This window comes from Altererythrobacter sp. Root672 (genome assembly GCF_001427865.1).
Classification (GTDB): domain Bacteria; phylum Pseudomonadota; class Alphaproteobacteria; order Sphingomonadales; family Sphingomonadaceae; genus Croceibacterium_A.
On the sequence record NZ_LMHH01000003.1, the window covers coordinates 336,952 to 394,622 of the forward strand.

Here is a 57,671-nt window from a genome sequence, read left to right on the forward strand (position 1 = left end):
CTCATTTCGCTCGCGATCCTGCCCGAAGAGGGTCGCGAGGCGGTGCTTGGCCTCGCTCGAGAAGTGCGCGAACGCGGGGGCAAGGTGGCGTTCGACGGTAACTATCGTCCGCGCCTGTGGGAGAGCCAGGAAGCGGCCAGCGTGTGGCGAAATCGCGCAGCGAGCGTGGCAGATTTCGGTCTCCCCTCGCTGGATGACGAGAAGCGCAACGGCATGCCCGGCGATGCGGCGGCGATACTCGAACACTGGCGCGAATGCGGGTGTAGGGAGCCGGTCCTGAAGCTGGGCTCCGCGGGCGTGATGTTGCCAGACGGTTCGATCAAGGAGCCTGAGCTGCAGTTGCATCCGCTCGATACCAGCGGAGCCGGTGACGCGTTCGATGCGGGCTATCTCTCGGCGCGGCTGCATGGGTTCGAGCCCGCGGTGGCGGCCGAGCATGGTCAGCGCCTGGCGGGTTGGACGGTGATGCGGCGTGGCGCGATTCCAGAGCGCGATCACTCGGCGCCTTACGCTTCGATGGTAGCTGAGCTGGCGGGCGAGGGGAGTTCAGGCGGGCGTTGACTAGATCCTCCCCGAGCTCGTCTCGGGGAGGTGGCACGCGCTGGAGGCGTGTGACGGAGGGGTAAGCGGAAGAACGCGAGTGCCCCTCCACCATTCCGCTTCGCGGAACGGTCCCCCTCCCCGAGCAAGCTCGGGGAGGATCTAGCTCTGCAGCGCCTGCTTCATCCATGCCCCATAAGGCGGTACTGCCGCCAGCGCCGCCTGCGCCTTTGCCGCGAAGGCCGCACGCGCTGCATCGCCTTCGCGCGGGTCGGCTGCCTGGGCTAGCACGCCCTCTCCCGAGGGATGCCCAAGTGCATGGAACAAGGCCGAGGTTTCCTGCACCATCAGCGGCGCTTCCTCGAAAAACGGCAACCGGCCGCGCCGGCGATATTGATCAAGTTCGAGGTTCAGTTCACTCGAACGGGCCAGCGAGCCAAGTTGGACCGCCCCAGGTGCGGCATAGTGCGCGCCGAGTATGTCACGCGCTCGCGCAGCCATCAGCCCCGCGCGGCGATTGAACTCGTCACGCTCGCGTGGATCGGGCACCTGTCCGGGCAGCAGTTCCAGCAACAGGGCCAGCTGGCGATGCGCTAGGTCGAGGTTGAGCCAGGCCAGCGGTTCGAAGTGCGCGGCTGCATCGCCCAGCGCGACGACATTGCCGAGCCACGGCGCCGTGGCACAGCCGGGGTCGAGCGGGACGGCATTTCCCGGCTCGGCGGGAAGCGCGGCAAAGGCCGCGTCCTGCGTGGTTTCTTTGGTCATCGCCAGCATCGCCTGATGTCCGTCACGGCCGGAAAGTTCCGACAGCCAGCCGACCGATGAAATCGATATGCGGTCCTCAAGATCGAGCCGTGCCGCACCCGGCTTGCCGAAAAGCAGAGCTCTGATCGGAAGCGACGCACTCCAGTCTTCGCGCACCGCGTCCGGCAATTGCGACAGCAGCGAAGCGGCAGGTCCCGTGCAGTCGACGAACAAGTCGGCCTCGAACGTTCCCACGTTCTCGATCGCGACCGCTGCGATCCCGCCATTCCCATCGGGCCGTACCGCACCGATCGCACCCTTTACGTACTGCACGCCCAGGCGCTGGGCCTCGCGTACCAGCAGGTCGCGATAGGCCGGCACGTTCCAGCGCAGCGCATAGTCGAGATCGGCTAGCGGCGAGTTCGCCTCGCCCGAAGGCGGCTGGAACCGGCCCTCGGCCGCCAGCACTTCGGCCAGCGAGCCCGGTGGCGCTTCGGTCGAAGCGTTGCGCGGCCCCCCGCCCCAGGCGCGGGCGAAGCCGGTCTTGAGCTTGGGGTCGATCGCCGCACCGTAAGGCGCGAGCCCTTCGTGCCCCGCTCCGCCCCAGCCGAGATAGCGGACGACGAGACGGTGGCTGGCCCCGGCTTCGCGCACCAGCCTGTCTTCCTCGATCCCCAGCCGGTCATGCAGCCGGTTGGTGAACGGCAGAGCGGTGGGCGCACGGTCGGCCAGGGCCGCCGGATCGGGCGGCGTGCCGATGACCAGCACCTCGGTACTCGGAAGAGCTTTGCGCAGAGCCACGGCGGTCAGGGCGCCAAGCTGGCCATCCCCCGCGACGACCACGCGCCGAGGCAATTCGCGCGGGCCGTTCACAGCGGCTCCGCCAGGCGTTCGCGTGCGGCCGTCAGGTATTCGCGGTGGCCAGGCATCGCCGCGACCTCGCTGCGGATCGCTCCCTGGAGCGAACCCATCGCCCGAGCGACGCGCGCCGGATCGGGAATGCCGACGCGCGGATCGTAGCGGTCAGGCACCACGCCTTGGCCGAGATAGACCGCAATCCAGCTGGCATCGTAGAACAAGCCGTCGGAGTATTTCTCCACCCGGGCGGTTTCGCGCCACAGTTCCATCTTGCTCGCCAGCGTGTCGGGCACCTTCATCGTGCGGACGTGGTTCCAGAACTCGGAATCGTCGCGCGTGGTGGCGTGGTAGTGGAGGATCAGGAAGTCGCGCACGCGATCGTATTCCATGTCCACCAGCCGGTTGAACTCGGCGCGGTCGCGGGCATCGGCTTTGCCGCCGAGCGGGAACAGCTCGATCAGGTAAGTGATCGCCATCTGCGCGAGATAGATCGAGGTGGATTCGAGCGGTTCGAGGAACCCGCTGGCGAGCCCGACCGCGATGACGTTGCGGTTCCACGAATGGCGCCGGCGGCCGGCCTTGAAGCGCAGCAGGCGCGGCTCGGCGCGCGGCGTGCCTTCGACATTCGCGAGCAGGAATTCGCAGGCCTCGTCCTCGGAGATGAACGCGCTCGAGAAGACATAGCCGTTGCCGATGCGGTGCTGCAGCGGGATGCGCCATTGCCATCCGGCGGGGCGTGCGATGGCCCGGGTGTAGGGCTCGATCTCCTCGGTCACGTGGTCGCACGGCATGGCCGCTGCGCGGTCGCACGGGAGCCAGGGGGTCCAGTCCTCCCACTCTTCGCCCAGCGTCTGCCCAAGCATGAGCGAGCGGAAGCCCGAGCAGTCGATGAACAAGTCGCCCGAGATCTCGCGCCCATCTTCGAGCACGAGCGTGGTCACGTCCCCGCTCTCCGCGTCCTGCCGCACTTCGATCACTTTGCCCTCGGTGCGCTTGACCCCGATGCCGAGGCCGAATTCGCGCATGAATGGTCCGAACAGCGTGGCGTCGAACTGGTAGGCATAGCCGTATGACGAGGCGAGGCTGGTGTCCTGTGCCGGAGGCGCGAACTTGTTGGCGAGCGCGGCCTCGACCGCCAGCGAGTAGGAGCCGAGCGGGTCGGCCATCCCCTGCCGCTGCAGTTCGAGCCAGTAGTGGTGGAAGCCCACCCCGGCCACTTCCTCGCCGAAGCTGCCGAACGGGTGGATGTAGCTTTCGCCGATCTTGCCGAAATCGCGGAAGTCGATGCCGAGCTTGTAGGTGGCGTGGGTCGCTTTCATGAACGCCGCTTCGTCGATCCCGAGCCGTTCGACGAACCCGCGAATATGCGGCAGCGTAGCTTCGCCTACGCCGACGATGCCGATGTCCTCGCTCTCGACCAGCTCGACTTCGACCAGGTCGCCAAGCAGGCGAGCGAGCGCTGCTGCGCTCATCCATCCGGCGGTGCCGCCGCCAAGGACGACCACGCGGACTGGGGTCTTTTCAGCAGGGCTCATAGGGGACCCTTGAACGTAAGGGCCGGCGGCAGCTTGCGCCACCGCCGGCCGGAGTGCGATCCAGCCAAGTTCCCCCCCAGGTGGATCAGCCCTCCATCTCCTCCAGTTCCTTGCCCTTGGTCTCGTTGATGAAGGACCGGACCAGGAAGATGCTGACGGCGGCCGCCACGGTGTAGAGCGCGTAAGTCCCCGCGAGGCCCAGGCCATCGGCCATCGCCGGGAAGCTCTGCACAACGAGGTAGTTGGCACCCCACTGGGCGAGACCCGCCACCGCCAGCGCCGAACCGCGCATCTGGTTGGGGAACATCTCGCCGAGCATGACCCACATCACCGGGCCCCAGCTGAAGTTGAAGAAAATTACATAGAGGTTGGCGGCGGCGAGCGCGGTAAGCCCGGCCATCTCGCTGAGTTGCAGGTTGCCCGCAGCGTCCTGCCCGGCAGTGCTGAAGGCCCAGGTCATCGCGCCCAACGTCACCGCCATGCCGACCGAGCCGATCAGCAGCAGCGGCTTGCGCCCGACTTTATCGATCACCAGCAGTGCCGCGAACACCGCCGCGATCGAAACGACGCCGGAAATGATGTTGCGTTCGAGCGCGACTTCTTCCGACACGCCCGCCAGCTTCCACAGCGTTTCGCCGTAGTAGAAGATGATGTTGATGCCGACGAACTGCTGGAATGTCGCCAGCATGATGCCAGCCCAGACGATCGGGCGGAACACCGTGCCCGGCGCCGCCACGTCGCGGAAGCTCGGGCGGTGGTCGGCCGAGAAGCTCGCCTGGATGTCGCCAATCTTGCGGTCCGCTTCCGCGGGTCCGAACAGGCTGGTCAACACCTTGCGCGCTTCGTCGACGCGCTTGCGGCTGACGAGGTAGCGCGGGCTTTCCGGGATGAAGAACAGCGCCACCAGGAACACCACGGCCGGGACGGCCTGCGCCAGGTACATCCAGCGCCAGGCCGGGCGTCCGGCGACTTCGCCGAGCGAGCTGCCAGCCGCCTGGGCGAGGAAATAGTTGACCACGAACGCGGCGGTCAGGCCGGTGATGATCATCACCTGCTGCACCGTTGTCAGCCGCCCGCGGATGTTGGCCGGGGCGACTTCGGAGATGTAGAGCGGCGAGAGCACGCTCGCTGCGCCGACCGCCATGCCGCCAGCGAAGCGCGCGGCGACGAACAGCGTGTGGATGTCAGTCAGGCCCTGGATCAGCGCGCCGAACACGAACAGGCCCGCGGCGAAGATCATGACCGTCCGGCGGCCTACGACATCGGCCAGCCGCCCGGCAAAGAACGCGCCGACCGCGCAACCGATCAGCAGCGAGCCGACGGTGAAGCCGAGCCCGGCGGACGTGAGATGGAATTCTGCCGTGAGGCCGGTCTGGGTGCCGTTCACGGCGCCGCTGTCGTAACCGAACAGCAGGCCGCCAATCGTCGCCACTGCGACGATCGCCCCGATAAGCGCCCCATTGACGCTGTTGCGCGTTGTCGTGTTCATCGTTCCTCCCCTCAGCATCCGCTGTATTCGCGGCTTGCCTTGTTAGCGCTACCGTATGCTGGCTCCGGGACCGTGGCAAGCCGCTTTCCGCTCCGCTGCACTACGCAATTTCTGCCGCAGCAACTTGCCGGAATCGGTGAGGTCGCTTTCGCCCCAGCCCGCAACCGGGGTTCCAGGCTTGAGCGAGGCGCTGCTCTCGTCGCGGTCGCCGATCGACCAGGCCATCCAGCCGACGCAATTGCGCTCGGCCCAGTCCCACCACAGCTCGCTCTCGGCATAGTCGAGCGGTCCGTCGCCCGTCGCGTCGACGGTGCCGAACTCGGTCACCAGCAGCGCCAGCCCTTTGCCCAGCGCCACGTCGGCCTTGTCGCGCAAGCCCTGGCGGTGGGTGCCGGCGTAGTAGTGCAGCGTATAGGCGGTGTTGGTGAACGGCAGCGGATCGGCGGCGGCGCTGTCGACGTCCTGGCTCCAACTCGGAGAGCCGGCGATCACGAGGTTGTCGGGATCGATCGCCCGGATCGCGCCGATGACCTGCAGATGATAGGGCTTCACGTCGCGCGACCAGTCGACCCCGTCGCGCAAAGGCTCGTTCCAGGTCTCGTAGATCAGATTGGGTAAGTGGCCGTATTTGCGGGCGATGGCGGTGAGGAATTTTTCGGCCTCGTCGGGAAAGGCATGGTGCGCGTGCCAGTCGACGATCACGTAGAGCCCGTTCGCCACTGCTGCGTCGATCACTCGGCTAGCCTTGTCGAACTCGCGGTCGAAGTGCTGGCGGGCGCCGTCGTTGCCTTCTGCCGCGATGGCCGCGCGGACCACGTCGACTTGCCAGTCCTTGGCCAGCCAGTCGATCGTCTCGCCGGTGTAGTACTGCGGCGCCCATTGCGACCAGAACAGGCTCATGCCGCGCATCACGAAAGGTTCGCCGTGTTGGTCGACGATCTGGCCGTCCTTGACCGACAGCGCGCCGTGGTTCGCGACAGGGCTGCCCGCAGGCTGAGCGGCTGCCGGCAGTGCGAGTGACAGCAGGCAAAGCGAGGCCAGCCAGCCGAGCGCGCGGGTCCACTGCATCACTTCCCCCTTGTCCGATCGTTTTCTCAAGGCATGATGCCGCAATGGGACGGGGAATTGTAGCGCTAACACTACTGGCGTGCCTCTGGCCGCTCTCGGCCTCGGCCGGAAGCGTCCGCCAGGTCCCGCACGGCATGGAGGTGACGACCGACGCGGGCGAGAAGGTCCGCGTCCTCGCCTACGCCGATGGGACCTTTCGGGTGACGGTGGCGGACGATCCGTCAGCTGCTCCGCAAAGCCTGATGGTCGTGCATGAGGCCGATGGTGAGCCTGAGTTCCGAGACGACGCGAAGACTGCCAGCCTTACCATGCCTCAAGCGAGAGCCCAGGTCGGGCTCTCCGACGGGCGGCTGACGGTATACAACGCGGCCGGCGAACCGCTGCTCGACGAATACGCCCCGGCGCGAATGCTGACGCCCGTCACCGTCGAAGGCCAGCCTTGGCTCGCCACGCGAGTGCAGTTCAATCGCGGCACCGACGAGGGCCTCTACGGCCTCGGCCAGCACCAGAACCGGCAGATGAACTACAACGGCGAGGACGTCGAACTCGCCCAGCACAACATGGCGATCGCGGTGCCCTACCTGCTCTCGACCAGAGGCTACGGCATCCTGTGGGACAACGCCTCGATTACGCGGGTGGGCGATCCGGAGCCGTATGAGTTGCTCAAAGCCAACTGGAAGGCCGACTACTTCCTCGGAGAAAGGTTGGCCCTGTCACGGCCCGAACCGCTCATCGACTATCAGTACATCCGCGACCAGGCGCGCTGGCCCGAGGAAGCGAAAGCCGCGACCGTCGCGGCAACTACGGGCCAGAACACCCAAGGCAACGCCACACAGCCGCAACGGGTAGTCTGGACGGGCAGCTTTACACCCCAGGCGAGCGGAACCCACAAGTTCCGCCTGTACTCCTCCAGCTACGCCAAGGTCTTCGTCGACGACCGCGAAGTCCTCAGCCGCTGGCGGCAGAACTGGAACCCCTGGTACCACAACTTCGAACTCGACCTCGAAGCCGGGAAACCCGTCAACCTGCGCGTCGAGTGGGAGCCCAACCAGGGTTACATCGCCCTGTTCCACGCCGACCCGCTCCCGCCCGAGGATCGGCACTCGGTCAGCTTCGCCTCAGAGGCCGGCAAGGCGATCGACTACTACGTCGTCTCCGGTGCGAGCATGGACGGCCTCGTCGCCGGATACCGCCGCCTGACCGGCAAGGCGCCGATGATGCCGCGCTGGGCCTATGGCTTCTGGCAGTCACGCCAGCGCTACGAGACGCAGGACCTACTGCTCGGCGTGCTGCGCCAGTATCGCGAGGCGAAGATCCCGATAGATGCGATCGTGCAGGACTGGTTCTACTGGCCCGAGGACCAGTGGGGCAGCCACACTTTCGATCCCAAGCGCTTCCCCGATCCCGCAGCGCTGGTCGAACAAGTCCACGATCTAGACGCCCGGATCATGATCTCGGTCTGGCCCAAGTTCTATCCCGACACCGCCAACGGCAAGGAACTGGCGGCGCGCAACTTCCTTTACCAGCGCCCGCTCGAGGCCGGACAGAAGGACTGGGTCGGCCCTGGCTATCTCAACACCTTCTACGATCCCTACACTCCCGAGGCGCGCGCCATCTATTTCCGCCAGATGCGCGAGGCGCTGGTCGACAAGGGTTTCGACGCCTGGTGGATGGATGCGACCGAGCCCGATTGGCATTCGAACCTCTCGGTCGAGGAGCGTGCGTTCCAGATGACCTCCCCCGCCACGGGCACCCCGGGCGCGGCAATCTTCAATTCTTACCCGCTGCCCCATGCCGAGGGCGTGGCAGAGGGCCTGCGCGCCGCGCAGCCCGACCGGCGGCCGTTCATTCTCACCCGCAGCGGCTTCGGCGGCATCCAACGCGCCTCCGCTGCGCTGTGGTCGGGCGATGTCGCGGCGCGGTGGGACGACTTGCGCGACCAGGTCAGCGCGGGCGCCAATCTGTCGATCTCGGGCATTCCCAACTGGACCCACGACATCGGCGGCTTCGCGCTGGAGGAACGCTTCAGCAAGGAGCAGCCCGAGGCTCTGCCCGAATGGCGCGAACTCTATCTGCGCTGGTTCCAGTTCGGCGCCTTCAGCCCGCTGTTCCGCAGCCACGGCGAGTACCCATTCCGCGAGACCCCGATCATCGCCAAGGACGATCCAGCGATGCTGGAGGGGCTCACCTACTACCATCGCCTACGCTACCGCCTGCTGCCCTACATCTACACTTTGGCCGCCGGGACCTGGTTCGAAGACGGCACGATCATGCGCCCGTTGGTGATGAGTTTCCCGGGCGATCGCCGCGCGTGGAACGTGGACGACGAGTACTTGTTCGGCCCGGCCCTGCTGGTTGCGCCGGTCAGCGAGTTCACCGCTCGCGAACGCAAGGTCTACCTTCCCGCTGGCGCTGGGTGGTTCGAGGCGGAAAGTGGGCGCCGGCTGGAAGGTGGGCAGGAGGTCACCGCCTCCGCACCCCGCGAACGGATGCCGCTGTTCGTGAAGGCTGGCTCAATTGTTCCGACGGGCCGCGATGTCCAATCGACCGGCGAGGAGCCGCAAGGTCCGCTGACCATCCACGTCTTTCCCGGAGCTGACGGCAGCTTCTCGCTCTACGAGGACCAGGGCGAGGACATGGGCTACAGCCGTGGCGAGTTCGCCCGCATACCGCTTGTGTGGAACGATGCCGCGCGCACGCTGACGATCGGCGCGCGAGTGGGGCGCTTTCCAGGAATGGCGGCCACTCGCCGCGTAGGCGTGGTCGTTCATGGTGACGGGCGGGTGGGCGCGGTGTTCGCTCGCGAGCCTAGCCGCTGGGTAGAGTACGACGGGACGGCGACGGAGCTGGAGTTCTAGATCCTCCCCGAGCTTGCTCGGGGAGGGGGACCGTCCGCGCAGCGGATGGTGGAGGTGCGTTGTGTTGTTCCGCTTACCCCTCCGTCACGCGCTTTCAGCGCGCGCCACCTCCCCGAGACAAGCTCGGGGAGGATCAATCACCCCGTGAAAATCCGCCGCAGGATCTGCCGCATCTGGTCGAACAACCGTGGGCTCGCCGGTCCCATGATGCCCTTGGCGTGTGCCGGTAGATGCGCGGCCGGATCGCCGTCGCTGAAGATGTAATGGTCGTACATCATCCGCCACACGCGGCGCTCGTCGGCAGGCAGGTGGCGGTAAGAGAGCATTGCGTGGAGTAGCGCGTCGTAGCCGCTGCCGTTGCCCTCAGGGGCTTCATTCCACCAGTAATTGACCAGGATCGAAACCGGCTCAAGCGCCTCGACCCCGTGCCACCAGGCGTAAGGCAGGTAGAGCGCGTCGCCGGGCTCGAGCGTCGCTTGCTGCGCGTGCTCCCAGGCCTCGGTGAAGCGCGGGTAGCGATCAAGATCCGGCGCCAGCGGGTCGACTATGGAGACGGGAGTTCCGGCGGGGGTCAGCTCGAACGGTCCGGGATAGAGGTTGGGCAACTGCTCGGGCGGGAACACGGTGAAGCGCCGACGCCCGGCTAGGCACACTGCGATGTTTTCCATCAAATCGTAGTGCGGCGCCACGCGGATGCGGTTGCCTAGCCAGATGCGCGGTTTCACCCGCGGCGCGAGCGGCATCGGATGGGCCTCGACAAAGCCCGGCAAGATTTCCTCGATGATCTCCGACTGCACGGCCATGGCCTTGGACACTGGCTCGTCAGCAATGCTCAGCAACTCGCCAAGGAACGCTGCCAGTTCTCCCTGGTGCTTGGTGAAGTTGAGGCCGGTCATGCCCTCGTTGTAGAAGAACCGACCTCCCACCTCGGGTGGGGCCATGATCCCCGAAACCGGCCGCGCCGGACCGAAGGATAACAGGTAGTCGACCGCTTCGCGGCCACCCTTTCGCGCTTCCGCTACCGCCGGCCAATCCGCAGCGAGGCCGCGCATGACGACCGGCTGGCAAGCGGGACGGATCTCGGCGTTGAAGCGGTCCGCACTGACCGGGCCTATCTCCTCGATCGGCCTCGGGGTAGGAAGGGTCATGCAGTCAGCCGCAGCGCCGGGTCGATCGCTCCGCCGTTGGCCGCGAGGAATTCCTCTTGCGTTGGCATTTGCTCAACCGTGCGGGCGACAGTCCCGCGGATCGAGGCGAGGCGCTTCAGCGTCTCCTCGTCGGACAGCAAGTCAGCCGCTGGGTGGTAGCCGTCAGCAACGATGCCCTGGCCGACCAGCACCGCTTCCCAGCTGGTTTCGGTGAACAGCTCGTTATGTTCGCGGAATACCCGGCCGGACGAGCGGAACATCGCCAGTTTCTCCGCCAGGCCTTCGGGTGGCTCGATGTTGCGGCAATAGTTCCAGTATTCGGAATCGTCGCGCTCGGTGGCGCTGTAATGGAGCACCAGGAAGTCGCGGATGTCGACGTATTCCTGCTGAGTCATCTGGTTGTAGCGCTCGATCTCTCTCGGCTTGAATTCGCGTGTCGGGAACAGGGTCATCAGCCGAGCGATGCCCGACTGGACGAGGTGGATCGAGGTCGACTCGAGCGGCTCGAGGAACCCGCCGGCCAGGCCCAGAGCGATCACGTTTTTTTCCCACACACGGGCTCGATGACCGGCAAGGAAGCGCAGTGGGTTCGGTGCCGCGAGCGGCTCACCTTCGAGGTTGGCTAGGAGCACCGCGGTCGCCTCGTCCTCGCTGATGTGCGCGGACGAATAGACGTGGCCGTTGCCGACGCGGTGCTGCAGCGGAATGTTCCATTGCCAGCCGCAGCTACGCGCCGTCGCGCGGGTGATCGGCTTGCGGTTGGGGCCGAGCGTGCAGGGGATCGCGACGGCCCGGTCGTTGGGCAGCCACTTGCTCCAGTCCACGAAGGGCACGCCGAGCGTCTGCCCCAGCAGAAGCGAGCGGAAGCCCGAGCAGTCGAGGAACAGCTCGCCTTCGACGCGCGCCCCGCTCTCAAGCTTGAGCGCGGTCACGAAGCCGCTCTCGGGGTCCTGCTCGACCTCGATGATCCGGCCTTCGATGCGGTTGACGCCCTGCCGCTCCGACCGTCCGCGCAAATAGCGGGCATAACGGCCGGCATCGAACTGGAAGGCGTAGCCAAGCTTCGACAGCGGTGACTTGGGCTGGTCGGGAGCTGGCGGGAGGTACTTGTTCGACAGCGCTGCCATGGCCGCGATCGAGTATTCGTCGAGCTCGCTGGTATCCCCCGCGAGGCGGCCCTTGAGCCAGTGGTGGTGAAATTCCACCCCCATCATGTCGAGGCCGTAGAACCCGAACGGATGGATGTATTTGTGGCCGATCCGCGTCCAGTCGACGAACTCGATGCCGAGCTTGTAGGTCGCATGCGTCTCACGCATGAACTCCATCTCGTCGAGGCCGAGCATGGCGTTGAACAGGCAGATCTGCGGGATCGTCGCCTCGCCCACGCCGACCGTTCCGATCGCCTCGCTTTCGACCAGGTCGATGGAGAAGTCGGGCAAGTTGCCCATGATCTTGGAGATCGCCGCGGCCGCCATCCAGCCCGCCGTCCCGCCGCCGACGATCACGACCTTGCGGATGCGATCGGCGTTCATTGCGCGGCTGCCACTTGCGGGCGAACGTCTTGCGCGGCCCAGGCCCCGGCCATGCGCAGGAACTCCTCCTGGCTCGGGAGTGCCATCGCCGCAGCGTAATAGCGCTCGCGCATTTCCTTGAAGGCGACGGCCACTTTGGCCTCGTCGAGCGTGTCGACAATCGGTTCGTAAGTGTCGGGCCAGATGTTCTGCCCGAGCAGGACCGCCACCCAGCTGGTCAGCCCGAACAGCTCCGCCCCTTCGCGGAACACACGCCCGTGCAGGCGCCAAAGCTCTAGCTTACGGGTAAGCGTCTCCGGTACCGCCATGTCGCGCACGTGCCGCCAGAACGGCGTGTCGTCGCGTTGGGTGGCCTTGTAATGCAGGATGATGAAGTCGCGGATGTCCTCGTAGAGGTCCTGCATCCCGCGGTTGTATTCGTCGCGTTCGATCGAGCTGATCTGGCGGTCCGGGAACAGCGCCAGCAGCCGCTGGATGCCGTTCTGGATCAGGTGAATGCTGGTCGATTCCAACGGCTCGAGGAAACCCGACGACAGGCCGAGCGCGATCACGTTGTGGCTCCACGACTGCTTGCGGCGGCCGGTGGTGAAGCGGATCACGCGCCTGTCGGCAAACGGCTCGCCTTCGAGATTGGCCATGAGAATGCGCTCGGCCTCATCGTCATCCATGAAGGCGCTGCAATAGACGTGGCCGTTGCCGGTGCGGTGCTGCAGCGGAATGCGCCACTGCCAACCCGCGCTGTGTGCCGTCGCGCGAGTGAACGGATCGGGCGTGGCGATGTTGGTGGTCGGGACCGGGATTGCCCGATCCACCGGTAGCCACTGGCTCCAGTCCTCATAGCCGACCCCGAGGGTTTCGCCGATCAGCAAGGCCCGGAAGCCCGAGCAGTCGATGAACAGATCGCCTTCGATCCGCTCTCCGCTCTCGAGTTCGACTGACCTGACATCGCCCAATTCCGAATCGCGATGGACCTGAACGATCCGCCCTTCGTGTCGGCGCACGCCTTGCTTCTCGGCCCGTCCGCGCAAGTAGCGAGCGTAGAGCGAGGCGTCGAAGTGGAAGGCGTAGAGCATCTCCGACACCGGCGGCTTGGTATTTTGCGAGGGCCGCCCGAAGCGTCCGTTGGCCGCGGCAACCGCGCTCATGCAGTAGTCGGAGATGTATCCCGGATTGCCCCGGCCCTGCTCGCGCAGCCACAGCTGGTGGAACGCGATGCCGTGAAGTTCCTGCCCGAAGAACCCGAACGGGTGGGTATATCGATCGCCGATTCGCCCCCAGTTCACGAACTCGATGCCGAGCTTGATCGTCCCTTGGGTCTCGCGCAGGAATTCGTTCTCGTTGATGTCGAGCATGCGGTTGAAGTTGAGGATCGGGGGGATCGTAGCTTCGCCCACGCCGACCGTTCCGATCGCTTCTGATTCGACCAGGTGGAACTGTCGCCGGCCGTTATCGAGGAAACGCGACAACGCTGCGGCGGCCATCCAGCCGGCGGTTCCGCCGCCCACGATCACGACCCGCTCGACCTCTCGACCCTCTGACGTTGTGCTATCGCTAACAGTCATGGTGACGCAATCACCTCCCCCGAGACCATTCTATTTTGCGTTTTACCTGCCGTTTTTGTGCCCTCTTGCCAAGTACTACGGACAAAGTTATCGTGAAACCCAATAGGCGCACCGACAAAACATAATGGTAGCGCTAACATAGGGGAGGGAAAAGCGTGGCCGAGAAATCGACCGATTGCATCTCACAGGGGCGTAGTTTCGCAGGACTCCGGCATTCCTTGAAGGCTGGTGGGTCCTTGCTAGCCATCGGCTGTCTCATGGCTTCGGCCTCGGCGCAGGCGCAGGACGAATCGGCGCCGGAAGCGACCGAAGGAACCGAAATCGTTGTCACTGGTATTCGAGCCAGCCTTGCCAACGCCCAGGAAATCAAACGCAACGCCGACACGGTCGTTGATGCCATCACGGCACAGGACATCGGCGCTCTTCCCGACCGTTCCGTCACCGAAGCGCTGCAACGCGTTCCGGGTGTGTCGATCAACCGCTTCGCCGGCACCAACGACCCGGATCACTTCTCGGTCGAAGGCTCGGGCGTGGTCATTCGCGGCCTCAACTTCGTTCGTTCGGAGTTCAACGGGCGCGATGCTTTCTCCGCGGGTGTCGGTGGTCAGTCACTGAACTTCGCCGACGTTCCTTCCGAACTTCTCGGCTCGGTGGAAATCTTCAAGAACGCGACAGCGGACATGATCGAAGGCGGCCTTGCCGGCACGGTCAACCTCAACACTCGCAAGCCGTTCGACAACAAGGGGTTCCATGCCGCGTTCTCGGTGGAAGCCAACTACGGCGACTTCGCCCGTGAATGGACCCCGACAGGCTCGTTCCTGCTTAGCGACACCTGGGACACCGGGATCGGCACGATCGGCCTGCTGGGCAGCGCCTCCTACTCGCGGATCAAGAGCCGGGCCGACGGCATCCAGATTACCAACTTCCAGACCCGCGACGGCACGCGCGTCACGTTCCAGAGCCAGGGCGGCCAGTTGATCTGCCGCAACCAGCTTCCTGCGAGCACGGACACTTCCACGCTACCGGCGACCGATACCTTTTGCGGGCAGCCTTCGACGCCTGGGGCTGACGGTCGCGCCGATCTCCTGCCGCTGGCCTACGCCCCGATTGGCGGCCAGTACCGTTCGCAGGATTTCGATCGCAAGCGTGACGGTATCGCCCTGGCTGCGCAGTGGGAGTCGACCGACGGCGACTCCTTGCTTACGGCTCAGTTCATCCGTTCGCACACGACCAATTCCTGGGGCGAACACACGTTTGAAACCGCGCCGGACCTTTCCGAATACAATACCTATCCACTCGGCTGCCACCAGAACGGCAACGGCAACGTCACGTCGGGCAACCCGAACGGCGGGGGTAACAGCAACTCCACGGTTCGGGCAGAATGCCGGATCGACAGCAATGGCCAGTTCTTCTTCAGTGGGAACGATCAGGGGAATGGTTACAACCCCCTCAACGGCCAGTCTTTCGACAACTACCAGTATGACGCCGATGGCCTGTTCGAGAGCGGCTACATCACGCTGCCCGGCAGCGGCTGGCGTACCGCTGGCAGCGGCAATGGCGCGAACAACTGGGTGCCCTCAGGCGGCATGCAGCAGAGTCTCTCGCGCCGGCAGGTCTTCGAAGAGAATACGATTGCCGACTATGGGCTGAACTTCCAGACAAAGCTCGGCGATCGCATCGACCTAAACCTGGATGCCAACTACACGGATTCTGAACATGACGTCGATGACGTTAGCGTGTTCGGGTCCACCTGGGCTGACCAGGAACTGGACCTTACCGGCAACCTGCCGGTCGTGATCTCGCACAAGCCGAACACGATCAGCGCCACCTGGGCAGCGCCCAATCCGGCGATCGCCGCGGCGACCGACCAGGAATACTTCATGGACCAGCGCGTCCAATTCTGGCGCGCCGCGATGGATCACTTCGAAGAGAGCGATGGCCGCGAATACGCGTTGCGCGGCGACCTCGCCTATAACTTCGATGACGGGTCTTTCATCCGTCGCGTTAAAGTCGGTGCACGGTACGCGGATCGCGATCAGACCGTGCGTTACACGACCTACAACTGGGGCGTGTTGAGTGAGGTCTGGTCAGGCAATGGTCCGCCAGTTTCGGTGGCCGACATTGGCAGCGACCAAGTCGACTTCTACCGGTTCCAGAACTTCTTCCGCGATAATACACCCGGTCCGTTCGGGGCGTATTACTACAACGGCGACCTGATCAAGGACTACGATAACGCTTCTGAGTTCCTCGGGCAGGTCAACGATCGGTGGCATGCCACGAACAATGTCGGTGCAAACGATTGGGAGCGCGCCGGGGATCGTGTCGATGCCATTGCCGGCACGCACTACTTACCTAGCGAAATTCAGCCGCTCTCGCAGTCGGACCTGGGCGCTTATGCGATGGTCAACTTCGAGACGCCCGATGATGGTGAAGGTCTTCGCCTGGCGGGCAACTTCGGCGTGCGCTTCGTGTCGACCGACATTACCTCGTCGGGAAGCACGCGCATTCCCACTCAGGCGGACCTGGGCATCCAGAATCCCTACGACAACGTGTTGGATCCAAACGATCCGAGCGTGATCGTCACGCCTGGACGTTGTGCCCCCAGGGTTCCTGCCGGTTCTCCGCCGGGGACGCCGGCCACCCGTCCCGGTGGCGTGTGTAACCTGACGCCCGCTGAATATGCCGATTTGCAGACTTGGGCGGGAACAACCGCGACGTTCATTTCGAGCACGGCGAAGAACGACTACACCTACATCCTGCCCAGCTTGAACATGCGGCTGGGCGTCACGGAAGAGTTGTTGTTCCGCTTCGCGGCCTCGAAGGTCCTCACGCGACCCGACCAGGCTCTCGTGCGCAACTTCCAGACCACGACGATCAGTGGGAACGGGGAACTGACCGCTCAGATCGGTAACCCGTACCTCATACCGGCGACGGCGTGGCAGATCGATCTGACCGGTGAATACTACTTTGACGAAGTCGGATCGGTAACGCTCAACCTGTTCTGGAAGGACGTCAAAAACTTCTTCTACCAGAACGTTGTCGATATCCCGATCACCAACAACGGTGTGACTTTCCCGGTCCAAACCCGCGGTCCGGCCAACTATGACGGTCACGGCAAGATCAAGGGCTTTGAAGTCGCCTACCAGCAGACATTCGACTTCCTGCCCGAACCGTTCGACGGGCTAGGCTTCAACGGCAACTATTCGTACATCAATAGTTCCGGCCTGCCGAACACGTTCCTCAACACGGGCACACCGGTCAACCCGTCGACCATTCCGGCGGGGGATCTACCGCTCGAAGGCCTGTCGAAGCACAACGTCAACGCCACGATCTTCTATGAGAAGGGCCCGATCTCGGTTCGCGCAGCTTACAACTGGCGCTCGAGGTTCCTGCTCACCGCGGCGGACGTGATCTTCCCGTATACCTCGATCTTCAACGAGGCGACCGGGCAGCTCGATGCTTCGATCTTCTACAGCGTTACGGAGCAGATCAAGGTCGGTATCCAGGCGGTGAACATCCTCGACGAGGTCACCAAGACTTCGCAGGCCTACACCGGGGATCCGAGCAAGCTTGCTCCCCGCTCATACTTCATGAACGACCGCCGCTTCTCCTTTATCGTGCGCGGAAACTTCTAAGTCGGGAAAAATACTGCCCGAATGGCGCCGTCGCTACTCCCTGGCGGCGGCGCCTTATTTTTTGCCCATTAGAAGCAGCTGCGTCTGGAAAGCCAGAGTGCGCGCCATATGGGTCTTTCATCTTGACATAACAAACCAAATAGGTCATAAGACCCGCCGTCAGAATGTCACTGACACCAGCGACGGGTGCGGGAGCGGTTAGCGCTTCGCTCTCGCTCCCGCAGCTAAGGCCTGCGCCCTTCGACATCGTCAGAGGGTGTCCAGCGTAGGATACGAGGATGACAACCGTTGGCGGGACCTGCGAGCCCTAACCGCCAGCGCCTCCTGCCCGACAGGGCCGAGCAGCGAGTTTTGGTCGCAGCCCTCGCCGCCGTTCGCATTCCATGCTCGCGCAAGGCAATCCTGTGACGCCCAGGCCGCGCCGGCCTTTGCCCGTCNCGAGCAGCGAGTTTTGGTCGCAGCCCTCGCCGCCGTTCGCATTCCATGCTCGCGCAAGGCAATCCTGTGACGCCCAGGCCGCGCCGGCCTTTGCCCGTCCGCGATGTTCTCTCTCGGCGTTAGGCCCGCGCTCGCCCGCGGGCGATCTTGCATGTCCGAAGATCAAGATCCTCCCCCCTTGGGGGAGGGGGACCATGCGCAGCATGGTGGAGGGGCAGGTGCGGCTCAACACTCCCTCGAAAGCTCAGAGCAACCCGAGGGTGCCCCTCCACCAACCTTCGGTTGGTCCCCCTCCCCGGGCCGGGGAGGAATGGGGCTCTCCGACTGCTTAGGGCGCCGCAGCCCCCAGCGTCTGAGCGATCGCGTCACGCAGGGGTTTCGCGCGGTACTCTGAGTCGTAAGGACAGCAACGCACCTCAAGCCCGTCATCCCGCGGGGCAAAGCCCTGCAGCCAGCTGTACTTGTCGACCATCCCCCAGGCGAGGATGTCGCCCAACTGCTCGTAATCCAGCATCACTTCGAAATAGCGCCGGGCAAATTCGGCGACCTTGGCGTCGCGCTCCGGGATCGCCGCGGGCAGGGCCTTATCCTTGACGTCGAACTCGGTGATCAGCAGCTTGTAGCCCATCGCCACCGCCTCATCGAGGAACTGGCGCCACTCGCGCTCGCGATAGGGACCTACACCGGTGGCGGGATCGATCGAGAAGTTCTCGATGTGCGACTGGATCCCCAGCGTGTCGACCGGCACGTTGCGTTTCCGGAACCCCTCGAGCAACCGCAGCACATCGGCGCAGTGTTTGGCGTGGGGCGGCTCCCAGCTCATGTAGTCGTTGTAGACCAACTCCGCGTCGGGCAGCTGCTCGCGGGCGGTGTGGAAGGCGAGATCGAGCACTCCCTCGGCCCCGCGCATCGCGCGCGACAGGCTGGTTTCCATCAACCCGTTGGTGTCGTGATCGATGGCTTCGTTGACCACGTCGTAGCTGGTAATGACCCCGCGATAACGGTCGGTCACGGTGCGGATGTGGGTGGTCAGCAGGCGTTCGGCTTCCTGCACCGGATTGGCGCCGAAGTCGTAAGTATTGAGCCAGTCGGGAAACCACTTGGGTCGGTGCCACAGCAGGGTGTGGCCTCGAATGGCGATGCCGTTGGCCTGGGTCCAGCGGACGATGTCGTCCATCCGGGCGAAGTCGAACTTGTCCGGACCAGGCCGGGTCCACTGCCACTTCATCTCGTTCTCGGGCACGACGATGCCGCACTCGGCCTTGATGATGCGGGTGTAGTTCGGGTTCTGGATCGAGCCGCCGGCGGTGCCCTTGTTCCAGTTGATCGCGCTGCCGAAGCGACGGCCCTTGCGCTGGGCCAAGGCGCTGAGGCCAGAGCCTTCGCCGGCCGGCGCAGGCGTCGCGGCAACGGCGCTCGACGCAGCATGGGCCGCAACGGGCAGCGCGGCCATTCCGGCCAGCACGTTGCGGCGGGTGGTGTGGGCAAGGGCAGGGCTCATACAAAGGCCTCCCGCAACGGTGCCGGTTCCATCCGCGGCACCAGCAGTTGAATGACGCCGAACGCGATCAGGTAGGCAAGGCCGGCGTAGATCACGATCGGCAGGTAGCTGCCCGTCAACTCGAGTGTCCACCCGGTCGCCTGCGCGATCAGGATCCCGCCGAGTGCGCCTGCCGCGCCGCCCATGCCCGCGATCGTCGCCACGGCGCGCCGGGGGTAAAGGTCGGTGATCATCGCGAAGATGTTGGAGGAGAACGCCTGGTGGGCGGCCGTCCCGAGGCCAATGATGAGCACTGCCGTTAACGGGTTCGCCGCACCGACCACGCCGACCATCGGTACGGCGCACAAGGCCGCCACGAACAGCGTCGTCTTGCGCGCCCGGTTCACGCTCCAGCCGCGCTGGATCAGGTGCGAGGACATCCAGCCACCGGCAATCGAGCCGATGTCGGCCAGCAGGTACACGCCGATCAGCGCCGGGCCGATGGTGGCGAGGATGCCGGTGTCGCCCTTGGGGAACAGCTCCATCCCCTGGGTCTTGGCGAAGAAATCCGGCAACCAGAACAGGAACAGGTACCACACTGGGTCGGTGAAGAACTTGCCGCAGATGAAATACCACGCCTGCCGATGGCGGATGGCATCGCGCCATTTCAGCGGTTCGCCGGCCGGATCCTCACCGTCTTGCGTGATATAGGCGTACTCGGCCGCCGTGAGTTTCGAGTGTTCATGGGGCTGGCGGTAGAGCCGCAACCATAGCGCCAGCACGACCAATCCCAGCAGCCCGGTGATGAGAAACGCCGCCCGCCAGCCATAGAGGCCGGCGACCAGGATGCCGACGATCGGAGTCATCAGCACGCCGACATTGGCCCCGGCATTGAGGATCCCCACGCCCAGCGCCCTCTCGCGCCGCGGGAACCACTCGGCGACCGACTTGACCGCGCCGGGATAGGCCGCGCTCTCCGCCACGCCCAGGGCGATCCGCGCGAGGATGAAATGCAGGACGGTCCGCGCGGCCGAATGGAATACGGCGGCCAGGCTCCACAGCGCGATGGCGATGGCCATGCCCTTGCGCGTGCCCACTCGGTCGAGCCAGCGGCCGACCACCAGCAGGCCGATGCCGTAGCTCGCCTGGAACGCGGTGACGATGTTGCCGTAGTCGACCTCGCTCCAGCCCATCTCGTCCTCGATGATGGGCTTGAGCACGCCGAGCACCTGGCGGTCGACGTAGTTGATGGTGATGACCAGGAACAGCAGCAGACAGATTGACCAGCGGTAGCGCCCGCCGGCATTGACGATGGTGCCGGGGGCCGCTGCGATGGTCATACGATCTTGAACTCCGCCGGCTTCAGGTTGGCCGAGCTATTGCCGGCCGAGACCACTACCGGGCCCGGTTCGACCACCTCGCGCATCTCGCGGTTCCAGATCGACAGGTGTCGCGGTTCGAGCGTGAAGCGCAAGGTGCGCCGCTCGCCCGGCGCCAAGGTCACCCTTTGGAAGCCCTTAAGCGCGATGATCGGCGTGGTCACCGAACGGTAGGGCAGGCCGATGTAGAGCTGCACCACCTCGTCACCCGCGCGGTTGCCGGTGTTGGTCACGTCGACCGAGACCTCGACAGATTGGCCGGCCTGGACCGGAGCGGTCGGCACCTGCGGCGCGGAAATCTCGAAGCTGGTGTAGGATAGCCCGTGCCCGAACGGGAACAGCGCGCTGGCATCGTCGAACAGGTAGCCGCGCCGCGAGCTCGGCTTGCGGTCGTGGAAGTACGGCACCTGGCCGGAGTTGCGGACCACGGTGACCGGCAGCTTGGCGCCCGGATTGAGCTTGCCGAGCAGCGCCTCTGCCATGGCCACGCCGCCTTCCTGGCCGGGATACCAGCATTCGAGCACCGCGCTGGCCTTGGCGACCACGTTGGGCCAGCTCGGCGGGCGGCCGTTGATGGCGCAGACGATCAGCGGCTTGCCGAGCGCCGCGAGGGCATCGACCAGGTCATTCTGTTCGCCGACGATGTCGATCTCGGTGCGGTCGCCGAGATGGTTCTTGGCGAACCCTTCGCGGCTGGTCTGCTCGGTATCCCCGATGGCGAGGACGATGGTGTCGGCGGTCTTTGCCACGGCCACTGCCTCCTGGATCAGACGCAAGTTCTGCTCGCGGTCGGCCAGTTCGATCAGGTCGGCTGAGCGGTCTTCGCTCTTGGTGATGAACACGCCTTGCGCGGTGACGAAGTCGGCAGCGGGCGCGATCTGCTTGAGGCCTTCGAGCAAGCTGGTGGTCTGCTTGGGTATGCTCGAATAGCCGCCCAGGCGCGCGATCGCGTGGTTGGGCCCGATCACCGCCACGCGGCCCATCTTTGCCGGGTCGAGCGGCAGGGCGGCGTTTGCGTTGGTCAGCAGGCACAGCGACTTGCGTGCGGCCTCGAGCGCCAAGGTGCGGGCTTCGGCATTGCCGGTGAGCTTGCGGGTCGCTTCCCAGTCGCCGTAGGGGTTCTCGAAAAGTCCGGCGCGGAACTTGAAGGTCAGCATCCGGGCGCAGGCGCGGTCGATCAGCTCGACCGGGACAGTGCCCGCCTCGACCTGGGCGGCGAGAGTGCGGAAGGCCTGGCCTTCGGGCAGCTCGCTGTCGACACCGGCGAGGAGCGCCAGATGCGCGGCCTCGGCCTCGTCCTTGGCGACGTGGTGCAGGGTCGCGAGTTCGTGGACGCCGCCGTAGTCGCTGGCGATGATGCCGTCGAAGCCCCACTCGCCGCGCAGCACGTCACCGAGCAGCCAGGTGTTGGCGTGGCTCGGTACCCCGTCGATCTCGTTGTAGCTCGGCATGACCGCGCCGATCGAGGTGCGGCGGACGACTTCGCGGAACGGCGGGAAGAAGAACTCGCGCAATTCGCGCTCGCCCAGTTGTGCGGGGGCGACATTGTTGCCGGACTCGGGCTGGCCGTGGCCGGTCATGTGCTTGAGCGTGGCGTAGACCTTGCCCGGTGCGAGCCGGTCGAACTTGCCGGGCCCCTGCAGGCCCTCGACTGCGGCGACGCCGAGTTCGGCGACGAGGTACGGGTCCTCGCCAAAGGTCTCTTCGATCCGGCCCCAGCGCGGGTCGCGGACGATGTCGACCACGGGCGAGAGCACGTAAGGCACGCCGCGTGCCCGCACCTCGCGGGCGATGATCGACTGCACGCGGTGCATGAGATCGGGATCGAACGCACCCGCCAGCGCGATCGCCTGTGGGAACATGGTCGCTTCGGTGGCCATGTAGCCGTGGAGCGATTCCTCGTGCAGCAGGATCGGGATGCCGAGGCGGGTGTCTTCGAGCGCCCACTTCTGCAGCGCATTGATGAACTCGACCGTTTCCTGCGGCGTGCGCCAGCGAGCCGCCGTGCCGCCGGCCGCGCCGGTGATGCCGGGGACGCCGCGCTTGTCGGAGGGGCGGGTGACATGGCCGATGCTATCGGGGAACGCCGCGCTCGCCTTCGCCGGAACGAACGTGAGGTTGTCGATCATATCGCCCTTGCCGGCCCAAGCGGCGCGGATCTGGGCGATCTTCTCGGGCAGGGTCATGCGGGCCATCAGGTCCGCCACGCGCGCCGGGATCGGCGCCGCGGCGTCCTTGTACAACGGACCCGCCTGGGCGAAGGCCAGCGGCGCTTGGCACACGGCCAGCGCGGCCAGGCTACCTCCACCCAGGAGCTTTAGCGCGCCGCGGCGATTGAGCGGGCCCCTCAAGGCGAGACCGTCAGCTTGACGCTCTTCACGTCCTGCGAGTTCGAGCCGGCCATGATGGTGAACTCACCCGGTTCGACCACGCGCTTCATCTCGCGGTTCCACAGCGCGAACGAATCCGAGCGGATCGGGATTTCGACCTGCTTGGTCTCGCCGGGCTGGAGCGTCACGCGCTCGAACCCGACAAGTTCCTTGACTGGCCGCGTGACCGAGCTGACCTCGTCGCGCAGGTAGACCTGCACCACTTCGTCACCCGCGCGGCTGCCGGTGTTGGTGACTGCGACGCGGACCGTCACGCCGTCTCCGGGCCTGATGGTGGAGGCGGACAGCGTCGGGTCGGCGAGGTTGAAGGTGGTGTAGGAGAGGCCGAAGCCGAACGGGTAAAGCGGGGTCACCTCACTGAACAGGTAACCGCGCCGGGCGCTGGGCTTGTAGTTGTAGAAGATCGGCAGCTGGCCGACGTCGCGCGCCACCGTCACCGGCAGCTTGCCGCCGGGGTTGGTCACGCCGAACAGCGCGTCGGCGATGGCGTTGCCCTGCTGCTCGCCGGCGTACCAGGTTTCGAGAATGGCATCGGCCTCGGCCGCGACTTTCGGATAGCTCGGCGGACGGCCGTTGGTGAGCACGGCGACGATTGGCTTGCCGAGCGCCTTCAACGCATCGAACAGCTCTTGTTGCTGGCCGACGAGGTCGAGCCCCGAGCGGTCGCCGAGGTGCGAGTTGGCCCAGCCTTCGCGGCTGGTCTGTTCGGTGTCGCCGATGAACAGCAGGATCGTGTCGGCACCCTTCGCCGCCTCGACCGCCTGGGCGATGCGCTGGCGGTTTTGCTCGGGGTCGCCGAGCTTGACCTCATCCGCCCACCAGTCGTCGTTTTCGGTGAGGACGATGCCTTGCGAGTGGACCACGTTGGCCCGGTTGCCGACGAGCGCCTGAATGCCCGCGAGCGGCGACACGCTAGCGCGCGGCTCTCCGTAATAGCCGCCGAGACGGGCAACGTCCGCGTTGGGGCCGATCACGGCGATGGTCGGCTTGGCTCCGCCAACAGCGGGCAAGGCCAGCGGCAGGACGCCGTCGTTCTTCAGTAGCACCAGCGAGCGGTCCGCCGCGCGGCGGGCCAACGCCACGCCGGCGGGGCCGTTGGACCGGCGAGCCTCAGCCCGATCCGGCCAGGGGTTTTCGAACAGGCCGGCGTTGAACTTCATCGTCAGGAAGCGCGAGACGGCTCGGTCGATCGCGGCCATCGGCACTTCGCCGGACTGCACCGCTGCGGTGAGGTTTCGGAAGCCGCCGCCTTCGGGCAAGTCGACATCGACCCCGGCGTTGAGCGCCATGATCGCCGCCGTCTTATAGTCGGGGGCGATGTGGTGCAGGCGCGAGAGGTCCTCGATCGCGTAGTAGTCGGACACGACCGCGCCTTGGTAACCCCATTCGCCGCGCAGCACGCCGTTGAGCAGCCAGGGGTTGGCGTGGCTCGGGATGCCGTCGATCTCGTTGTAGCTCGCCATCACGGCGTCGATGCCGGTGCGGCTCACGACTTGCTGGAACGGCGGGAAGAACATCTCGCGCAGGGTGCGTTCGCTGATCGGGGCCGGGCCGACGTTGGTGCCGCTTTCGGGCTGGCCGTGGCCGGTCATGTGCTTGAGCGTGCCGAACACCTTGCCCGCGCCGATCGTGCGCTGCGTGCCGACGCCCTGCAGGCCTTCGACCGAGGCGACGCCGAGTTCGCCGACCAGGAACGGATCCTCGCCAAACGTCTCTTCAATGCGGCCCCAGCGGGGGTCGCGCGCGACGTCCACTACTGGAGAGAGCACATTGTGGACGCCGCGCGCACGGACCTCGCCAGCGATGAGGCTGTTCACCTCTCGCAGCAGGTCCGGATCCCAGGATGAGGCCAGGCCGATGGCCTGCGGGAACGTCGTCGCGTCCCGCGCGGCGAAGCCGTGGAGCGATTCCTCGTGGAACAGGATCGGGATGCCGAGCCGGGTCTGCTCCATCGCCCACTTCTGCGCGGCGATCACATAGTCCACGCTCGCATCGATATCGCGGCGCCGTACGACCCGCGGGCTGGCTGGGCCGCTGGTGTCGGAAGGCCGGGCGATCTGGCCGAGGCCGTTGGGATAGAGCTGTCCAGCCTTTTCCGGCGAGAACGTGAAGTCGGCATTCTGGATCTGCTGCTTGCTGTCCCAGATCGAAATGATCTGCGCGACTTTCTCTTCCAGCGTCATGCGCGCGACAAGGTCGGCGACGCGCTGTTCAACCGGTAGCGAGGCGTTCCAGTAAGGGGCGTCGGCCATCGGGCGCTTGATACGCGTCGGGACCGTCTGTTGCTGTGCATAAGCCGGCGCGGTCGCCAGAACGGAAACCGTTAGAAATCCTGCACTTGCCGCAAGCAATGCGGCCTTGATTCGGTGAGCCATCGGCTCCTCTCCTCCCTGTCGCGCTTGACTGCGCGGCTAATTTTGATAGCGCTACCATGATGATCGGGAGAGGGCTTGTCAATCGCTGCGCGGCGCTGACCGTGTTGTTCCTGGGACTTGTGCTCGGAGGTTCGGCACGGGCCGAAGATGGGTATGCGCTGTGGCTGCGCCATGCGCCGCTTGAGGGTGAGGCGCTGACGCGATTGCGGAGCTTCAGCGGCGTCGTGGTTACTGGCGATTCCGCGAACCCGACGAGTCAACTAGCCGCCGCGGAACTGGACCGAGGATTGAAGTCGCTTCTCGGCGCATACGCGGACGAGATTCTCTTGGACGGCGGAACGGTCACGCTGGATTGCAAGGCCGGTGACGGCGACGGTCGCTTCACCGTCACCTCGACCGCGACCGCGACCGCGATTCGCATTGCGGGCCCTGACAAGACAAGCTGTCTCTATGGGGCCTACGCCCTACTGCGTGAGCTTTCGCAAGGGAAGGATCCGGCACGGATCAATCTCGACGAGAAGCCGGCCATGCCGCTGCGCATGCTCAACCATTGGGACAACCCCGACGGTTATGTCGAACGCGGCTACTCCGGCCGCTCGATCTTCGACTGGTGGCGCCTGCCCGAACGGCTGGACCAGCGGCTGATAGACTACGCCCGCGCCAATGCCTCGATCGGCATCAACGGCACGGTGGTGAACAACGTCAACGCCAGCCCGCTCTTCCTGACCGACCGCTATATTCCCAAGCTCAAGCGCGTCGCCGATGCGCTGCGGCCTTACGGGATCAAGCTCTACATCTCGGCGCGCTTCTCGGCGCCGCACGAGATCGGCGGACTAACCACCGCAGACCCGCTCGACCCGCAAGTCGAGGCGTGGTGGAAGGCACGGGCGGATGCGCTCTATGCCGCGATCCCCGACTTCGGCGGGTTCCTGGTCAAGGCCAACTCCGAGGGCCAGCCCGGCCCGCAGGACTATGGCCGCACCCATGCCGACGGGGCCAACATGATGGCCCGCGCGATCGGCGATCGGGGCACGGTGATCTGGCGAGCTTTCGTCTATTCCGAAGTGGATCCGACCGACCGCGCCAAGCAGGCCTATACTGAGTTCGTCCCGCTCGACGGCAAGTTCGCCGACAACGTGATCGTGCAGGTCAAGAACGGCGCAATCGACTTCCAACCGCGCGAGCCGTTCCATCCGCTGTTCGGGGCCATGCCCAAGACCCGGCTTATGCTTGAGACGCAGCTGACCAAGGAATACCTCGGGTTTGCCACGCACCTCGTGTTCCTCGCCCCGATGTGGGAGGAAGTGTTGCATGCCGACACCGGGCGCGGCGGGACCGTGGCGGAAGTGATCGCGCCTGTCGGCATGGCGGGCGTTGCCAACACCGGCTCGGACCGCAACTGGAGCGGATCGCACTTCGATCAGGCCAACTGGTACGCCTTTGGTCGGCAGGCCTGGAATCCGGCGCTGTCGAGCGAGACGATCGCCCGCGAGTGGGCCGCACAGACCTTCAGCCGTCAGCAGCCGTTCCTCGATGCGGTGGTGCCGCTGATGCTCGGCAGCCAGCAGGCGGCGGTCGATTACATGACCCCGCTCGGGCTCACTCACCAGATGGCGACCGGGCACCACTACGGACCCGGCCCATGGGTGGCCGATCTGGCCCGGCCGGAATGGAACCCGATGTACTACAGCCGCGCCGGCAAGGACGGCATCGGCTTCGATCGCACCGCCACCGGCAGCAACGCGCTGTCGCAGTATGCACCTTCAATTGCCGCGCAATGGAACGACGCGCGCAAGACCAGTCCCGACTATCTGCTGTGGTTCCACCATGTGCCGTGGGACTTCCCGATGCCTTCGGGCAAGCCGCTGTGGAACGAACTGATCGCCCGCTATGACGCCGGGGTGGCCCGGGTCGACGCGATGGCTCAGACCTGGGCGACACTCGAAGCTTATGTCGATCCGCAGCGCTTCACCGACGTTGCCGAGAACCTAAAGATCCAGCAACAGGAAGCCCGCTGGTGGCGCGACGCTTCGATTGCTTATTGGCAGTCGCTCAACGGTCTAGGCCTGCCCGAAGGCACGCGCCCGCCCGCCCATTCGCTAGACTACTACCGCTCGCTGAGCTTCCCGGAGGCACCCGGGAACTGATGCGGCAAACCGTTCTCCCTGGGCAAAAAGCTTGCCGTGGCCGAGATGCTGCTGAAAGAGGCGTATATGGCTGATAAGAGCACACCTCCTCGGAAGATCAACCGGCGCCAATCTGGGCAGCCGACCATCAACGACGTCGCGCGTCTGGCGAACTGTTCGCCCATGACCGTAAGCCGCGTGACCAACAACGAGCCGAGCGTTCGCGAAGAGACACGGCAGGCCGTGCTCGATGCGATCGAGCAACTCAACTACAAGCCCAACCGGGCGGCGCGGAGCCTCGCTGGGGCTGCGCAGAACCGGATTGCATTGCTCTACTCCAACCCTTCGGCCTCGTATCTGAGCGAGCTCCTGATGGGCAGCCTCGACCAGGCCGCCCGCAGCGACGTGCACCTGGTCGTCGAACAGTGCGAATTCGACAAGGACGAAGAGAAGGTGGTCCGCCGCCTCGTCGAAAGCGGGATCGACGGGTTCCTGCTGCCATCGCCGCTGTGCGACGAAACCGCGCTGCTCGACATGCTCGCCAAGCAGGGCACGCGCGCGATCCAGGTCGGGCCGGGCCGGCCGCACGCCGACCATTCGGCGGTGCTGATCGACGAATACCAGGCCGCTTACGACATGACGGCCCACATCATTGGCCTCGGCCACAAGCGCGTCGGCTTCGTCATCGGCAACCCGCACCAGACGGCGAGCGGCCAGCGGCTTTCGGGCTTCCTCGATGCGATGAAGGCGTCGGGCCTCGAAGTGAGCGACGGCATGGTCATGCAGGGGCTCTTCACTTACCGCTCGGGCTACGACGCGGCGGTGCGGCTGCTCGACCAGCCCGATCCGCCGACGGCGATTTTCGCCTCGAACGACGACATGGCCGCGGCCGTCGTGGCGGTGGCACATCGCCGCCATCTCGACGTGCCGGTCGACCTCTCGGTCTGCGGGTTCGACGATACCGCGATCGCCAGCACCATCTGGCCCGAACTGACCACCATTCGCCAGCCGATCGCCGACATGGCGCGCCGCGCGGTCGACCTGCTCGCGACCGAGTTGCGCGGCGGCCGTAACGGCAAGGTCGCCAAACCGACCCACATCACTTTGGACTACACCCTGGTACGCCGGCAATCGGACGCCGCTCCTGGCCTCGTGCGTCGTGCCATGAAACGAGGACCTGACAACTGATGGCTGAAAAGCCGGCCAAGCTCCGCTCGCGCGACTGGTTCGACAATCTCGAACGCATGGACATGACCGCTCTCTATCTCGAGCGGTTCATGAACTATGGCATCACTCCTGAAGAGCTGCGGTCCGGCAAACCCATCATCGGCATTGCCCAGTCGGGCAGCGACTTGTCCCCCTGCAACCGCATCCACCTCGAACTGGCCAAGCGCACCCGCGACGGCATTCGCGATGCGGGCGGCATCCCGATCGAATTCCCGGTCCATCCGATCTTCGAGAACTGCCGGCGACCGACCGCCGCGCTCGACCGTAACTTGCTCTACCTCGGCTTGGTCGAATTGCTGAACGGCTATCCGATCGACGGCGTCGTGCTCACCACCGGCTGCGACAAGACCACCCCGAGCCAGATCATGGCCGCAAGCACGGTCGACATTCCGGCGATCGTCCTGTCGGGCGGGCCGATGCTCGACGGATGGCACGAAGGCGAACTGGTCGGCTCCGGCACGGTGATCTGGCGCTCGCGCCGCCTGCTGGCACGGGGTGAGATCAACGAGGACGAATTTCTTGCGCGCGCTTGTGATAGCGCTCCCTCGGCCGGTCACTGCAACTCGATGGGCACCGCCAGCACGATGAACGCGGTCGCCGAAGCGCTCGGCCTGTCGCTTACCGGGTGCGCGGCAATCCCGGCTCCGTACCGCGAGCGCGGGCAATACGCCTATCGCACCGGGCGGCGGATCGTGGAGATGGTGCACGAGGATTTGCGCCCCTCGCGCATCCTTGACCGCGAGGCGTTCCTCAACGCCATCGCCACCGTCAGCGTGATCGGCGGCTCTTCGAACGCCCAACCGCACATCATGGCGATGGCGCGCCACGCCGGTGTCGATCTCGAACTCGATGTCTGGCAGCACCATGGCTACGACTTGCCGCTGCTGGTCAACATGCAGCCTGCGGGCAAGTACCTCGGCGAACGCTTCCACCGCGCGGGCGGCGTGCCTGCGGCGATGTGGGAGCTGCTCCAGGCCGGCAAGCTCTATGGGGACAGCCTGACTTGCACCGGCCAAAGCCTGGCCGCGAACCTGGCCGGGCACGAAAGCACCGACCGGGAGATGATCCTGCCGTTCGACGAGCCACTGCAGGAAAGCGCCGGCTTCATGACCTTGCGCGGCAACCTGTTCGACTTCGGCATCCTCAAGACCTCGGTGATCTCCGAGGAGTTCCGCCAACGCTACCTGGGCCGTCCTGGGCAGGAGAACGTGTTCGAATCCCGCGCGATCGTGTTCGACGGGTCGGACGACTACCATCACCGGATCAACGACCCCTCGCTGGAGATCGACGAGAACTGCATCCTCGTTATCCGCGGCTCGGGCGTGATCGGCTGGCCGGGCTCGGCCGAAGTGGTCAACATGCAGCCACCAGACGCGCTTATCCGCCGCGGCATCGAATGGCTGCCGACGCTCGGAGACGGGCGCCAGTCGGGGACTTCGGACAGCCCTTCGATCCTCAACGTCTCGCCCGAAAGCGCGGTGGGCGGCGGCCTGTCGTGGCTGCGTACCGGGGACACGATCCGGGTCGATCTCAACGCCCGCACCTGCAACGCGCTGGTCGACGAAGAGGAGATCAGACGGCGTCGGGTGGAAGACCCGATCCCGCCGGTGCCGGATTCGCAGACGCCGTGGGAAGAACTCTACCGCGAGAAGACCGGCCAGCTCGGGGAAGGCGGGGTGATGAACTTCGCGCTGAAGTACCGCGGAACCTCACGCAAGCTGCCACGGCATAATCACTGATCCTCCTCCGAAGGGGGAGGGGGACCACCCGTAGGGTGGTGGTGGGGCACTCTCGGTTGCCACAGCGCGTATGCCGCGGGTGCCCCACCACCATGCTGCGCATGGTCCCCCTCCCCGGTTCGGGGAGGATTTAGTTAGCCGAGATCCACAAGGTCATCGACGCGGCACACCCCGGTGGCAGGACGATCATCTCCTCCGGCGCGCGGTTGAGGGCGTCGGGAGTGTGGCTCACGGGCTCGAGGCATAGCGCGCTGCCATCGGCCGGGGCGTAGAGATGCAGGTGCGGCGCGCCGTCGGCGGTCAATCGGATCGTGCCGAGCTCGTCGCTGATCTCGGCCAGGCCTTGCCATTGCACGAAGCAATGATCGACCGTCTCGAACGGCAGGGTGTGGCCGCTGGCGAACTCACCAAAATGGCTGGCTGGCGCCGTGACGCCGGTCGGCAGAGTTTCGGCGCTGACCAACAACACATGATCGGCCCCGAACCGGACCGAGGCTTCCGGACTACGCCTGAAGTACGGGTGGAGGCCAAGACCCGCGGGCATCGGATCGCTCGACCGGTTGATCAGCACCAGCGTAATGGCGCAGCCCTTGGGGCCGAGGCGCACGCGTTGCTGGGCGTGGTAGGCCCACGGCCAGGCGCCGGTGCCGTCGTAGTCGTCGACCAGCACGCATTTGGCGTCGACCTGGCTCTCGACCGCCCACTCGCGCTGCCAGCTCAGGCCATGGAGGCTGTGCCGTTCGGGGAGGAAGTTGGGTGGCAGTTGAACCTCTTCCGCCTCCCACTCGAATCGGCCACTGGCGATGCGGTTGCAGTAGGGCACCAGCGGGAAGCAGGACGCTTGCAGCGGATCGAGCGAGCCTGCCGGCATGGGCCTGAGCACATCGACCCCGCGATAGCGCAAGGCGGCGATCGAGCCGCCGGCTTCGGGGCGTACCTCCGCCGCCCACTCGCCCGCTTCCAGTAAGATCATCGGGCCGGACAAGGGCTCGAGAGGCCGAGGCAACGCTGCGCGGCGTGGTCGCGGACAAGGGTCAATGTGCTCTCGTCGTTATCGAACAGGCCGTACCACCCCTGTGGCTCGTGCGGCGGGTCGCCCATGTAGGCGCGGTCGCCGTCGCGGAAGCGGTAGTCGGGGTGAGCGGCGCGCGCTTCCCCGTTCCAGGCCCAGAAGTTGCTTCCCATGATCGGCCCGCCCTTAGTCCACGATGCGCTGACCGCGCCATAGATCATCGCGTAGTAGCGGTCGCGGAAGGTGGTCGGCGTGCCGGGAGAATAGACCTCGCCATCGCGGGGGAAGCCGAACTCCTCGAACAACAGCGGCTTGCCGAGCTCGTTCGCCAGACGTTCGTGGGTGGCCAGATAATCGCCCACCTTCACGCTCCCGGCATCCCAGGTGCCCGCCAGGTCCTTGCCGTTCACCCAGCCCCAGTTGAGCGGCCAGATGTGCGCAGTGAGGTAGTCGATGTTCTTGTGCGCCCGACGGACGATATCCTCGCTGCCGTTTGCGCCCTGGGTCCCCTCGTGCCCGAGCGAGACCAGGTGGTTGCGGTCGAGCGAGCGAATCAGCGCGGCGGTGTCGTCGATCCACTGGAAGTAGGAGTCGCGCCTCTGGGCGATCACTGCCTCGCTCCCGCCCGGACGTGGTTCGTTGGCGAGCTGCCAGCACATGACCGTGGGATCATCGATGTAACGCACGCCGGTCACCGAGTTGGTGCGGGTGACCACAGTGCGGACGTAGTCGTGGTAGAGCCGCACCGCTTGCGGGTTGCCGTAGAAGGCGCTGGTCGCGTCGGGGAAGGCCGGCCAGGGATGCGCCGGGTCGTTCATGTCGGTGTACTGGCCGGTCACGCGATAGAGCCAGGTGGCGATCCCGCCCGACCACTCCCAGAAGTTGCCGAGGCACACCACCGCGGTCATCCCGCGCCGGGCGATCTCGGCCATGGCGTAGTCGAGACCGGCGAGCAGTTCCTGGTTGAGCGAACCATCGGGCCGCGAGAACCCCGGCTTGATCGAATTGCGCAGCGGGCCTTCCTCGGCCGCGGCCATGATACGCAGGTTGTTGAGCCCGAGTGCCTGCAGCCGGTCCAGTTCGCGCCCGAGCCGCGCGCGGTCGCCGTAGGCGGCGTCGGCACCGAGCCAGGCGGCGTACCACATGTTGGCGCCGGTGATGCGGTAGGGCTCTGAACCGCGCAGCAGGCGCATGCCGTCGCGGCGGATGAAGCGGTTTTCCTCGGCGGCGCGGGCCGGGCCGGCCGTGGCCATGAGAGCAAAACTCCCGGCGAGCCCCGCGAGGGTGGTTCGCCGGTCGGTCTTCACTGGCCGACCTGGAGTTCGAAGCCGGGCAGCGGCATCGACCGGGCATCGTAGAGGTTCACCACCGGGCTGTCGGCCCAGGCGTAACGTACGCGCGTTGCCGGTTGGCCATCGCCGCGCAGCACGATCGCATCGCCCGCGATCGTGGCGCTGGCGTAGCGGCAGCTGTCCTGGGTGGTGCCGCAGAGCTCGAAAGCCAGCGGTGGGCCGCTCCAACTCTTGAGGCCGCCTTCAACGCCGGCGAAAGTCACGCGAACGTCGGCACCATCCTGTGTCGCCCTCAGCGGTCTTGGGAGAGGCCTGCCCTGCGCCTCGAACGCCAGGCGCTTGCCGAGTTCAACCTTGTTGCCCGGATGGATGTCGGTCCAGTCGCCGATGTCGATCGCGGTCACCAGCGCGGCGTTCTTGTCGGCCAAGACCGCTTGCCGCTGGTCTTCGCGCAAGCTCGCCCAGCCGCTCTCCACCGGGGTGCTGGCAGTGGGGCCATAGTTGGCGAGCTGGACAACCAGCACGCGGGTATCCGCCCCGAACTGCCGCCGCCAGCCGGCGAACAGCTCGCGCAGCCGGTCCTGATAGCCGGCGATGCCGACGTCGCTTTCGCCCTGGTACCAGGCGGCGCCAGTCATGGCGTAGTGCCCGATCGGGGTGATCATGCGGTTTTGCATCACGCCGATGCCGGCGTTGGCATCCCACGGTGCGCGTGGGGGCATGTCCGTGTGTCCGGCAATCGCGAACTGCCAGCCCTCGCCGAGTGGGATGCGCTCTCCCCCATCGACGGTAAAGCTCAGTCGATCGGCCGTACTGGTGAAGCCGCCTCCGGCCCAACTGTTGGAGGCGACCACGAGGATTTCGTTCGGACCCGCCTTCAGGTAGCCCGCCGGGACGCGGTACTCGCGCTCCTTGCTCCAGCCGTGGGTGATGCCGACCGGCTTGCCGTTGACCCAGGTGGCGTCGAGATCGTCGATGATGCCGATGTTGAGCACGCCGCCGGCCTTGGCCTGCGCGGCGGTCAGATTGACGGTCTGGCGCAGCAACACGTTGCCGTTGCCGTCCTTGGCGAGGCGTGTGCCGGCCCAGTTGCTCCAGGGACTGATCGACGGGACCGGCTGCCATTGAACGACCGAGGGGTTCTTCCACGGCTCCTGCCCAGTGCGCTCGCGCCACCAGGCTTCCCACTTGGGGGCGAATTCGGTGACGGCGGCGAGGGGGTCTTTGCCGAAGGTGTCGAGCAGCGCCATCTGGTCCGCGCCGTAGAGCACCTTGCCCGCTTCGGGCGTCAGCCACGCACGGATCTGCGAGCCGCCCCAGCTCGAATGGACCGCGCCCATCGGGATATCGAGCGCCGCGCGCAAGTCGCGCAGCATGTAGTAGCAGGCGGCGGAGAAGGCGCCGGTGGTCTGCGGGCTGGCCGCTTGCCAACTGACCGGACCACCGAATTCGCGCACTGGCTTGGCCGAGGTGTCGAGCGGCACGGTCAGCATGCGCAGCAGCGGATCGGCCGAGGCCTGGATGTTGTTGTAGCCGTTGAGCCCGGCGCTGACTGTGAAGGCCATGTTCGACTGGCCCGAACAGAGCCAGACGTCGCCCACCAGGATGTCGTTGACGGTCGCGGTGCCGCTGCTGTCGGTCACGCTCAGCGTTTGCGGAGTGGCATTGGCCGGACGGGCCGGGAGGGTCAGCGCGAAGCTGCCGTCCGCCGCCGCGGTGGCGCTGGCGCTGTCCATGCCGAGCGTGGCGCTCACGCGTTCGCCGGGTTGGGAGGTGCCTTCGACCACCACCGGCTTGTCACGCTGGATGACCGCGTGATCCTGCCAGATGGGGAGGAGTTGCGGGGCGGCCTGCGCGGCGGTGGGAAGGACCACCCCAGCGAACAGCAATGCCGCCCGCCTCATGCCAGTTTGACCCTCGTGGTCGCGACGCCCGCGACCGGGGAGTCGAAGCTCAGAAGGTGCCCGGCCTTGGGGAATTCCTTGAGCGAGCTCTCGTCCATGTTCTTGAGCGCGGTGGTCACGAACGCAGTCTTCAGGTCCTTGCCGCCGAGCGCCATCTTGGTGATGTCGCGCGCGGGGAAGGTCTGGGTGGCGACCAGTTTCCCGTCAGGCGAGAAGCGCGCCACTTTCGCGCCCATGTAGAGACCGGTCCAGACGTGATCCTCGGCATCGACGATCGGGCCGTCTGGGTAGGCGTTGGGGAACAGCGCGCCGGTATCGGCGAACAGCCGCGCCTCGCCGACGCCGTCCTTGGTGAGGTTGGCGACGAGGATTTTCTGGCCGACCGTGTCTGTGAAGTAGATCCGGTCACCCGAGCCGCTGACCGTGGGCCCGTTGGTGATGCTGATCCCGCTCGGACCGGCGGGACGGATTTCGCCGCGGTCGATCAAGTAGAAGCGCCCGCTCTTGGCCTCTTCGGCATCGTCCATCGAGCCGAACCACACGCGGCCCCAGGGGTCGGTGCAGGCGTCGTTGAGGCGGTTGCCGGCCGGTTCGCCGGGCACGTCGGTCAGCTTGGTGAAGACCTGCGTGGTCGGGTCGAAAGTATAGAGCCCGTCCTTCAGCCCGCAGAGCAGCAGGCCGCCCTCTGCCGGCAGCGCCCAGCCGATCTGGTTTGGCGCTTCGGAAATCGAGTTGCTGCCGTTCGCCGGGTCGAAGTGCCACAACCGGTGGCGCTTGATGTCGACGAACCAGAGCACGCCGCGTTCGGCATCCCACAACGCTCCTTCGCCGAGCTTGCTCTCGGCGTCGAGGAGGCTGCGAACCTCGGCGGCTATCTCCATCCGGCATCCACCCAGTAGTTATGCGCAGTGCAATAGCGCGCGTCGTCCGAAGCCAGGAACATGGCCATGGCTGCGATGTCCGCCGGTTGGATGCGTCCGTCAAGGCATTGTGCGGCAACGATTTCCGCTTCGCCTTCGGGCGTGTACCATTTCATCTGCCGCGGGGTCTGGACGTTACCCGGCACGATCGTGTTCACCCGGATGTTGTCGCGGCCCAGCTCGCGCGAGAGACTGCGGGTCAGGCCTTCGATGGCGGCCTTGGCCACCTGGTAGACGGTCAGGTCCTCCAGCCCGAGATGCCAGGAGATCGAACCGAGGTTGACGATCGACCCGCCGCCCGCCGCCTTCATCGCCGGCACTACGGCCTTGGCGGCGAAGAACTGGTGCTTGAGGTTCACCGCCATGCGCTCGTCCCAGTACTCGGGCGTAACGTCCTCGATGCTGTGACGGTCGTCATTTGCGGCGTTGTTGATCAGCACGTCGCAGCCGCCGAGGCGGCCGACCAGCTTGGCGATCTTGGCGCCGTAATCGACGATGTCGCGGATGTCGCAGTTGACGAAGATCGGCGGGATCGCCGCATCGGCAAAGCGCTTGACCACCGCCTCGCTGGCATCCTCGATCACGTCGACGAACGCCACTGCGGCGCCCTGGCGGACGAAGCCTTCGACGATGCCTTCGCCAATGCCCGAAGCACCGCCGCTGACGATCACCTTCTTGCCGGCAAGGCTCGGATAGACCGCTGCCTTTGTTGCCGGATTCAGAGTTACCTCCCCCACGCCCTCAATCCCCTGTGTAGACGGTTTTGATCTGGGTGTAGAACTCGACCGCCGCGAAACCTTGTTCGCGGGGGCCGTAGCTCGAACCCCGAGTGCCGCCGAACGGCACGTGATAATCGACTCCCGCGGTCGGCAGGTTGACCATGACCATGCCGGCGCGGACGTTCTTGCGGAAATCGCGAATGTGCTTCGCGTTGTTGGAGACGATCCCGGCCGAAAGACCGAAGTCGCCACGGTTGGCCACTTCCAGCGCTTCCTCGTAGTTCTTGACGCGGACGGTCGAGACCACCGGGCCGAACACTTCCTCGCTGTTGATGCGCATCTCGGGAGCGGTGTCGGCGATCAGCGTGGGCTGGAGGAAGTAGCCGGGCGTTTCCGCCGTGACCTTGTCTCCGCCCGCCGCCAGCCGGCCGCCTTCGCCGGTGGCGATGCCGATATAGTTGAGGTTCTGTTCGAACTGGGCCTCGCTCGAAGCCGGGCCGACTTGCGTGCCTTCGGCGAGGGCCGGGCCGACCTTGATCGCCTTGGCCCGCTCGGCGAGCGCCGCGACGAAGCGGTCATGGATCGCGTCTTCGACGATGACGCGGCTGGAAGCGGTGCAACGCTGGCCGGTCTGGAAGAAGCCACCATCGGCGGCAATCGCCACGGCCTTGTCGAGATCGGCATCGGCCAGCACGACGAGCGGGTTCTTGCCGCCCATCTCCATCTGCACTCGCGCCTGGCGGGCCATGGCGGCCGCGCCGACCTGGGCGCCGACGAACTGCGAGCCGGTGAAGCTGACCGCCGCGACGTCCTTGTTGTCGGTGATCGCGCGACCGACGTCGCCGCGGCCGAGCACGAGGTTGAACACGCCAGCGGGTACGCCGCACTCATGGATGATAGCGGTCAGGGCGCTGGCGACGGCCGGGGTGATGTTCGCGGGCTTGAGCACCACGGTGTTGCCGAAAGCCAGCGCCGGTGCGGCCTTCCATGCGGGGATCGCGATCGGGAAGTTCCACGGGGTAATCAGGCCGACTACGCCGAGCGCTTCGCGATAAGTCGCGACATCGAGGCCGGGGCGGGTGGATTCGAGCGTCTGCCCGTGACGGCGCAGCGCCTCTCCGGCGAAGTAGCGGAAGATGCGCGCAGCGCGCAGCGTCTCGCCGATACCCTCGGCGCGGGTCTTGCCCTCTTCGCGGGCGAGCAGTTCGCCCAGCTCGTTGGCGCGGGCGAAGATCGTCGCCGCGATCTTGTCGAGCAAGTCCGCGCGAACCTCGGGCGAGGCCGAAGACCAGGCGGGGAAAGCTGCCGTGGCCGCGGCTACGGCCTGGCCGACTTCGGCCGCGCCGCCGTTCGGGAATCGCGCGACAACCTCGCCGGTGTTCGAGGGATTGAGGCTTTCCAGCGCATCGTCGGCGCCGGTCCATTCGCCGCCGATGTAATGGCCGAGACTGAGGGTACTCATGATAAGGTCAAATCCTGTCGATTAGCCCGCGCGAGGCGAGGTTCCGCACGAACGCGGCGATGCCCATTTCCCAGGGGGGCGCGTCGCGCGATGTGGTTACGGTGTTGGCAAGAGTGCCGAGGCGGCGAGAGCTGATGGTGACGCGGTCGCCCAGCTTGTGAGTGAAGCCAGCGCCGGGCGTGTCTCGATCCTGCGTCGGCGCGAACAGCGTCCCGCAGAACAGCACGAAGCCATCGGGGTAGTGGTGTTCGCTCAGCGTCTGTTCGATCAGGTCGAGCGGATCGCGGCTGATCTGGCCCATCATGTTGGTGCCTTCGAGGCGATAGCCTTCGGGGCCTTCGATCAGCAGGTCGACATTGGCCTGGCGCACGTCATCGATGGTGAAGCCGCCGTCGAACAGGCGGATGAACGGGCCGATCGAGCACGAGGCGGTGTTGTCCTTGGCCTTGCTCAGCAAGAGCGCCGAGCGGCCTTCGAAATCGCGCAAGTTCACGTCGTTGCCGAGCGTGGCGCCGACGCATTCGCCGTGGGAATCGACCACCAGCACGACTTCAGGCTCCGGATTGTTCCAGGTCGAATCCGAACGCACGCCGATGGGGGCGCCGTGCCCGACCGTCGAGAGCACCGGCGACTTGGAGAAGACCTCCGCGTCCGGGCCGATCGCGACTTCGAGGTACTGCGACCACATGCCCTCTTCGATCAGCACCGCCTTGAGCTGGTCTGCTTCGGCACTGCCAGGCACCACGGCACGGATACCGGCGCCGACTTTCTCTTCGAGCGCGGCACGAATCTCGGCGGCGCGCGAGGCATCGCCACGGGCGCGTTCTTCGATCACGCGCTCGATAGCCGAGACGGCGAAGGTCACGCCGCAGGCCTTTACGCACTGCAGATCGACCGGGGACAGCAGGCGCCAGCCTTGCGGCAATCCGCCCTCAACCGTGCCGATAGCGGTGCCGCCGTTGAACGCGCGGCGCGCCACGGCACCCGATACGGTGGCGACTTTTTCCGTCAGGTCGAACAGGGCTCCGCCCCGGATAGCGATAACACAAGGCCCCTCGGGCGACAGCGCGCGACCAAGGAACGTGCCGGACGCGTAGTCCGACGGCAGGATGTCAGTAAGTTGCCCGGCCATAAGTGGCTGCTTGTTCTCTCCCGTGATAGCGCTACCATAGAAACAGGGCCGGAAACGTGCAAGGAAATTGAACGGCCCGGAGAGGATTTGGGAGGATGAGGAAAGCAGGGGCCGTCGTAGCGGCCGTGGCAACGCTTTTGATCGGGTCCGTGGCACAGGCGGAACCGGTCGCGAGATTCGCCGAAGTGACCTATCAGGCCACCGATGAGCCGGGCCCAATTGCGCAGGGGGACTTCCGCAATCCGATCTTGCCGGGCTTCCATCCCGATCCCTCGATCGTGCGGTCGGGCGATGACTTTTACCTCGTCAGTTCGACTTTCGCCTGGTTCCCTGGAATGCCGGTGTTTCACAGCCGCGACCTGGTGAACTGGCGGTTGGTTGGGCACGCGCTCGACCGGCCGGGGCAGCTCGATTTCAAGGACCTCGGCATCACCCGTGGCATCTTTGCGCCGGCGATCACGGTGCATGACGGGCGGTTCTACATCTTCACCACATGCGTCGATTGCGGCGGCAATTTCTTTGTCACCGCCGAGCGGCCGGAGGGGCCGTGGTCCGATCCGGTGTGGCTCGATTTCGAGGGCATCGATCCCTCGCTCTACGTCGACCCGGACGGCCGCGCCTTTGTGGTCAACAATGGGGCGCCGGTGGGAGAGCCGCGCTATGACGGACATCGCGCGCTGTGGATCCAGCAGATCGACCTTGCTGCGGGCAAGATGATCGGCCCGCGCAAGGTGCTGGTCGATGGCGGGGTCAACCCGGCGGACAAGCCGATCTGGGCCGAGGGGCCGCACATCTACAAGGTCGGAGACTGGTACTACCTGATGGCCGCCGAGGGCGGCACAGCGGAGAATCACTCGGAGACGATTTACCGTTCGCGCAAGGTCGACGGGCCTTACGAGCCGGGACCGAACAACCCGATCCTGACGCAGCGGAACCTGGCGCCTGGGCGGCCGGACCGAGTCGAGGCGACCGGGCATGCCGATCTGGTGCGGCTTGACGACGGGACTTGGTGGGGCGTGTTCCTGGCGACGCGGCCCTTTGCCGGGCAATCGACTTTGCTCGGGCGTGAGACCTGGCTGCTCCCCGTGCGGTGGGTGGATGGATGGCCGGTGTTCCTCGATCCGGGTGAGGCTGTGCCGTTCACCTCGGCGCGGCCGAACCTGCCGGTGTTCGAAGGTACTGACTGGACGCGTTGGACCGATCGCTTTGCTGGCCAGCTTTCGCCTGAGTGGCTGCGGATGCGTTCGCCGCGAAGCGAACCATGGTTCGCGCTCGGGAGCCGGGGTCTGGAACTGACGGCGCGAAGCGATGCGGCCGGCAGCAAGGGGCAACCCTCTTTCCTCGGCAGGCGGCTGCGGCACCCTTCGGCAACCTACACCACGCGGCTGGCCTTCTCGCCGGAGCAGGACGGCGACTTCGCCGGATTGCTTGCACTGATCGACCAGGAGCATTTCCTGGCCCTCGGTGTCGAGCAGGTCGGGGGCGACCGAATGCTGACGCTGCGCAAGCGCTCCGGTGCCGATCAGTCGGACCGTGGGGAGCTTGTGAGCTCGATCCCCCTCCCGGAACGGGGCGAGGTCGAATTGCAGCTAGCGATCGACAAAGGACAGGCCGATCTCGCCTGGCGTGCGGCGGGAACCGGACTGTGGCACCCAGTCGCGCAGGACGTGGATGTCGAATACCTGAGCTCGATCCACGCCGGGCTGTTCACGGGGGTGCTGGTCGGGCCCTACGCGGTGAGCGGGACGCGCTGATCAGGGCGCCGAGAGGACCCGCACCAGGAACTGGCGGATCATCTCGTCGCGCTCGGGTGAGGCCGGCCCGTTCACGCCTTGCGCGTGGCCTGGCAAGTGGTCTGCCGCGCCCGCCGCATCGGGGCCGAAGATGAAATGCTCAAACCACGCGCGCCAGCCGTCGCGCTGCGTGTCCGGCAAGTCGCGGATCGCGGCGAGCGCGTGGATGAACGCCACGAACGGACCCCCGCGAGCGACGTCGTTGTACCAGTAGTTGACCAGCACATTGACCGCATCGAGCGCGGCCACGTGGTGCCACCACAACGTCGGGATGTAGATCGCGTCGCCCGGCCCCAGCTCCGCGGTTTGCGCCTGCTCCAGGGCCTTGGCGAAGCGGGGGTAGGTCTCGAAATCGGGCCGCAGCGGGTCGGGCATGCTGATCGGCTGGCCCGCCAGCGTGTTGTTGAGCGGGCCCACGTAGAGATCGCCGGTCGCTTGCGGTGGGAACACGGTGAACCGCCGCCGCCCGAGCGCGACCACGGCGATATTGTCCGACAGGTCGAAGTGCGTCGCGACCTCGGCCTTGTTGCACAGCCAGACGCGCGACTTTGCGTCGCGTTGCATGGCGGCGTGGGGCAGCGGATTGGCGGCGTCGAACTGCGGCAAGTGCTGCCGAGTCTCGCTCGCCCCGGCATAGACCACCGCGGGTGACGCCTCAGGCTCCAGTTCGAGCAGCTTGCGCCCGACCTCGGCCAGCGGGACCTTTTGCCGGGTGAAGTTGAACCCGCGCAAGTCGGCGCCGTAGAAGAATCGTCCGTTGATCTCGGGCGGGGCGAGCATGACATCCGCCGGCTTCCCGCTTTCCATCGAGGCCAGCAGCGCGATCGCCGCTGCGGGGGATTCCCTGCCGGCCTGGACAAGCGGCCACTCATCGGCGAGCCCGCGCATAACGAACGGCTGGCCCGCAAGGCACAGCTCGGTGAACGCTTCAGGTGTCGCCGGGTATTCGGGCAAAGGCTGCATGCGGGCTCAGTAAGTCGTGGCGAAGCGGCAGAACTCTGCCCGCGGCTTGCCCGCGATCATAGCGGTTTCGTCTTGGCCGAAGAAAATCTGCCGTGCCGCCTTAGGGTCCCAGGGCTCCCAACGGGGCCGGTCTTGAGACACTGCGGTCTTGCCGTTGGGATCGCCCGTAACTGCCAGCGCCGCCCAATAGTCCTGCATCTGCGTCCCGCTGCCGACTGGCTGGCGACCGAAGATGAAGCCGATCTCATAGGCATGGCGCGTCAGTCCGCCGTTCTCACCGACGTCGAATTCGTAGAACCAGGTCGGCCAGCCATTCGTCGCGAGAAGGTCGGCCAACCGGTCCGCCGGGCAGTGAAATTCGCCATCGCTCTGCAGGCGCAGGGCGAGGTTGCCTCTCCGAGGATCGGGCGTCTCGGCACGGTATGCGGCAAGCGCTTCGGCGCCATGGCCCGGATACCAGGTCTCCGCCAGGGCGAGCAGGTCGATCGCATCGGTGTTGGGCCCGAACTCGACTTTGTCGACGCCGATGATGACCGGCTTGGGCGCATTGCGCGCGATCAGGCGGTCGGGCGCGTCAGGCAGGACTTTGCCGTCGACAGTGATCCGCAGCCAGGTCGAGCGGCCTAGTTCCGCAGCGGGGTCGGCAACGTCTTGCTGCAAGTCGAGCAGCGCCACAGGTGAAAGGGCGCGAAGCTTGGTCACATCGCCACCCGCGTCCGCCGCCCTGTCGAGTTGCATTCCGACCGCCTCGGCTTCGGCCAAGGTGCGGTAGGACATGCCGAAGCCCGGCGTGCCGCTTTGCAGGATCGCCTTGTGAAACAGCCCCTGCGCAGCCGGTGCCGCAAGCAGCAGCGAGACGTCCTGCGACCCGGCGCTCTCGCCGTAGATCGTGACGTTGTTCGGGTCCCCGCCGAATTGGGCGATGTTGTCGCGCACCCATTGCAGCGCCGAAATCTGGTCCATCAGCGCGTAGTTGCCGCTGGCGCCGCCTTGCTCGGCAGAGAGCGCCGGGTGCGACATGAAGCCAAGCAGACCGAGGCGGTACTGGATGCCGACATGGACCACGCCCTGGTCGGTCATGTTGGAATCGGCCGGACCGCTCGAAGAGCCCGAACGGTTCGAGCCGCCGTGGATCCATACCATCACCGGCAGCTTGCCCTTGAGCGAGGGCGTGCGGACGTCGAGCGTCAGGCAGTCTTCCGAGGAATGGAGCCAGTTTGCCTTGTTCCAGCCTTCGCTTTTTTGGAGGCAGGCCGGAGCGGGCCTGGTCGCGTCACGCTCGCCTTCCCACGGCACGACCGGCGCAGGAGCGCGCCAACGCAACTCGCCGACAGGAGGGGCGGCAAAGGGAATCCCGCGGAACACCGTGTCGCGCCCCGCCACGCTGCCCGCCACGATCCCGCCCGGAACCGCGACTTGAGCCGTGCCGCCCTCCGACGCCGTCAGCGGCGCGGCGAGCACAAGTGCTGCCGCGCCGAGAGCAGCCTTCAGCCGCAAGGCAGCACCACTTCGGCGTCTGTCCCGAGGCGAACGTCGGTCAGCACGAAGTCCGCCGGCCCTTCGGTCGATAGGATGAACGGCGTGGCGACATTGTCCATGTCGACGCCCTTCTCCCGCAGGCACTTGAGCGAGAGGCCGTAGCGTACGAACTTCGTCCCCTGCGGGATGGAGACCGGGCTGACGACCAGCGTGTCGGTTCCGCTGACCATGGCGAACCCGGCCTGTTGCGGCGCCTTGAGCATCTTCAGTGTCACCAGCAGCATCACATCGCCATTGGTTTCGCGGCTGATGTTGATCGGGTCGAAGGTCCCGAGCGAAACGGCCGAAGTGCCGCCCGCGATCTGGAACCGCCTGCCGCCTTCCTGCACCAGGCCTTCCTCGATCGACACTTTGGCGCGGCCTCCGAGTGCTTCGGCGGGGAAAGTGGTGATGCGGGTCTGGCTGCCCGGCAGGCTCGGATCGACGATGTGCAGCGACCAGCTCGACGCCGGAACCCCGGAGGCGAGGAAGGTGCGCGCATCGCCCGCCGCGGCGTTGCCGGCGTTCTCCGGCAGTGCCGTCCAGGCCGTGCGTGGGCTTGCGTAGTTGAGGCCAAAACCGAACGGATGGAGCACGCCGTCGGCCATGTTAGCGGTGATCGGCCAGTCGGCGGGCAACTTGCCCTGGAAGTCGAAGCGCGCGGCGCCATCGCTCTTGCCGACCAGCACGTCCGCCAGTCCGCCGCCTTCGGTTCCGGGCAACCAGGTGACGACGAAGGCGTCGGCCAGGTTGAGTGCCGGGTTCACGTAGAGCGGCCGCCCGGTGATCATCACCGCCACGACCGGGATGCCCTGAGCCTTCAATTTGCGCATGGTCTCGAACGGTGCGGTCAATTCGGGATCGAGTTGCAGCGAAGCGCGATCGCCCTGGAACTCGGCATAAGGTTTCTCGCCGAAGATCACGACCGCGGCATCGGGCTTGGTGGTGAAGCTGCCGCTCGGCGAGAGCTCGGCACTGCCGCCGGCGCTCGTCACAGCGTCGCGCAGCCCGGCCCAGAGCGAGGTCGCACCCGGGAAGTGGCTGTTGTCGATGCCGGTGCCTTGCCAGGTCAACGTCCAGCCGCCGGATTGGCGGGCGATGTCGTCCGCACCATCGCCCGCCACCAGCAGACGGCCGCCGGGTTTAAGCGGCAGGACGCCCTGGTTCTTCAATAGCACCAGCGACTTGCGCACCGCCTCGCGCGCCACCGCGCGGTGCTCGGCCGAACCGAGCATCTCGTAGTGGCCGGACAGGTCGCGCGACGAGGGCTTGCCGGTCTCGAACAGGCCAAGCCGCAGCTTCACGCGCAAGAGGCGCGACACCGCCTCGTCGATGCGGCTCATGGGGATTTGGCCGGCCTTGGCCTGGGCTAGGAGGCTTTCGTAGATCGGCTTCCAGGTGTCGGGCGCCATGAACAGGTCGATCCCGGCCAGCAGCGCCTGCGGGCACGAGGCGTTGGTGCAGCCTTCGACCTGGCCGTGGGCGTTCCAGTCGGACACCACGAAGCCGCCGAAGTTCATCCGGTCCTTGAGCACGCCGGTCAGCAAGCTGTAGTTGCCGGTCATCTTGACGCCTTGCCAACTGGAGAAGCTGGCCATGACGGTGCCGACGCCTTCCTCGATCGCCGGACCGTAGGGTGCGCCGTGGATGTCGCGCAGGGCTTCCTCGCTAATATTTGCGTCACCTTGGTCGACGCCGTTCTCGGTCCCCCCGTCGCCGAGGAAGTGCTTGGTCGAGGCGATGACCTTGCCGCGCGGGAGGATGCGACCGGCGTCAGGCGGACCCTGCAGACCGCGTACCATCGCGCCGGTGTAGGAGGCGACGAGCTGCGGGTTGGATGAATAGCCCTCGTAAGCGCGGCCCCAGCGGAAATCCTGCGGCACGGCCACGGTCGGGGCGAAGGTCCACTCCTGCCCGGTCACGCGGATTTCCGTCGCGGTGACGGCGCCAATGCGCTCGATCAGCTCAGGATCGCGCATCGCGCCGAGGCCGATGTTGTGTGGAAACAGCGTCGCGCCGATGATGTTCGAGTGGCCGTGGACCGCGTCGGTGCCCCAGACCACGGGGATACCCACGCCGCCATCGCTGGTGTCGACCGAGGCAGCGTAGAACTCGTCGGCGAGCTTGAGCCAATCCGAGGCTGGGGCGAGGTCGTTGCCGTAGGGGCCACTGTTGCCGCCGTTGAGCACCGAGCCGAGATTGTAGGTCTTCACGTCGGCCGGGGTGACGCAGCACAAGTCCGCCTGGACCAGCTGGCCAATCTTTTCCTCCAGCGTCATCCGGCGCAGCAGGTCGGCGATCTTGGCTTCGTCGGCAGCCAGCACCGGGACCGGATAGTGGCGTTCCGGCCAGATCGCGGGATTGGCGACGCCGGTGCCTGCAGCGGGAGGATTGGCGGGCTGGGCCTGCAGCGAGGCTCCACCTGCGGTCAAGGCCGCAGCCATCGTCAGAACGGCCCAAGATCGCATCGAATCTCCCCTCTTCGCTTGCCTCTACATGGGCATGATCGAACGATTGGTAGCGTTATCAAACGCGGTTTGGAAGCCGGGTCTTCGAGGACGCGCCCCGGTCGGGCGGCGGGCGCTTAGGGATACTCACGTATTTACCCCGCTGAATCAGAAAATAGCAGGGAGTGTTTCGCAAACGTAATCCGCGCGCCGGCTTGTGACGTGGCGAATTATCGTGCTCAATTGATCGGATTTGTACGGATGAGATTTGCTGCCATCATGGCCTTCGCCGCCTTGGCGCTGGCGGGATGTTCCTCGCAGGAAGAAGCCAACCAGCAGGGCGAAGACCTGAAAGCCTATGTGTTCGACGCGGCCGTCGCCGCCTGCGTCCAGCAAGCCGACCTGGCAGCGCAAGCTGGCCTGGAAACGAAAGACGCCCTGCTGGATGGCGAGTTCGCCAAAGCGTGCGAGTGCGGCATCGACAAGGTCTTCAAGGACATCCCGGCCGGCGATTTCGCCGCCATCACCGGCGAGGAAGACGCCGCCGCGTTCATGGCGAAGCTGCAATCGCCGGCCGACAAGGCGGTGAAGGAATGCATGGCCGAACTTGCTTCGGGTGCGGTCTGAATACCTAGGAAGCTCTCCGCACTAACCCTTAGCCTGGCTTCCGTGCTATGTGTTTGGAAGTCATGTTGAAGTTCCTGGCGCCTTTCTTTATCCTTTCGGCATCGGTCGGCGGCGCTGCCCTCGCAAGTGACCGGGCATCTCGGGAGGACCGGGGTGACGTGGCCGAATTTCGCATGCGCGCGGCAAACCTCTCGGCCGCACCTTCTGAATGCATGCGAGTAACCCGGTCTCGTTCCGCCGAGTCCATGATCCGGAAGGAGCATGGCAGTGCACAGACTAGCGGTCCCGATACTGGCCGGCGCGATTCTGTTCGTTCCGGCGAGCGTCCTTGCCCAAGACGCTGATCACTCCGACCGGGGTGACGTAACCGACTTCAGAGAACACGAAGACGACGGGGAGCCGGAGCCTTACGAGTTCGGCCTGGACGGCGAGCCAGAGCCATCCTGGTCGCTCTCGATCGGCTCGCCGGTCTTGTACGATACCAATCCGTTCTGGGATGCCGACGGATCTGAGGATGCGGTGCTCTTTGCTCCCTCGCTGGCGCTCACCTATTCGCATCCGGGGCTGATTCCGGGATGGGACCTGGAACTGAGCGCGGGTGCCGATGCCGACATCTTCACCAACGATCCGGACGAGCTCAACGAAGGGCGCCTCAACGCCAATGCGACGGTCTTCCATCATATCCCCGGCGCCGGCACGCTCTCGCTCGGGTTCCGGGCGCGGTGGGTCTACCTCGGCGAGAGCTTCGACCACTTCGACCATTCGCTGCAACGCTACGTCGTCGCATTCGCGCCCGATATCTCGGACAAAGTCGGGATCTCGCTCAGCGGTGAGTATCGGGATTCGGGGCAGCCCGAGAACCGGCGCTTCATCGGTACGGTGAACTTCGACGTCTCGGTCCTCGATACGCCGGACGTGCGGGTCGGGTTCTTCCAGGAGTTTGCCTATTCCGCCTACACCGCCGGGGCCAACGACGGCCGCGACGATCTGCTCTCGATGAGCGAAATCTCGTTCACGCCGCGGCTCGATCTTCCGGACGGCATGCGGTTCAATGTGGCGGCGATCTTGTTCCATCGCTTCTCCAACTTCGAGTTTTCGCGCTTCACTGCGCTGCAAGTCGGGCCCACTCTGGGCTTCAGGTTCTAGAGGGCAGGTCGGATGGCCGAATACGACGAGTTATACGTTTCAACCGGACGCTTGCCGCCGGCCGGGGAAGTGGAGCGTCTGGTCGACAGCGCCTACCGGCAGTTTGGTGCCAATTCGGAAGGCGAGTGCTCGCAGGTCTATCCGGCGCTGGCGCGGGTTCCGCCAGACTTGTTCGGGATCAGCGTCGTGGCCACCCATGGAGAGATCTACTCGGCGGGGGCGGCGGATCATCTGTTTCCGCTCATGAGCGTATCCAAGCCCTTCGTCTTCGCCCTCGTATGCCAGCAGATAGGCCCCGACGAAGCGCGCCGCAGGATCGGCGTCAACGCCACGGGCTTCCCGTTCAATTCGACGACCCCTCTCGAACTGAGCCCGGACGGGCGCACCAACCCGATGGTCAATCCCGGCGCTATCGCCACCGCCAGCCTGGCCCCTGGTGGAAATACCGAGGCCAAGTGGCAGTTCATTCTCGACGGCTTGTCCGTCTTTGCCGGCCGGACCCTTTCGGTGAATGACGAGGTGGTCGAATCCGTCCGGGCCACCAACTTCCGCAATCGCGAATTGGCGCAGCTACTTCACGAGGCTGGGGCATTGTTCTGTGGCCCGGCCGAAGCGGTCGATCTCTATACGCGTCAATGCTGCCTCGATGTTTCGGCGAAGGATATCGCTGTCATGGGCGCGACGCTGGCGCGTGGCGGGGTCAATCCGATCACTCGCGAGCGCGTGGTCGATCCGACCGTTTGCCACTACACGCTCGCGGTCATGGCCACTGCCGGCCTTTACGAAACGTCGGGCGACTGGCTCTATGAGATCGGCCTGCCCGGCAAGAGCGGCATTGGCGGCGGCATCGTCACGGTGTCACCCGGCAAGGGCGGCCTCGGTACCTTCGCGCCGCTGCTCGACGCGGCGGGCAACAGCGTCAAAGGTCAGCTGACCGCGAGGTACCTCTCGCAACACCTCGGGATGGACCTGTTCCTCTCCAAGCCCGAGGCCTGAAGAGGAACGCCAGGCGTTATTGCCCGATTGCCGCCGCGGCGACGACTTCGACCGGCAACCCGAGGCTTTCGAGCTGAGGCTTAACCGTCGCGGCATCGCCGACGACCACCCAGACGAACTTCGACGGGTCGAGCGCGCTGCGCATCGCCGCGTCGAGTTCCGGCCCGGTCATCGCGCGATATTTCTGCGCCACGGTATCGTAGAAATTGTCCGGACGTCCCCAAACGTCGTTCTGTTGCATTGCCGAGAGCACTGCGCTCGATGTCTCAAAGCGCCCGGCCAACTCCCTCGTCGTGCCGCTCACTTCGCGCGTGAGTTCCGCCGGGGTGACGCCATTGGTCGAGAGGAACTCCTGCACCTGCTGCTGGATCGCCTTGATCGAATCCCCGGTCCGGTCAGCCTGGACCGGCGCGTTGATGGTGTAAGGCACCGCGTGCTCGAGCCAGTTGTAACCGCCGCCCGCGCCGTAGGACCAATGCTTGTTCTCGCGCAGTTCCATATTGAGGCGCGACAGGAAGCCAGAGCCGAGCACCTGGTTGCCCATCTGGTAGGTGAGCAGCTCGCTCTGCGGATTGAGCGCGGTCATTTGCCCAGCGATGATCAGCGACTGCGGCGAATTGGGCCGGTCGAGCAGGACGATCCTGGGTGTGACTTGTGCGGGCGCGACGTTAAACGCCTTGGCGCCCGCCGGCCCCTGGCCCTGCCAGTTGCCGAAGCGAGCCTCCAGCGCCGCCTTCACCTCTTCCAGGGGGAGATCGCTGACCACGAAGACCTTGGCCTTGTCGGGCCTGATCCAGGCCTGGTGGAAGGCCACCAACTCATCGCGCGTCAGCTTGCCCACGGCGACCGGATCGCCCGAGCCGGCGGCGAGCTTCGCATAGGGGCTACCGCTGCCGTAGAGCAGCGGCGGCATGGCACGGCCGGCGATGCCCGCCGGGTTGGTCAGCTCCGAGGCAATGCCAGTCAGCAAAGTCGCGCGAAGCCGTTCGACCTCCGACGGCTCGAAGGCGGGATTGCGCACGATGTCGGCGAACAGGTCCAGCGAGCCGGCGAGGTTGGGGCTCGGCGTGGCGACAGTCAGGTAAGTGCGGTCTGCCGAGTTGCCGGTGCCGATCGTGGCGCCGAGGCGCTCGCCGGCTTCGGCAATGGCTGTCGAGTCCAGGCTGGTGGTGCCTTCCTTGAGCAGCGAAAGCATCAGGCTCTGGGTACCGAGCTTGCCATCGGGATCCGCGGCGGCGCCGGCGTCGAAGCTCATCAGCACGCGGGTGACGGGCACGGCCGTGCGATGGGCGTAGACGAGCTCGACCCCGTTGCTCAGCCGGCTGCGGGTGACTTCGGGGAAGTCGAGGTCGCCGATGGCTGCCACGGACGGGAGTGCACCGCGCGTGCCCTGGACAGCCTCGCGCGGACCGGCGGCCGCCGGGGCAGCGGCCACGGTCTGGGCCTCCTGATAGCTGTCACGCTCGCCCGGCACGACGGTGATGGTCAGCGCCGGGCGGGAGAGCCACTTCTGGCCGACCGCCTGCACTTGCGCCGGCGTCACTTTGGCCATCGCTTCGAGCTGCTGCTTGAAGAACGCCGGATTGTCCGAATAGAGTTCGCCCTGCGCGAGGGCCACGGCCTTGCCGCCGAAGCCGCCGACCGCTTCGAGGCCAGAGATGCGGCTCGAAACGTTCGTGGTGACCACTCGCTGCACTTCGTCGGCGGTCGGGCCGTGTTCAATCAGGTCGGCGACGATCTCGTCCAGCCGCTTGGCAACGACGGCCGGATCGACGCCGGGCCGCACGACGGCCTGGACCAGGAACATGCCAAGCTGAGAGAGCGACTGAACGCCGGCGGATACCTGAACCGCGGTCTTTTCTTCGCGCACCAGCAAGTTGTCGAGCCGCGAGCTGGCGAGGCCGCCGAGCACTGAAGCGAATACGTCCAGCGGCACCGCGTCCGGATCGTTGAGCCCTGGCACTGCCCAACTGCGCACGATCAGCGTCGCTGCGACACGGTCCTGCATCGTGACGTTCTTCGGCGCCGAAAGCGTCGGCACGGTTACTTGCGGCTCCTGCGTCGGCGGGCCGGACTGGATCGATCCGAAGTACTTCTCGACGATCGGCCGCGCCTCGCTCACGTCGACGTCACCAGCGAGGACCAGGACCGCGTTGTTCGGGCCATAGTGCTGGCGGAACCAGTTCTTCACATCCTCCAGGCTGGCCGCATCGAGGTCGGCCATCGAACCGATGACGTTGTGACCATAGGGAGTGCCGCTGAGCAGTTCCTCCAACAGCTTGTAGAACAATAGGCCATAGGGCTGATTGTCGCCCTGGCGCTTCTCGTTCTGGACCACGCCGCGCTGTTCATCGAGCACGGCCTGGTCGATCGCCCCAAGCAGCCAGCCCATCCGGTCGCTTTCGAGAAACAGCGCCCGATCGAGAGCGGGCCGGGGGACGGTTTCGAAGTAGTTGGTGCGGTCGAAGTTGGTCGTGCCGTTAAAGTCGGTCGCACCGACTTCCCGAAGCGGTGCGAAGAAATCGCCGGGGACATTCTCGGATCCGTTGAACATCAGGTGTTCGAACAAGTGCGCGAAGCCGGTCTTGCCGGTCGGTTCGTGCTTGGAGCCGACGTCATACCACACCGACACCGCCACGATCGGCGCCTTGCGGTCGGTGTGGACGATGACCCGCAGGCCATTTGGGAGCGTGAAGCTCTCGTAAGGAATCTGAACCCGCTCGACGAGCTGTTCGACGGGAACCGGCGCGGCGGTCTGTGCAGCGGACGGAAGAGGGGCGAGCGCCGTAGACGCCAGCGCGATGAGGGTAAGCAACTGGCGACGCAACATCGGATCTCTCCCTGAAACAACCGTTTTGTCAGTTAGACCGGCCAATGAACCGGGCCCTCATGGTCGGTCCACCTGTAATATTACCTAACGTCAATTCAATGGCTTTTCGTCGAGTGCAATGCCCGCCCACTTCCCCCATCCACGGGGGTGACGAACAGAGTGGCGCGGGAGGCGCTTCTGGCGGGATTGCAGTTCGAGGACAACGCGAACGGAGCAAGCGAAAAAAGATTATTCTGCCCCCGTGTCTCTTGGGGCAATCGTCCCTATCTAACGGCGATGCCTTTTCCCAACTTACCGGCCGTTCTCGGCGAAGCTTTAGTCGCGCGCGGCTATTCCGATCCCACCCCCGTGCAAGCCGCGGTGCTCGAGCCTGAGGCGGCGGGGCGCGATCTTGTCGTTTCCGCGCAGACCGGCTCGGGCAAAACCGTCGCTTTCGGCATCGCCATGGCGCCCGATTTGCTGCGGCCCGATGGCATGGCCGAATTCGGCACCAGCCCTCTGGCGCTGGTCATTGCCCCGACGCGAGAACTGGCGCTGCAAGTCAGCCGCGAACTCGTCTGGCTCTACGGCAAGTCCGGGATGCGGGTGGCGACTTGTGTCGGCGGCATGGACCCGTCGAAGGAACGGCGCTCGTTGCGTGACGGACCGCAAGTCGTGGTGGGCACTCCTGGCCGTTTGCGCGACCACCTGGAGCGCGGCGCGCTCGACCTCGCTTCCCTGCGGACGGTCGTGCTCGATGAAGCCGACGAGATGCTCGACATGGGCTTCCGTGAAGACCTCGAGGAAATCCTCGACGCGACGCCCGAAGCCCGTCGCACCCTACTGTTCTCTGCCACCATGCCGGCGCCGATCACCCGGCTTGCCCAGCGCTACCAGCGCGATGCCTTGCGCATCTCCACCGTCAGCGAAGGCCGCGGACACGGCGATATCGCCTACCAGGCGGTCACCGTCTCGCCGTCCGAGATCGAGAATGCGGTGGTCAACCTGCTGCGCTTCCATGAAGCCGAGACCGCGATGCTGTTCTGCGCCACGCGCGAGAACGTCCGCCGGCTTCACGCCACCTTGCAAGAGCGCGGCTTTGCGGTCGTGGCGCTGTCGGGCGAACATTCGCAGTCGGAGCGTAACCAGGCCCTCCAGGCCCTGCGCGACCGGCGCGCCCGCGTCTGCGTCGCAACCGACGTGGCGGCACGCGGCATCGACCTTCCGACGCTGAGCCTGGTGATCCACGTCGAGATCCCGCGCGATGCCGAGACCTTGCAGCACCGTTCGGGCCGTACCGGCCGGGCGGGCAAGAAGGGCACGGCGGTTCTCGTGGTGCCCTATCCGCGCCGCAAGCGGGTGGAATCGATGTTGCGCGGTGCAAAGGTCAATGCCGAGTGGATCGATCCGCCGACAGCCGAAGCCATTCGCCACAATGATCGTCAGCGGCTGATCGACGCGCTGCTCGAACCGGTCGAGTTCGACGAAGAGGATCGCGAGCTGGCTGCGCGCCTGCTGGCCGAGCGGAGCCCTGAAGATATTGCCGCCGCGCTGGTACGCGCCCATCGCGCTGCCTTGCCGCAGGCCGAAGAGCTGATCGCCAACACGCCCGAAGCGCGCCAGGCCGATAAGCAGGACCGCCATCGTGCGGGCTTCGAGGACGTGGTCTGGTTCCGCATGGACATCGGCCGCAGCCAGAATGCCGATCCGCGCTGGATCCTGCCGCTGCTTTGCCGTCGTGGGCATATCACTCGCAACGAGATCGGCGCGATCCGCATCACCGCGAACGAGACCCATTTCCAGGTCCCGCGGGCGATCGCCGACAAGTTCTCGTCAGCCCTTGCCCGCACAGCCGGAACCGAGGACGGCGGCGACGTCACCATCGAGAAATCGAACGACACACCGCGCGAGGCGGCTCGCGAGCATCGCAAGGGTGCCAGGACGCACGAACGGCCCGGTCACGCCGGACCCCCGCGCAAAGGCCCGCCAGGAGCGGCGCGCAAAGGTGCCCGTCCGGGAAATGAGGCCAAGCCGCGGTCGACCGATTCGGCCCATGGGGCGAAGAAGCCCTGGCAGAAGAAGCCTCACCGCAAGAATCGCGGACCTGCAGAGTAGGACTGTGAGCAGCTTGGTCGGCACCGACGTCTGACCAAGCTGCCCAGTTATGGGCGAATCGCTTCCTCGCCCGGCGCAAATCATTGCGACGAACGGGTGCCCGAAGGCGAAAATCGATTTCTTCAGGATGACTGGTGCGGTCGAGAAGACTCGAACTTCCACGGGCTTTCGCCCACAACGACCTCAACGTTGCGCGTCTACCAATTCCGCCACGACCGCATAATCGACAAGGGCCAGAAGTCGGCCCTCGCGGGGTAGGTGCGGGCCCTTAGCAAAGCGACCATACCCCTGCAAGCCGCGGGCAATAACATTCTTCACCGCTGCCGTTCTTGTTCAGGAACGGCCTTGGCAGGTGAGTGTTGGGTTAATGGTCTATCAACCATACAAGATGAGCATTTCGGCGCTCTTGCTGGCCGCGGCCGCCACGGTCGTGGTGCCCTCGCCCCCCGAAACATCGGGGGCAAAGGTCGTGCAAGCGCAAGCGCGGGCCGTCATTCTGGAGCCGGTAATCGTGCGCCAGGACCGCGGCATCGACGAAACGCGAAAAGACGCTCCGCAGTCACAGCGCACCAGCCGCGAGGGCAAAGTCTTCTACGAGTTCCAGTAACGCGCACCTGACGGCGGCGAGTTAGGTGGGCTTCCAGCCGATCTCTGCCACGCGGGCGGAGCGGGGGACGTCGGTCACCGCTTCGTTCACGGTCACGCTTTCGCCGGGCGCCAGGCTGCGCTTGGGCGGCTGGACTTCCCAGCTGTAGACGATCCGTTCGCGGGCATCGCGCAGCACGATCAGGATCGGCGGCACGTCTTCTGTCCGGCCACCGACATTGGTGATCGTTCCGCTCGCGCCGAAATACTCGGTGCCGTTCGGGGTCTGGCGGCGTTCCTGACGGTCGGCCGGGAAGTCCAGTTGCAGGTCTGTCCGGTTATAGCCGAACGTCGGCTGGTTCACCGGGACCCAATCGGGAAGGCCCAAGTAGGAAACCGCAGCAGTGGCGCCCACGGCCAGAACCGCGAAGATCCCAGCGGCCCAGGTCCACGCGCGCAGCGGATTGCGCCTGCGCCTGAACGGCGGTGCCGAATCGAACTGCGAGATCGCTTCTTCAGAGTCCGCCGGCTCGCTAACGCGGGGCGCCTCGTAAGGCGGTGGGGGCGGAATGTCCTCGGCCTCGGGCTCCGCGAACGGGATATCCGCGACGTCTTCTTCGACTTCGGGCTCCGGCGGAGGCGGCGTGGTCACGAAGCGCGGACGTTCCGAGGCTGCGACCGGTTCGGGTTCGGGCTCCGGTTCTGGCGGCGGGGGCGGAGCGGGTTGCGCTACCTCGGCCTGCATCGGTTCCTGCTCTGCCAGCTCCAGAGCCGGCGGATCCTGGTACCAGCTGTGCCGGCACTTGGCGCAACGTACAGTGCGACCTTCAAGGCCAATCGCACTATCCGGCACCACATAGCGCGTCGTGCACGCAGGGCATGAAATAATCATTGCAGGGGAATCTTATGACTCTTGGCAACTGGCAACAAGGCGCACACCCTCAACTCAGCGCCTTGCGTGGCTTTTTTCCACATCGAACAGCAGCTATAGCCCCCCAAGCATGCTCATTTTCCTTCATCCGCACCGCTCCCGAGGCCGACCGTGAGCGCAGGGGAGGGGAGCATCGTCCAATTCGACAACGTCGGTTTGCGTTACGGCACCGAACGAGAGGTGCTGAGCGACATCGCGTTCACGCTCTATCCGGGCAGTTTTTACTTCCTCACCGGGGCCAGCGGTGCGGGCAAGACCTCGCTCCTCAAGCTGCTCTATCTGGCCCAGCGCCCTTCGCGCGGGGTCATCCGCATGTTTGGCACCGACGTGATTACCGTGCCGCGCAACCGGCTTCCGGACTTCCGCCGGCGCATCGGCGTGGTGTTCCAGGACTTCCGCCTGGTTCCCGACTTGTCGGCGTTCGACAACGTCGCCCTGCCACTGCGCGTTTCCGGCGTTCCGGAGAGCGAGATCCGCAAGCCGGTGGCAGACATGCTCCAGTGGGTCGGGCTCGAACAACGGGCTGACGCGCGGCCTGCCAGTCTTTCCGGCGGCGAGCAGCAGCGTGTCGCCATCGCCCGCGCCGTGATCGCCCGGCCGGAGATCCTCGTCGCCGACGAGCCGACGGGCAACGTCGATCCTGAGATGGCGGTGAAGCTCTTGCGCCTGTTCGAGGCGCTTAACCGCCTTGGCACCACCGTGGTGGTCGCAACACACGATGTTCATTTGCTGAAAAAGGTGCCGGACTCGCTCATCATGCGGCTCGATCGTGGGCGACTTTCCGATCCGACAGGCGCGCTGCGCTATCCCCCGCGGCGCGAGACGGTCGGTCAATGAAGGCGCTGCGAATGGCCGCGAGCGATCGGCTCTTGCCGCAGGCGCGGATCGCCGGGCCGATGCCGTGGGTCATCGCGATCATGATCGCCCTCACGGTGATCGCCGCGGGTGCGGGCCTGGGCTTGCGCAATCTCACCCAGAGCGCGCGGAGCGAGATCGCCGGCGGCCTCACGGTGCAGATTGTCGAAGGCCGTCCAGCAGAGCGCGAACGGCAGGCGCTGGTCGTCATCTCGCTGCTGGACGACCTCGATGACGTTGCGGAATTTCGCCGCGTGCCGGACGAGGAGCTCAATGCCCTGCTCGAACCGTGGCTCGGCCCACAGGCAGCATCGGCGGAAGACGCGCTGCCGGTTCCGGCGATGATCGACGTGAAGCTCTCCGGACCCATGACCGACAAGCGGCTTGAGGGTTTGCGGACCATGATCATAGCCTCGGCCCCTTCCGCGCGGGTCGACGCGCAGGCGCGCTGGCTGCAGCCGGTGTTCGACGCTGCTGCATCGCTGCAATGGCTTGCCGTGGGCCTGATCGTGCTGCTGGCGGGCACGAGTGCCGCAGCCGTGTGGCTGGCCGCGCGAAGTGCCCTTGGCAGCAACCACGAGACGATTGAGATCGTTCACCTACTCGGCGGCACTGACGCGCAGATCGCGCGCATCTTCCAGCGCTCGGTCGCGTTCGACGCGGCATTGGGCGGCCTTGCCGGCCTCGCGCTGGGTCTCACCGCAGTCCTGTTGCTGGGCAAGCAGTTCGCGGCACTGGGTTCAGGAATGGTCGCGGGCGGCGGGCTTGGGCCGGTCGATTGGATGATTCTCGCATCCATTCCGGTGATAGGCGTGGTCCTTGCGGTCCTGACCGCTCGCCTGACGGTGCTGGCTGTGCTGAGGCAAATCCTGTGATTCGTCGTTTTCTTTCATCGCTCTTCGTCTTGTGGGTCCTGGGATTCCTGTGGTTCGCTGTCGCCCTGCCGCAACCTGCGGGCAAGCAGAAGACCGACGCGATCGTCGTGCCGACCGGCGCCGGCGGCCGCATCCCGCGTGGGCTGGCGTTGCTGCGTTCGGGAGAGGCGCCAAAGATGCTCGTCACCGGGGTCTATAGCGATGTGAAACCCCGCGAGTTCGAGGTCGAATACGGCGTGTCGCCGGAGTTGATGGACTGCTGCGTGACGCTAGGGTTCGCCGCGCTCGACACCCGCGGTAACGCTCGCGAGACTGCCGAGTGGATCGCGGAGCAGAAGGTCCGCAGCCTGCGCCTGGTGACGTCCGACTGGCACATGCGCCGCGCCTCGCTGGAGCTGCAGAGTGCGTTGCCCGACGGCATCGAGATCTTGCGCGATGCCGTCCCGTCCAAGCCGTCGCTCTCGATGCTGTTCCTGGAGTATCACAAGTTCCTAGCTGCCTGGGTGGTCCAGGCCCTTCCGGGTTAAGGCGATGAACGTGGTGCGAAGCCTGCTGTTCTACCTCGCGTTCTACGCGGGAAGCTTCTTCTACGTCGGCATGTCGGCTCTCGTGGCGATGGTCGCGCCGAGCCGCGTGCGCCCATTCCCCGACGCCTGGTCCAGATACCACCGGGCCTGCACCAGGGTACTGTTGGGGATCAAGGTCGTTGAGATCGGACACAGGCCTGACGGCCCCGCGCTTTTCGCGATCAAGCACGAGAGTTTCTTCGAGGCGATCGACCTGCCCAACTTGCTCGATTACCCCGTGCCGTTCGGCAAGCAGGAGCTGTTCGAGATTCCCGGCTGGGGCCGGGCCGCGCGCGCTTACGGCTCGGTTGAGGTCCGGCGGGACCAGGGGGCCAAGGCACTCCGCGCGATGATGACCGACGCGCGTAAATTCATAGCGAGCGGCCGCCCGCTGGTGATCTTTCCCGAAGGCACCCGCGTGCCCCACGGAACGCGACCGCCGCTCCAGGCGGGCTTTGCCGGGATCTACAAGCTGATCGGGCTGCCGGTCGTGCCGGTGGCAGTAAACAGCGGGCCGCTATACCATCGCCTGTGGAAGCGATCCGGCACGATCACCCTGCAGTTCGGAGAGGTGATCGAGCCAGGACTACCGCGCGAGGAAATCGAGGTGCGTGTCCATGCGGCGATCAACGCGCTGAACTCTTGATGGGTTGAGCTTTGCTGGCCGGCGGCGCTCGAGTTTGCGCAGGCTTGCCAGTCCCATGCCATTCGGGCGAATAAGGGCCGTCACCCGAACCGATATCGGGGGCGGGGAGGGGCCATGGTCAAGGGGACGTTTCGCTTCCTAATCGCGCTGGCGTTCGCACTGGGCGCCAATCCCGCTTCGGCGCAGAAGTTTGCCGAGCTCGCGCGAACTCCGCCGATGGGGTGGAACAGCTGGA

General features: G+C 65.7%; 40 protein-coding genes and 1 tRNA gene (2 of these 41 only partly in view). 17 read left to right on the forward strand and 24 right to left on the reverse strand.

What is annotated here, in order from left to right; translation table 11 throughout:
• Positions 1 to 561, forward strand: partial view of a sugar kinase gene (locus ASD76_RS15655; RefSeq protein WP_055925212.1) — the 3' portion only. The gene continues 408 nt to the left of window position 1, outside the view; only the last 561 of its 969 coding nucleotides appear in the window; its start codon lies beyond the left edge, outside the window; its stop codon occupies positions 559 to 561.
• 141 nt (positions 562 to 702) lie between these two features.
• On the opposite strand, the gene ASD76_RS15660 is transcribed toward ASD76_RS15655, so the two are convergent.
• The 4 genes from ASD76_RS15660 to ASD76_RS15675 all read right to left on the reverse strand — a co-directional run bounded on the left by ASD76_RS15660 (position 703) and on the right by ASD76_RS15675 (position 6,234).
• Complete coding sequence (locus ASD76_RS15660) at positions 703 to 2,157, reverse strand: tryptophan 7-halogenase (protein WP_162249683.1); 1,455 nt, start codon at positions 2,155 to 2,157, stop codon at positions 703 to 705.
• A complete protein-coding gene (locus tag ASD76_RS15665) occupies positions 2,154 to 3,677 on the reverse strand; it encodes a tryptophan halogenase family protein (RefSeq protein ID WP_055925218.1) in 1,524 nt (507 codons plus the stop codon). The genes ASD76_RS15660 and ASD76_RS15665 overlap by 4 nt, the downstream gene beginning before the upstream one ends.
• A gap of 85 nt (positions 3,678 to 3,762) precedes the next feature.
• Positions 3,763 to 5,166, reverse strand: a complete 1,404-nt coding sequence (locus tag ASD76_RS15670; protein WP_055925221.1) for a sugar porter family MFS transporter — start codon at positions 5,164 to 5,166, stop codon at positions 3,763 to 3,765.
• Positions 5,167 to 5,214: 48 nt separating this feature from the next.
• Positions 5,215 to 6,234: a glycoside hydrolase family 5 protein gene (locus tag ASD76_RS15675; protein ID WP_055925224.1), complete on the reverse strand. Its 1,020-nt coding sequence runs from the start codon at positions 6,232 to 6,234 to the stop codon at positions 5,215 to 5,217.
• Positions 6,235 to 6,278: 44 nt separating this feature from the next.
• On the opposite strand from ASD76_RS15675, the gene ASD76_RS15680 reads away from it, so the two are divergent.
• The gene (locus ASD76_RS15680; RefSeq protein ID WP_082553891.1) at positions 6,279 to 9,092 is read left to right on the forward strand and encodes a TIM-barrel domain-containing protein; all 2,814 of its coding nucleotides are present in this window, start codon (positions 6,279 to 6,281) and stop codon (positions 9,090 to 9,092) included.
• A 137-nt stretch (positions 9,093 to 9,229) separates the two neighbouring features.
• Here ASD76_RS15680 and ASD76_RS15685 read toward each other — a convergent pair whose 3' ends face one another.
• Genes ASD76_RS15685 through ASD76_RS15695 form a run of 3 tightly spaced genes read right to left on the reverse strand, consistent with a single transcriptional unit; the run spans position 9,230 to position 13,334 of the window.
• Positions 9,230 to 10,240, reverse strand: coding sequence for a cupin-like domain-containing protein (locus ASD76_RS15685; RefSeq protein ID WP_055925229.1), 1,011 nt, complete (start codon positions 10,238 to 10,240; stop codon positions 9,230 to 9,232).
• Complete coding sequence (locus ASD76_RS15690) at positions 10,237 to 11,772, reverse strand: tryptophan halogenase family protein (protein WP_055925232.1); 1,536 nt, start codon at positions 11,770 to 11,772, stop codon at positions 10,237 to 10,239. Before ASD76_RS15690 ends, ASD76_RS15685 begins: the two co-directional genes overlap by 4 nt.
• Positions 11,769 to 13,334: a tryptophan halogenase family protein gene (locus ASD76_RS15695; protein ID WP_055925236.1), complete on the reverse strand. Its 1,566-nt coding sequence runs from the start codon at positions 13,332 to 13,334 to the stop codon at positions 11,769 to 11,771. The genes ASD76_RS15690 and ASD76_RS15695 overlap by 4 nt, the downstream gene beginning before the upstream one ends.
• Positions 13,335 to 13,591: 257 nt before the next feature.
• Here ASD76_RS15695 and ASD76_RS15700 point away from each other — a divergent pair, with 257 nt between their 5' ends.
• On the forward strand, positions 13,592 to 16,969 hold the full coding sequence (locus tag ASD76_RS15700; protein WP_055925239.1) for a TonB-dependent receptor: 3,378 nt from the start codon (positions 13,592 to 13,594) through the stop codon (positions 16,967 to 16,969).
• 766 nt (positions 16,970 to 17,735) lie between these two features.
• Here ASD76_RS15700 and ASD76_RS15705 read toward each other — a convergent pair.
• The 4 genes from ASD76_RS15705 to ASD76_RS15720 are packed head-to-tail and all read right to left on the reverse strand — an operon-like array spanning position 17,736 to position 25,031.
• Complete coding sequence (locus tag ASD76_RS15705) at positions 17,736 to 18,908, reverse strand: endo-1,4-beta-xylanase (protein WP_055925242.1); 1,173 nt, start codon at positions 18,906 to 18,908, stop codon at positions 17,736 to 17,738.
• Entirely contained in the window at positions 18,905 to 20,227 is a 1,323-nt protein-coding gene (locus tag ASD76_RS15710; protein WP_055925245.1) for an MFS transporter, read from the reverse strand. Before ASD76_RS15710 ends, ASD76_RS15705 begins: the two co-directional genes overlap by 4 nt.
• The gene (locus ASD76_RS15715; protein ID WP_055925248.1) at positions 20,224 to 22,617 is read right to left on the reverse strand and encodes a glycoside hydrolase family 3 N-terminal domain-containing protein; all 2,394 of its coding nucleotides are present in this window, start codon (positions 22,615 to 22,617) and stop codon (positions 20,224 to 20,226) included. Before ASD76_RS15715 ends, ASD76_RS15710 begins: the two co-directional genes overlap by 4 nt.
• Complete coding sequence (locus tag ASD76_RS15720) at positions 22,614 to 25,031, reverse strand: glycoside hydrolase family 3 N-terminal domain-containing protein (RefSeq protein ID WP_055925251.1); 2,418 nt, start codon at positions 25,029 to 25,031, stop codon at positions 22,614 to 22,616. The genes ASD76_RS15715 and ASD76_RS15720 overlap by 4 nt, the downstream gene beginning before the upstream one ends.
• A 59-nt stretch (positions 25,032 to 25,090) precedes the next feature.
• Between ASD76_RS15720 and ASD76_RS15725 the strand changes: the two genes are divergently transcribed.
• From ASD76_RS15725 to ASD76_RS15735, 3 genes are all read left to right on the forward strand, one after another.
• Positions 25,091 to 27,178, forward strand: a complete 2,088-nt coding sequence (locus ASD76_RS15725; protein WP_055925932.1) for an alpha-glucuronidase — start codon at positions 25,091 to 25,093, stop codon at positions 27,176 to 27,178.
• A gap of 66 nt (positions 27,179 to 27,244) precedes the next feature.
• A complete protein-coding gene (locus ASD76_RS15730) occupies positions 27,245 to 28,345 on the forward strand; it encodes a LacI family DNA-binding transcriptional regulator (protein ID WP_082553923.1) in 1,101 nt (366 codons plus the stop codon).
• Positions 28,345 to 30,123, forward strand: coding sequence for an IlvD/Edd family dehydratase (locus ASD76_RS15735; RefSeq protein WP_055925253.1), 1,779 nt, complete (start codon positions 28,345 to 28,347; stop codon positions 30,121 to 30,123). Before ASD76_RS15730 ends, ASD76_RS15735 begins: the two co-directional genes overlap by 1 nt.
• Positions 30,124 to 30,253: 130 nt before the next feature.
• Here the strand turns inward: ASD76_RS15735 and ASD76_RS15740 are convergent, their stop codons facing one another.
• The 7 genes from ASD76_RS15740 to ASD76_RS15770 are packed head-to-tail and all read right to left on the reverse strand — an operon-like array spanning position 30,254 to position 38,564.
• Positions 30,254 to 31,096: an aldose 1-epimerase gene (locus ASD76_RS15740; protein WP_082553892.1), complete on the reverse strand. Its 843-nt coding sequence runs from the start codon at positions 31,094 to 31,096 to the stop codon at positions 30,254 to 30,256.
• Positions 31,093 to 32,388, reverse strand: a complete 1,296-nt coding sequence (locus ASD76_RS15745; RefSeq protein ID WP_055925943.1) for a glycoside hydrolase 5 family protein — start codon at positions 32,386 to 32,388, stop codon at positions 31,093 to 31,095. The genes ASD76_RS15740 and ASD76_RS15745 overlap by 4 nt, the downstream gene beginning before the upstream one ends.
• Before the next feature lie 50 nt (positions 32,389 to 32,438).
• Complete coding sequence (locus ASD76_RS15750) at positions 32,439 to 34,331, reverse strand: sialate O-acetylesterase (protein WP_082553893.1); 1,893 nt, start codon at positions 34,329 to 34,331, stop codon at positions 32,439 to 32,441.
• Entirely contained in the window at positions 34,328 to 35,212 is an 885-nt protein-coding gene (locus ASD76_RS15755) for an SMP-30/gluconolactonase/LRE family protein (RefSeq protein ID WP_055925259.1), read from the reverse strand. The genes ASD76_RS15750 and ASD76_RS15755 overlap by 4 nt, the downstream gene beginning before the upstream one ends.
• Entirely contained in the window at positions 35,203 to 35,988 is a 786-nt protein-coding gene (locus ASD76_RS15760) for an SDR family NAD(P)-dependent oxidoreductase (RefSeq protein ID WP_235506802.1), read from the reverse strand. Before ASD76_RS15760 ends, ASD76_RS15755 begins: the two co-directional genes overlap by 10 nt.
• A gap of 4 nt (positions 35,989 to 35,992) precedes the next feature.
• Entirely contained in the window at positions 35,993 to 37,432 is a 1,440-nt protein-coding gene (locus tag ASD76_RS15765; RefSeq protein WP_055925261.1) for an aldehyde dehydrogenase family protein, read from the reverse strand.
• 7 nt (positions 37,433 to 37,439) lie between these two features.
• Positions 37,440 to 38,564 (reverse strand): fumarylacetoacetate hydrolase family protein, encoded by a 1,125-nt coding sequence (locus ASD76_RS15770; RefSeq protein ID WP_055925264.1) that lies wholly within the window; start codon positions 38,562 to 38,564, stop codon positions 37,440 to 37,442.
• Between the two features lie 95 nt (positions 38,565 to 38,659).
• Here ASD76_RS15770 and ASD76_RS15775 point away from each other — a divergent pair, with 95 nt between their 5' ends.
• The gene (locus ASD76_RS15775; protein WP_055925267.1) at positions 38,660 to 40,318 is read left to right on the forward strand and encodes a glycoside hydrolase family 43 protein; all 1,659 of its coding nucleotides are present in this window, start codon (positions 38,660 to 38,662) and stop codon (positions 40,316 to 40,318) included.
• On the opposite strand, the gene ASD76_RS15780 is transcribed toward ASD76_RS15775, so the two are convergent.
• From ASD76_RS15780 to ASD76_RS15790, 3 genes are read right to left on the reverse strand one after another with little or no spacing between them, the layout of a single operon-like run.
• Positions 40,319 to 41,320, reverse strand: coding sequence for a cupin-like domain-containing protein (locus ASD76_RS15780; protein ID WP_055925270.1), 1,002 nt, complete (start codon positions 41,318 to 41,320; stop codon positions 40,319 to 40,321).
• A gap of 6 nt (positions 41,321 to 41,326) precedes the next feature.
• Positions 41,327 to 42,817: a carboxylesterase/lipase family protein gene (locus ASD76_RS15785; protein ID WP_162249684.1), complete on the reverse strand. Its 1,491-nt coding sequence runs from the start codon at positions 42,815 to 42,817 to the stop codon at positions 41,327 to 41,329.
• Positions 42,808 to 45,306, reverse strand: a complete 2,499-nt coding sequence (locus ASD76_RS15790) for a glycoside hydrolase family 3 protein (protein WP_055925276.1) — start codon at positions 45,304 to 45,306, stop codon at positions 42,808 to 42,810. The genes ASD76_RS15785 and ASD76_RS15790 overlap by 10 nt, the downstream gene beginning before the upstream one ends.
• 240 nt (positions 45,307 to 45,546) lie before the next feature.
• Here ASD76_RS15790 and ASD76_RS15795 point away from each other — a divergent pair, with 240 nt between their 5' ends.
• The 3 genes from ASD76_RS15795 to glsA all read left to right on the forward strand — a co-directional run bounded on the left by ASD76_RS15795 (position 45,547) and on the right by glsA (position 48,054).
• Positions 45,547 to 45,912 (forward strand): hypothetical protein, encoded by a 366-nt coding sequence (locus ASD76_RS15795; protein WP_156457762.1) that lies wholly within the window; start codon positions 45,547 to 45,549, stop codon positions 45,910 to 45,912.
• Positions 45,913 to 46,179: 267 nt separating this feature from the next.
• Complete coding sequence (locus ASD76_RS15800; RefSeq protein ID WP_156457763.1) at positions 46,180 to 47,058, forward strand: hypothetical protein; 879 nt, start codon at positions 46,180 to 46,182, stop codon at positions 47,056 to 47,058.
• 12 nt (positions 47,059 to 47,070) lie between these two features.
• The gene (gene glsA / locus ASD76_RS15805; RefSeq protein ID WP_055925285.1) at positions 47,071 to 48,054 is read left to right on the forward strand and encodes a glutaminase A; all 984 of its coding nucleotides are present in this window, start codon (positions 47,071 to 47,073) and stop codon (positions 48,052 to 48,054) included.
• 16 nt (positions 48,055 to 48,070) lie between these two features.
• Here the strand turns inward: glsA and ASD76_RS15810 are convergent, their stop codons facing one another.
• On the reverse strand, positions 48,071 to 50,884 hold the full coding sequence (locus ASD76_RS15810) for a M16 family metallopeptidase (RefSeq protein ID WP_055925288.1): 2,814 nt from the start codon (positions 50,882 to 50,884) through the stop codon (positions 48,071 to 48,073).
• A 276-nt stretch (positions 50,885 to 51,160) separates the two neighbouring features.
• On the opposite strand from ASD76_RS15810, the gene ASD76_RS15815 reads away from it, so the two are divergent.
• Positions 51,161 to 52,978: a DEAD/DEAH box helicase gene (locus ASD76_RS15815; RefSeq protein ID WP_082553895.1), complete on the forward strand. Its 1,818-nt coding sequence runs from the start codon at positions 51,161 to 51,163 to the stop codon at positions 52,976 to 52,978.
• 132 nt (positions 52,979 to 53,110) lie between these two features.
• Here the strand turns inward: ASD76_RS15815 and ASD76_RS15820 are convergent.
• A tRNA-Leu gene (locus tag ASD76_RS15820) sits at positions 53,111 to 53,197 on the reverse strand.
• A gap of 148 nt (positions 53,198 to 53,345) precedes the next feature.
• Here ASD76_RS15820 and ASD76_RS15825 point away from each other — a divergent pair.
• Positions 53,346 to 53,585, forward strand: coding sequence for a hypothetical protein (locus ASD76_RS15825; protein WP_055925291.1), 240 nt, complete (start codon positions 53,346 to 53,348; stop codon positions 53,583 to 53,585).
• Positions 53,586 to 53,606: 21 nt separating this feature from the next.
• Here ASD76_RS15825 and ASD76_RS15830 read toward each other — a convergent pair whose 3' ends face one another.
• Positions 53,607 to 54,455 (reverse strand): MJ0042-type zinc finger domain-containing protein, encoded by an 849-nt coding sequence (locus ASD76_RS15830; protein ID WP_055925294.1) that lies wholly within the window; start codon positions 54,453 to 54,455, stop codon positions 53,607 to 53,609.
• 150 nt (positions 54,456 to 54,605) lie between these two features.
• Here ASD76_RS15830 and ftsE point away from each other — a divergent pair, with 150 nt between their 5' ends.
• The 5 genes from ftsE to ASD76_RS15855 all read left to right on the forward strand — a co-directional run.
• Positions 54,606 to 55,331, forward strand: coding sequence for a cell division ATP-binding protein FtsE (gene ftsE / locus ASD76_RS15835; RefSeq protein WP_055925297.1), 726 nt, complete (start codon positions 54,606 to 54,608; stop codon positions 55,329 to 55,331).
• Positions 55,332 to 55,342: 11 nt separating this feature from the next.
• Positions 55,343 to 56,224 carry a cell division protein FtsX gene (locus ASD76_RS15840; protein ID WP_235506803.1) on the forward strand — a complete coding sequence of 294 codons (882 nt, stop codon included), beginning with the start codon at positions 55,343 to 55,345 and terminating at the stop codon, positions 56,222 to 56,224.
• Positions 56,221 to 56,751: a YdcF family protein gene (locus tag ASD76_RS15845; RefSeq protein WP_055925303.1), complete on the forward strand. Its 531-nt coding sequence runs from the start codon at positions 56,221 to 56,223 to the stop codon at positions 56,749 to 56,751. Before ASD76_RS15840 ends, ASD76_RS15845 begins: the two co-directional genes overlap by 4 nt.
• Positions 56,752 to 56,755: 4 nt before the next feature.
• The gene (locus tag ASD76_RS15850) at positions 56,756 to 57,436 is read left to right on the forward strand and encodes a lysophospholipid acyltransferase family protein (RefSeq protein ID WP_055925308.1); all 681 of its coding nucleotides are present in this window, start codon (positions 56,756 to 56,758) and stop codon (positions 57,434 to 57,436) included.
• Between the two features lie 114 nt (positions 57,437 to 57,550).
• Positions 57,551 to 57,671, forward strand: the beginning of a protein-coding gene (locus tag ASD76_RS15855) for a glycoside hydrolase family 27 protein (protein ID WP_055925311.1). The gene runs 1,112 nt beyond the window's last position; the window shows 121 of its 1,233 coding nt (coding positions 1-121); its start codon is at positions 57,551 to 57,553; its stop codon lies off the right edge, out of view.

Excerpts from the sequence above, each read along its gene's own strand:
- ASD76_RS15665 (WP_055925218.1), bottom strand. The coding sequence starts at position 3,677 with ATGAGCCCTGCTGAAAAGACCCCAGTCCGCGTGGTCGTCCTTGGCGGC.
- ASD76_RS15670 (WP_055925221.1), bottom strand. The coding sequence starts at position 5,166 with ATGAACACGACAACGCGCAACAGCGTCAATGGGGCGCTTATCGGGGCG.
- ASD76_RS15675 (WP_055925224.1), bottom strand. The coding sequence starts at position 6,234 with ATGCAGTGGACCCGCGCGCTCGGCTGGCTGGCCTCGCTTTGCCTGCTG.
- ASD76_RS15680 (WP_082553891.1), top strand. The coding sequence starts at position 6,279 with ATGGGACGGGGAATTGTAGCGCTAACACTACTGGCGTGCCTCTGGCCG.
- ASD76_RS15685 (WP_055925229.1), bottom strand. The coding sequence starts at position 10,240 with ATGACCCTTCCTACCCCGAGGCCGATCGAGGAGATAGGCCCGGTCAGT.
- ASD76_RS15690 (WP_055925232.1), bottom strand. The coding sequence starts at position 11,772 with ATGAACGCCGATCGCATCCGCAAGGTCGTGATCGTCGGCGGCGGGACG.
- ASD76_RS15695 (WP_055925236.1), bottom strand. The coding sequence starts at position 13,334 with ATGACTGTTAGCGATAGCACAACGTCAGAGGGTCGAGAGGTCGAGCGG.
- ASD76_RS15700 (WP_055925239.1), top strand. The coding sequence starts at position 13,592 with ATGGCTTCGGCCTCGGCGCAGGCGCAGGACGAATCGGCGCCGGAAGCG.
- ASD76_RS15705 (WP_055925242.1), bottom strand. The coding sequence starts at position 18,908 with ATGAGCCCTGCCCTTGCCCACACCACCCGCCGCAACGTGCTGGCCGGA.
- ASD76_RS15710 (WP_055925245.1), bottom strand. The coding sequence starts at position 20,227 with ATGACCATCGCAGCGGCCCCCGGCACCATCGTCAATGCCGGCGGGCGC.
- ASD76_RS15720 (WP_055925251.1), bottom strand. The coding sequence starts at position 25,031 with ATGGCTCACCGAATCAAGGCCGCATTGCTTGCGGCAAGTGCAGGATTT.
- ASD76_RS15725 (WP_055925932.1), top strand. The coding sequence starts at position 25,091 with ATGATCGGGAGAGGGCTTGTCAATCGCTGCGCGGCGCTGACCGTGTTG.
- ASD76_RS15730 (WP_082553923.1), top strand. The coding sequence starts at position 27,245 with ATGGCTGATAAGAGCACACCTCCTCGGAAGATCAACCGGCGCCAATCT.
- ASD76_RS15735 (WP_055925253.1), top strand. The coding sequence starts at position 28,345 with ATGGCTGAAAAGCCGGCCAAGCTCCGCTCGCGCGACTGGTTCGACAAT.
- ASD76_RS15740 (WP_082553892.1), bottom strand. The coding sequence starts at position 31,096 with ATGATCTTACTGGAAGCGGGCGAGTGGGCGGCGGAGGTACGCCCCGAA.
- ASD76_RS15745 (WP_055925943.1), bottom strand. The coding sequence starts at position 32,388 with ATGGCCACGGCCGGCCCGGCCCGCGCCGCCGAGGAAAACCGCTTCATC.
- ASD76_RS15750 (WP_082553893.1), bottom strand. The coding sequence starts at position 34,331 with ATGAGGCGGGCGGCATTGCTGTTCGCTGGGGTGGTCCTTCCCACCGCC.
- ASD76_RS15755 (WP_055925259.1), bottom strand. The coding sequence starts at position 35,212 with ATGGAGATAGCCGCCGAGGTTCGCAGCCTCCTCGACGCCGAGAGCAAG.
- ASD76_RS15765 (WP_055925261.1), bottom strand. The coding sequence starts at position 37,432 with ATGAGTACCCTCAGTCTCGGCCATTACATCGGCGGCGAATGGACCGGC.
- ASD76_RS15770 (WP_055925264.1), bottom strand. The coding sequence starts at position 38,564 with ATGGCCGGGCAACTTACTGACATCCTGCCGTCGGACTACGCGTCCGGC.
- ASD76_RS15775 (WP_055925267.1), top strand. The coding sequence starts at position 38,660 with ATGAGGAAAGCAGGGGCCGTCGTAGCGGCCGTGGCAACGCTTTTGATC.
- ASD76_RS15780 (WP_055925270.1), bottom strand. The coding sequence starts at position 41,320 with ATGCAGCCTTTGCCCGAATACCCGGCGACACCTGAAGCGTTCACCGAG.
- ASD76_RS15790 (WP_055925276.1), bottom strand. The coding sequence starts at position 45,306 with ATGCGATCTTGGGCCGTTCTGACGATGGCTGCGGCCTTGACCGCAGGT.
- ASD76_RS15795 (WP_156457762.1), top strand. The coding sequence starts at position 45,547 with ATGAGATTTGCTGCCATCATGGCCTTCGCCGCCTTGGCGCTGGCGGGA.
- glsA (WP_055925285.1), top strand. The coding sequence starts at position 47,071 with ATGGCCGAATACGACGAGTTATACGTTTCAACCGGACGCTTGCCGCCG.
- ASD76_RS15810 (WP_055925288.1), bottom strand. The coding sequence starts at position 50,884 with ATGTTGCGTCGCCAGTTGCTTACCCTCATCGCGCTGGCGTCTACGGCG.
- ASD76_RS15815 (WP_082553895.1), top strand. The coding sequence starts at position 51,161 with ATGCCTTTTCCCAACTTACCGGCCGTTCTCGGCGAAGCTTTAGTCGCG.
- ASD76_RS15825 (WP_055925291.1), top strand. The coding sequence starts at position 53,346 with ATGGTCTATCAACCATACAAGATGAGCATTTCGGCGCTCTTGCTGGCC.
- ASD76_RS15830 (WP_055925294.1), bottom strand. The coding sequence starts at position 54,455 with ATGATTATTTCATGCCCTGCGTGCACGACGCGCTATGTGGTGCCGGAT.
- ASD76_RS15840 (WP_235506803.1), top strand. The coding sequence starts at position 55,343 with ATGGCCGCGAGCGATCGGCTCTTGCCGCAGGCGCGGATCGCCGGGCCG.
- ASD76_RS15850 (WP_055925308.1), top strand. The coding sequence starts at position 56,756 with ATGAACGTGGTGCGAAGCCTGCTGTTCTACCTCGCGTTCTACGCGGGA.